Source organism: Alicyclobacillus sacchari (assembly GCF_004366795.1).
Taxonomy (GTDB): Bacteria; Bacillota; Bacilli; order Alicyclobacillales; family Alicyclobacillaceae; genus Alicyclobacillus; species Alicyclobacillus sacchari.
The window spans coordinates 1-57,671 of the sequence record NZ_SORF01000006.1; the positions used below are offsets into that span (position 1 = coordinate 1).

General features: G+C 56.6%; 55 protein-coding genes (1 of these 55 running past the window's edge). 5 read left to right on the forward strand and 50 right to left on the reverse strand.

The features are described from left to right. Positions 1-458: 458 nt before the first annotated feature. The 27 genes from C7445_RS07400 to rsmD form a co-directional block, all read right to left on the reverse strand. Positions 459-1,397, reverse strand: coding sequence for a ribokinase (locus tag C7445_RS07400; protein WP_341770542.1), 939 nt, complete (start codon positions 1,395-1,397; stop codon positions 459-461). 17 nt (positions 1,398-1,414) lie between these two features. Further along, positions 1,415-2,380, reverse strand: a complete 966-nt coding sequence (locus tag C7445_RS07405; protein WP_134159457.1) for a D-ribose ABC transporter substrate-binding protein — start codon at positions 2,378-2,380, stop codon at positions 1,415-1,417. Between the two features lie 51 nt (positions 2,381-2,431). Further along, complete coding sequence (locus C7445_RS07410; protein ID WP_134159458.1) at positions 2,432-3,361, reverse strand: ABC transporter permease; 930 nt, start codon at positions 3,359-3,361, stop codon at positions 2,432-2,434. Further along, positions 3,358-4,860: a sugar ABC transporter ATP-binding protein gene (locus C7445_RS07415; protein ID WP_134159459.1), complete on the reverse strand. Its 1,503-nt coding sequence runs from the start codon at positions 4,858-4,860 to the stop codon at positions 3,358-3,360. Before C7445_RS07415 ends, C7445_RS07410 begins: the two co-directional genes overlap by 4 nt. A gap of 18 nt (positions 4,861-4,878) precedes the next feature. After that, on the reverse strand, positions 4,879-5,271 hold the full coding sequence (gene rbsD / locus C7445_RS07420) for a D-ribose pyranase (RefSeq protein WP_134159460.1): 393 nt from the start codon (positions 5,269-5,271) through the stop codon (positions 4,879-4,881). A gap of 65 nt (positions 5,272-5,336) precedes the next feature. Beyond that, on the reverse strand, positions 5,337-6,326 hold the full coding sequence (locus C7445_RS07425) for a LacI family DNA-binding transcriptional regulator (protein WP_279586209.1): 990 nt from the start codon (positions 6,324-6,326) through the stop codon (positions 5,337-5,339). Between the two features lie 475 nt (positions 6,327-6,801). Beyond that, the gene (trmD, locus tag C7445_RS07430; RefSeq protein WP_134159462.1) at positions 6,802-7,578 is read right to left on the reverse strand and encodes a tRNA (guanosine(37)-N1)-methyltransferase TrmD; all 777 of its coding nucleotides are present in this window, start codon (positions 7,576-7,578) and stop codon (positions 6,802-6,804) included. 2 nt (positions 7,579-7,580) lie between these two features. After that, positions 7,581-8,123, reverse strand: coding sequence for a ribosome maturation factor RimM (rimM, locus tag C7445_RS07435; protein ID WP_134159463.1), 543 nt, complete (start codon positions 8,121-8,123; stop codon positions 7,581-7,583). Next, entirely contained in the window at positions 8,120-8,542 is a 423-nt protein-coding gene (locus C7445_RS07440; protein ID WP_134159464.1) for a YlqD family protein, read from the reverse strand. Before C7445_RS07440 ends, rimM begins: the two co-directional genes overlap by 4 nt. 21 nt (positions 8,543-8,563) lie before the next feature. Further along, positions 8,564-8,794 (reverse strand): KH domain-containing protein, encoded by a 231-nt coding sequence (locus tag C7445_RS07445; protein WP_134159465.1) that lies wholly within the window; start codon positions 8,792-8,794, stop codon positions 8,564-8,566. A 40-nt stretch (positions 8,795-8,834) separates the two neighbouring features. Continuing rightward, positions 8,835-9,107: a 30S ribosomal protein S16 gene (rpsP, locus tag C7445_RS07450; protein ID WP_006446925.1), complete on the reverse strand. Its 273-nt coding sequence runs from the start codon at positions 9,105-9,107 to the stop codon at positions 8,835-8,837. A 21-nt stretch (positions 9,108-9,128) separates the two neighbouring features. Next, the gene (gene ffh / locus C7445_RS07455; protein WP_134159466.1) at positions 9,129-10,595 is read right to left on the reverse strand and encodes a signal recognition particle protein; all 1,467 of its coding nucleotides are present in this window, start codon (positions 10,593-10,595) and stop codon (positions 9,129-9,131) included. Then, entirely contained in the window at positions 10,588-10,983 is a 396-nt protein-coding gene (gene ylxM / locus C7445_RS07460) for a YlxM family DNA-binding protein (RefSeq protein WP_243835060.1), read from the reverse strand. Before ylxM ends, ffh begins: the two co-directional genes overlap by 8 nt. A gap of 36 nt (positions 10,984-11,019) precedes the next feature. Further along, positions 11,020-11,931 (reverse strand): signal recognition particle-docking protein FtsY, encoded by a 912-nt coding sequence (gene ftsY, locus C7445_RS07465; RefSeq protein WP_208320863.1) that lies wholly within the window; start codon positions 11,929-11,931, stop codon positions 11,020-11,022. Positions 11,932-11,962: 31 nt separating this feature from the next. Further along, entirely contained in the window at positions 11,963-15,535 is a 3,573-nt protein-coding gene (smc, locus tag C7445_RS07470; RefSeq protein ID WP_134159468.1) for a chromosome segregation protein SMC, read from the reverse strand. Next, the gene (rnc, locus tag C7445_RS07475; protein ID WP_134159469.1) at positions 15,516-16,241 is read right to left on the reverse strand and encodes a ribonuclease III; all 726 of its coding nucleotides are present in this window, start codon (positions 16,239-16,241) and stop codon (positions 15,516-15,518) included. Before rnc ends, smc begins: the two co-directional genes overlap by 20 nt. Positions 16,242-16,394: 153 nt before the next feature. Then, positions 16,395-17,639, reverse strand: a complete 1,245-nt coding sequence (gene fabF / locus C7445_RS07480) for a beta-ketoacyl-ACP synthase II (RefSeq protein WP_134159470.1) — start codon at positions 17,637-17,639, stop codon at positions 16,395-16,397. Positions 17,640-17,706: 67 nt separating this feature from the next. Further along, positions 17,707-17,946, reverse strand: coding sequence for an acyl carrier protein (acpP, locus tag C7445_RS07485; RefSeq protein ID WP_006446918.1), 240 nt, complete (start codon positions 17,944-17,946; stop codon positions 17,707-17,709). Between the two features lie 24 nt (positions 17,947-17,970). Continuing rightward, on the reverse strand, positions 17,971-18,711 hold the full coding sequence (gene fabG / locus C7445_RS07490) for a 3-oxoacyl-[acyl-carrier-protein] reductase (protein WP_134159471.1): 741 nt from the start codon (positions 18,709-18,711) through the stop codon (positions 17,971-17,973). Further along, complete coding sequence (gene fabD, locus C7445_RS07495) at positions 18,708-19,664, reverse strand: ACP S-malonyltransferase (RefSeq protein WP_134159472.1); 957 nt, start codon at positions 19,662-19,664, stop codon at positions 18,708-18,710. Before fabD ends, fabG begins: the two co-directional genes overlap by 4 nt. Then, on the reverse strand, positions 19,661-20,698 hold the full coding sequence (gene plsX, locus C7445_RS07500) for a phosphate acyltransferase PlsX (RefSeq protein ID WP_243835061.1): 1,038 nt from the start codon (positions 20,696-20,698) through the stop codon (positions 19,661-19,663). Before plsX ends, fabD begins: the two co-directional genes overlap by 4 nt. Further along, a complete protein-coding gene (gene fapR / locus C7445_RS07505) occupies positions 20,698-21,288 on the reverse strand; it encodes a transcription factor FapR (RefSeq protein WP_341770544.1) in 591 nt (196 codons plus the stop codon). The genes plsX and fapR overlap by 1 nt, the downstream gene beginning before the upstream one ends. A gap of 214 nt (positions 21,289-21,502) precedes the next feature. Beyond that, on the reverse strand, positions 21,503-21,679 hold the full coding sequence (gene rpmF, locus C7445_RS07510; RefSeq protein WP_074693168.1) for a 50S ribosomal protein L32: 177 nt from the start codon (positions 21,677-21,679) through the stop codon (positions 21,503-21,505). Positions 21,680-21,715: 36 nt separating this feature from the next. Continuing rightward, on the reverse strand, positions 21,716-22,228 hold the full coding sequence (locus C7445_RS07515; protein ID WP_243835041.1) for a YceD family protein: 513 nt from the start codon (positions 22,226-22,228) through the stop codon (positions 21,716-21,718). A 37-nt stretch (positions 22,229-22,265) separates the two neighbouring features. Next, positions 22,266-23,060 (reverse strand): patatin-like phospholipase family protein, encoded by a 795-nt coding sequence (locus C7445_RS07520; RefSeq protein ID WP_134159474.1) that lies wholly within the window; start codon positions 23,058-23,060, stop codon positions 22,266-22,268. Positions 23,061-23,067: 7 nt separating this feature from the next. Beyond that, positions 23,068-23,553, reverse strand: a complete 486-nt coding sequence (gene coaD, locus C7445_RS07525) for a pantetheine-phosphate adenylyltransferase (RefSeq protein ID WP_243835043.1) — start codon at positions 23,551-23,553, stop codon at positions 23,068-23,070. Between the two features lie 12 nt (positions 23,554-23,565). Beyond that, positions 23,566-24,081 (reverse strand): 16S rRNA (guanine(966)-N(2))-methyltransferase RsmD, encoded by a 516-nt coding sequence (gene rsmD, locus C7445_RS07530; protein WP_243835044.1) that lies wholly within the window; start codon positions 24,079-24,081, stop codon positions 23,566-23,568. A 423-nt stretch (positions 24,082-24,504) separates the two neighbouring features. Here rsmD and C7445_RS07535 point away from each other — a divergent pair, with 423 nt between their 5' ends. Beyond that, the gene (locus tag C7445_RS07535; RefSeq protein WP_134159476.1) at positions 24,505-25,875 is read left to right on the forward strand and encodes an amidase; all 1,371 of its coding nucleotides are present in this window, start codon (positions 24,505-24,507) and stop codon (positions 25,873-25,875) included. A gap of 20 nt (positions 25,876-25,895) precedes the next feature. Here the strand turns inward: C7445_RS07535 and C7445_RS07540 are convergent, their stop codons facing one another. The 6 genes from C7445_RS07540 to C7445_RS07565 all read right to left on the reverse strand — a co-directional run bounded on the left by C7445_RS07540 (position 25,896) and on the right by C7445_RS07565 (position 31,946). Next, a complete protein-coding gene (locus C7445_RS07540) occupies positions 25,896-27,050 on the reverse strand; it encodes a glycosyltransferase family 4 protein (protein WP_134159477.1) in 1,155 nt (384 codons plus the stop codon). A 9-nt stretch (positions 27,051-27,059) separates the two neighbouring features. Beyond that, entirely contained in the window at positions 27,060-28,208 is a 1,149-nt protein-coding gene (locus C7445_RS07545; protein ID WP_134159478.1) for an NAD-dependent epimerase/dehydratase family protein, read from the reverse strand. Between the two features lie 123 nt (positions 28,209-28,331). After that, positions 28,332-29,066, reverse strand: a complete 735-nt coding sequence (gene asd, locus C7445_RS07550; protein ID WP_243835045.1) for an archaetidylserine decarboxylase — start codon at positions 29,064-29,066, stop codon at positions 28,332-28,334. Between the two features lie 180 nt (positions 29,067-29,246). Further along, a complete protein-coding gene (locus tag C7445_RS07555; RefSeq protein WP_134159480.1) occupies positions 29,247-29,444 on the reverse strand; it encodes an alpha/beta-type small acid-soluble spore protein in 198 nt (65 codons plus the stop codon). 81 nt (positions 29,445-29,525) lie between these two features. Beyond that, positions 29,526-31,565, reverse strand: coding sequence for an ATP-dependent DNA helicase RecG (gene recG / locus C7445_RS07560; RefSeq protein ID WP_134159481.1), 2,040 nt, complete (start codon positions 31,563-31,565; stop codon positions 29,526-29,528). A gap of 24 nt (positions 31,566-31,589) precedes the next feature. Then, complete coding sequence (locus tag C7445_RS07565) at positions 31,590-31,946, reverse strand: Asp23/Gls24 family envelope stress response protein (RefSeq protein ID WP_134159482.1); 357 nt, start codon at positions 31,944-31,946, stop codon at positions 31,590-31,592. 176 nt (positions 31,947-32,122) lie between these two features. On the opposite strand from C7445_RS07565, the gene rpmB reads away from it, so the two are divergent. After that, the gene (gene rpmB, locus C7445_RS07570; RefSeq protein WP_040289405.1) at positions 32,123-32,314 is read left to right on the forward strand and encodes a 50S ribosomal protein L28; all 192 of its coding nucleotides are present in this window, start codon (positions 32,123-32,125) and stop codon (positions 32,312-32,314) included. Positions 32,315-32,415: 101 nt separating this feature from the next. Here the strand turns inward: rpmB and spoVM are convergent, their stop codons facing one another. The 14 genes from spoVM to C7445_RS07640 form a co-directional block, all read right to left on the reverse strand. After that, entirely contained in the window at positions 32,416-32,613 is a 198-nt protein-coding gene (gene spoVM / locus C7445_RS14985; protein WP_424922996.1) for a stage V sporulation protein SpoVM, read from the reverse strand. 49 nt (positions 32,614-32,662) lie between these two features. Further along, the gene (gene rpe, locus C7445_RS07580; protein ID WP_134159483.1) at positions 32,663-33,328 is read right to left on the reverse strand and encodes a ribulose-phosphate 3-epimerase; all 666 of its coding nucleotides are present in this window, start codon (positions 33,326-33,328) and stop codon (positions 32,663-32,665) included. Further along, the gene (gene rsgA, locus C7445_RS07585; RefSeq protein WP_134159484.1) at positions 33,325-34,203 is read right to left on the reverse strand and encodes a ribosome small subunit-dependent GTPase A; all 879 of its coding nucleotides are present in this window, start codon (positions 34,201-34,203) and stop codon (positions 33,325-33,327) included. Before rsgA ends, rpe begins: the two co-directional genes overlap by 4 nt. Before the next feature lie 10 nt (positions 34,204-34,213). After that, entirely contained in the window at positions 34,214-36,325 is a 2,112-nt protein-coding gene (gene pknB, locus C7445_RS07590) for a Stk1 family PASTA domain-containing Ser/Thr kinase (protein ID WP_134159485.1), read from the reverse strand. After that, complete coding sequence (locus tag C7445_RS07595; RefSeq protein WP_134159486.1) at positions 36,322-37,083, reverse strand: Stp1/IreP family PP2C-type Ser/Thr phosphatase; 762 nt, start codon at positions 37,081-37,083, stop codon at positions 36,322-36,324. Before C7445_RS07595 ends, pknB begins: the two co-directional genes overlap by 4 nt. Before the next feature lie 37 nt (positions 37,084-37,120). Then, the gene (gene rlmN / locus C7445_RS07600; protein WP_243835046.1) at positions 37,121-38,215 is read right to left on the reverse strand and encodes a dual-specificity RNA methyltransferase RlmN; all 1,095 of its coding nucleotides are present in this window, start codon (positions 38,213-38,215) and stop codon (positions 37,121-37,123) included. Next, positions 38,181-39,530, reverse strand: coding sequence for a 16S rRNA (cytosine(967)-C(5))-methyltransferase RsmB (rsmB, locus tag C7445_RS07605; RefSeq protein WP_134159488.1), 1,350 nt, complete (start codon positions 39,528-39,530; stop codon positions 38,181-38,183). The genes rlmN and rsmB overlap by 35 nt, the downstream gene beginning before the upstream one ends. Continuing rightward, a complete protein-coding gene (fmt, locus tag C7445_RS07610; RefSeq protein WP_243835047.1) occupies positions 39,514-40,470 on the reverse strand; it encodes a methionyl-tRNA formyltransferase in 957 nt (318 codons plus the stop codon). Before fmt ends, rsmB begins: the two co-directional genes overlap by 17 nt. Next, entirely contained in the window at positions 40,470-40,970 is a 501-nt protein-coding gene (gene def / locus C7445_RS07615; RefSeq protein WP_134159489.1) for a peptide deformylase, read from the reverse strand. Before def ends, fmt begins: the two co-directional genes overlap by 1 nt. 34 nt (positions 40,971-41,004) lie before the next feature. Beyond that, positions 41,005-43,425 carry a primosomal protein N' gene (gene priA / locus C7445_RS07620; protein WP_134159490.1) on the reverse strand — a complete coding sequence of 807 codons (2,421 nt, stop codon included), beginning with the start codon at positions 43,423-43,425 and terminating at the stop codon, positions 41,005-41,007. Then, the gene (gene coaBC, locus C7445_RS07625) at positions 43,422-44,639 is read right to left on the reverse strand and encodes a bifunctional phosphopantothenoylcysteine decarboxylase/phosphopantothenate--cysteine ligase CoaBC (protein ID WP_134159491.1); all 1,218 of its coding nucleotides are present in this window, start codon (positions 44,637-44,639) and stop codon (positions 43,422-43,424) included. Before coaBC ends, priA begins: the two co-directional genes overlap by 4 nt. Before the next feature lie 86 nt (positions 44,640-44,725). Beyond that, complete coding sequence (rpoZ, locus tag C7445_RS07630; RefSeq protein WP_134159492.1) at positions 44,726-44,932, reverse strand: DNA-directed RNA polymerase subunit omega; 207 nt, start codon at positions 44,930-44,932, stop codon at positions 44,726-44,728. Between the two features lie 133 nt (positions 44,933-45,065). Then, a complete protein-coding gene (locus C7445_RS07635) occupies positions 45,066-45,944 on the reverse strand; it encodes a YicC/YloC family endoribonuclease (RefSeq protein WP_134159493.1) in 879 nt (292 codons plus the stop codon). A gap of 70 nt (positions 45,945-46,014) precedes the next feature. Further along, entirely contained in the window at positions 46,015-48,735 is a 2,721-nt protein-coding gene (locus C7445_RS07640; RefSeq protein WP_134159494.1) for a calcium-translocating P-type ATPase, SERCA-type, read from the reverse strand. A gap of 145 nt (positions 48,736-48,880) precedes the next feature. Here C7445_RS07640 and C7445_RS07645 point away from each other — a divergent pair, with 145 nt between their 5' ends. The 3 genes from C7445_RS07645 (at position 48,881) to C7445_RS07655 (ending at position 53,385) form a co-directional block, all read left to right on the forward strand. Further along, positions 48,881-50,716 (forward strand): Rqc2 family fibronectin-binding protein, encoded by a 1,836-nt coding sequence (locus C7445_RS07645; RefSeq protein WP_134159495.1) that lies wholly within the window; start codon positions 48,881-48,883, stop codon positions 50,714-50,716. Further along, complete coding sequence (locus C7445_RS07650) at positions 50,713-52,005, forward strand: Glu/Leu/Phe/Val family dehydrogenase (protein ID WP_243835048.1); 1,293 nt, start codon at positions 50,713-50,715, stop codon at positions 52,003-52,005. The genes C7445_RS07645 and C7445_RS07650 overlap by 4 nt, the downstream gene beginning before the upstream one ends. 102 nt (positions 52,006-52,107) lie before the next feature. Next, complete coding sequence (locus tag C7445_RS07655) at positions 52,108-53,385, forward strand: MFS transporter (protein WP_134159496.1); 1,278 nt, start codon at positions 52,108-52,110, stop codon at positions 53,383-53,385. Between the two features lie 117 nt (positions 53,386-53,502). Here the strand turns inward: C7445_RS07655 and pyrE are convergent, their stop codons facing one another. The 3 genes in view from pyrE to carB are tightly spaced (each overlapping or abutting the next) and all read right to left on the reverse strand, a layout consistent with a single transcriptional unit that may run on beyond the window. Next, entirely contained in the window at positions 53,503-54,159 is a 657-nt protein-coding gene (pyrE, locus tag C7445_RS07660) for an orotate phosphoribosyltransferase (RefSeq protein WP_134159497.1), read from the reverse strand. Next, positions 54,156-54,908, reverse strand: coding sequence for an orotidine-5'-phosphate decarboxylase (gene pyrF / locus C7445_RS07665; protein ID WP_243835049.1), 753 nt, complete (start codon positions 54,906-54,908; stop codon positions 54,156-54,158). The genes pyrE and pyrF overlap by 4 nt, the downstream gene beginning before the upstream one ends. Continuing rightward, positions 54,905-57,671, reverse strand: the 3' portion of a protein-coding gene (gene carB, locus C7445_RS07670; RefSeq protein ID WP_134159498.1) for a carbamoyl-phosphate synthase large subunit. It continues 488 nt past the right edge of the window; only the last 2,767 of its 3,255 coding nucleotides appear in the window; its start codon lies off the right edge, out of view — the gene reads right to left on this strand; it ends in the stop codon at positions 54,905-54,907. Before carB ends, pyrF begins: the two co-directional genes overlap by 4 nt.

Genomic DNA, 57,671 nt, shown 5'->3' on the forward strand with positions numbered 1-57,671 from the left:
AAACTCTCAATGAAATCTCACTATCCCGCATACGCGAGACAGATAAACTGGCGTGGTGTGTGTTTAGTTTTCAAGGAGCGACGCTGCCGTTCGAGACAGCCCAATCAATATATCACATCTCACACTTCATCGTCAACCGGTAAGTTTTGCATCGCTCACACACTGGCGAGAACAGCTTCTTACCGACTGTGCTGCTTGGCGTCGCAAACTGCGCCGTCCGAAGCGGCATCGATTACTATACTACGCAGTCTCACGTTTGTCCACTAGAAGATGTTGGTGCAAAGCCATCATCTCAAGTGAACCTGAAGACGCGTAACGCTGCAAGATGAAGGCCGCTGAATCAGCGGCGAAAAGCATCCTAACACCTTTCGCCGCACGTGTCAAGCGTCCATCCATCGCTAGTTCGAACCATCACACTTTTCAACTTCGCCTCGTATTCACAAAGGCATTCTTTTCAATCAAGCTGTTTCATATTGCTTCAAAAACGAGATGACATCTTCTCTCGTCGGAATGCTGTCCTGCGCCCCTTGCCGAGTGACACAGACTGCCGCCGCGGCCGAAGCGATTTGCAATGAACGCTCTGGAGACGTTACCCCATCCCAGTCCGCCGCAAAAACGCCAAGAAACGTGTCTCCAGCAGCAGTCGTGTCCACCGGGACTACCTGATACGCGGGAGTACTCATAATCCCCCACGCACTCGACACGGCTATACTTCCCGCCGCTCCCAAAGTCACTATCGCCATGCCCGGCCCAAGCTTTAAGAGTCTTTCGCACGCCATGCGCCCTGTCTCGATGTCCGCTACATCCATCCCGACGAGCTCCGACGCCTCTGACTCATTCACGACAATCACGTCGCCTTCTCCTAACAACCCTGCTTCCACAGGCACGACAGGCGCCACGTTCCAAATGACACGCCACCCGCGCCGATGTGCAACATCCAAAGCATGTCGCACAGTCTCCATTGGGATCTCGTTCTGCACGACGAGCGCAGATCCCGGAGGCCAGGGACTCGCTGAGCAGGCTCGCTCCACATCTCTTGGAGTGAGCATACGATTCGCACCTTCACAGACGACGATGCGGTTTTGGCCATCAGACTCCACCGTAATGAGTGCCATACCGGACGGACCTCTTTTCTCGACAAGCCCACTCACATCGCCACCGGAGGACTGAAGCACTGCGCGTAGCGTCGTTGCAAACGCATCCGCACCGACGGCCCCCACCATACGCACCCGTGCACCATGTCGCGCTGCCGCAATGGCTTGATTCGCTCCCTTTCCACCGGTGTATAGATGCGCATGTGGGGTCTTGACCGTCTCACCGGCCTGCGGTACGTGATCCACCACGGCCACTATGTCCATATTCAGACTACCTACCACCGTGATGTCCACTTTCAACACCCCATACTTCTTTGAGATCAGAAGCCTTTGAACGCTGTATTCTTCTCCACGAGGTGGAGAGGCGAGTTGACTTGCTTCGGCACTTTCTCACCCTTCGCCAACTTAACCGCGTATTCTACACCCAACACGCCCTCTTGCGTCGGTTGCTGCGCAACATCGGCGTACATGACACCCTGATGCACATCACTTACTGCCTCTTTCTCTCCGTCAATACCGACAACCTTAATGTTACGCTTACCTGACGCCTGAATCGCTTTCAACGCCCCGAGTGCCATCTCATCGTTCTGAGCAAACACTCCTTGAATGTTGGGATGTGCCTGCAAGATGTTCTGCATCACGTTCAAAGCCTGGCTACGGTCGAAATTTGCTGTTTGGCGGGCCACGACCGTAATTCCGTGCGATTTCTCAATCTCCTGATCAAACCCTTTTTCGCGATCCGCTTCCGCCGAAGTGCCTATCACGCCCTGCAACTCGACAACCTGACCCTTGCCCCCGACAGCCTTGATTAGTTCATCAGCTGCCATTTTGCCCGCCTCCACGCTGTTGGACGCAATGAAACAAGACACATCACCTTTCGTGACGCTACGGTCCAACGTCACCACGGGAATATGCGCTCGGTTTGCCTGCGCCACTGCGGTGGACAGGCTCTGGCTGTCAGCAGGGTTGAGAATGATTGCGCTGACGTGCTGCTGAATCAAATCCTCAACCTGATTCAACTGCGTCGCTGGATCGTTATTGCCGTTCAAGACCGTCACCTGAACGCCAAGTTTCTTCGCTTCCTGCTGCACTCCATTCGACATCGCGACAAAGAACGGATTATTTAACGTAGACACCGCAAATCCGATGCGAATTTGCTTGGTACTCGCCGTTCCCGAGTTAAGCTTGGTAGCGGAACCAACGTTCGATGTTGTCGAAGTTCCGCACCCGGCCAACACTCCTGTCGCCACCACACCGACTGCCAACGCTGCATACCACTTTTTCACCAGAAAGACCCCCTTCAATTTGTACAATCTATGAGATGGTGCCGAAGCACCTTATCTCCCTTCAGATTTCTTGCGGTCCAACATGATAGCGATAAGAATAACAAGTCCTTTGACTGCGTCCTGATAGAACGAACTCACATTGAGTAAGTTCAATCCGTTGTCGATCACGCCAAGGATCAATGCGCCAATGATGGTTCCTACTAACGTACCTTCCCCGCCCATGAGGCTCGTACCACCCAATACGACCGCGGTGATCGCGTCAAGTTCATATCCATTGCCTGCGGTCGGCTCCGCGGTCGCGAGGCGAGAAGTCAAAACCAGCCCTGCCAGTGCAGCCAATATGCCGCTTACCATATACACCACAACTAGATACCGTTTCGCGCGCACACCTGCGAGATATGCCACTTTCTCATTCCCGCCAATTGCATAAATTCGTCGACCCGCAACCGTTCGTGACAACACAGCCCAGGCGATAAGAAACACCACGACAGTGATCCACACAGGCACAGGGATTCCAAGTATTGCACCGTTGCCGAGGCCATTGAAGGAATTCGGTAGGTTAAAAATTGGCTGCCCGTTCGTGTAAATTTCCGTTAATCCACGAAACAGCGTCATCGTACCAAGCGTCACAATAAAGGGGGCTAAGCGAGCGTAGGCTACCATCACGCCGTTCAACGCCCCGGCCAACCCGCCGATACAAAGTGCAGCAATACCGGCCATCCAAGGACTTATGCCTGCCACCATCCACTGCGCTGCGAGGGCGGAAGAAAAGGCTAGCGTCGATCCGACAGACAAGTCAATGCCCGAGGTCAAAATCACAAATGTCATACCGATTGCCAGCAGAGCATTGACAGACGTCTGCAATGCGACGTCCAACAAATTACTTACGGTAAAGAATTGCCCTGAGGTTACCCCCAGAATGAAAACTAACAGCACGAGCCCCAGCAAGGGTCCTAAGCGATAGCGTCGAAACCAACTCATTCCTGTACACCCTGCCTTCCCGCAACGAGCGTCATAAATACTTCCTGGTCCATCTCGTCGCCCGTCAATTCACCAACTACAGCCTTATCTCGCATGACGTAGACGCGGTCACACATGCCGAGGAGCTCAGGCAAGTCGGACGAAATCATGAGAATACCCTTCCGACGGGCCTTCATTTCGTTCATCAATTGATAAATCTCCTGTTTCGCCCCGACATCCACGCCGCGGGTCGGTTCGTCGAGGACGAGCAACTGCGGATCCCGCGCCAGCCATTTGGCAAAGACGGCCTTCTGTTGATTACCACCGCTCAAGTTGACTACCGGTTGGTCCATATGGTGTACTCGAATCGCGAGACGCTTCACCCACTCTTCGACAAACTCACACTCACGCCGTGTCCGAACAAAACCGGCTCGCTGGCGCTCGTCAAGCGTGGGCAGCGCCAGATTGAAGCGAACCCCGAAAGAAAGAAGCAAACCATCGTCCTTTCGGTCCTCCGTGACAAGGGCCACACCATTCTCGATGGCCTCTCCGGGCGCCCGAAAGTGTATCTGTTCTCCTCGCAGCCGCATCACGCCACCCGTAATACGGTCAATTCCAGTGATCGCCCGCGCCACCTCCGTCCGTCCCGCGCCCATCATTCCACCTATCCCTACAATCTCGCCTGCCCGAACGGTCAACGAGATTGGAGTGGGGAGCCTACGCGTCTGGATTCCGTCAAGCTCCAGAAGCATCTCACCCGGATCGCTGATGGAACGCGGATATCGGTTTTCTACACTGCGCCCTACCATCCGCTCGACCAACAGTTCTTCGGCAACCTCGCGCAAGCAGTACGTTCCCACGGTCATACCGTCGCGCAAGACAGTGACCCGATCCGCCATGGCAAAAAGCTCTTCCAATCTATGCGAGATGTAAATAATACCCACACCCCGCGTTTTCAAGTCCGCAATAATTTGGAACAGCTTCTGGGTTTCCTGAGCGGTCAAAGCGGCCGTGGGCTCATCCATGATCAAGAAACGCAGGTCGCTTTGAAGCGCTTTTGCGATTTCGACAAGTTGGCGTTCTCCGATGCCTAGTTCGGAAACGGGGGTCTCCGGACTCCGGGTGAGTCCTACGAGTTGAAGCAAGGCAAGCGCGTGTTCACGCAATTGCTTATAACGCACCCACCCCAACATCCCTCTAAAATCTTCCTCATAGCCGATCAACAGATTTTCCTGAATAGAAAGATTCGGAAACAGATTTAATTCTTGATGAATTATCGCGATCCCAGCTTTTTTCGAGTCCAGAATGGTCCGAAATGTCTGAGGGACACCGTCGAGGAGAATCTCCCCCGCATCCGCTTGGTAAATGCCTGTTAGCGTTTTCATAAGGGTCGATTTGCCTGCACCGTTTTCACCTAGTAAAGCATGAACTTCACCTCCTTCGACCGTGAAGTTGACACTGCGCAGAACCGATACACCAGAAAAAGATTTCTCAATCCCTCGCATTTCAAGGCAGGACACATCCAACCCCCCATTCCATTAAAAAGCTACGCCAGCGACCAGAATCACATTGAGATACGGCGTAAATTCACCTGTCCGGATTACAGCTCGCACATCTGATAAGGTGCGCTTGAGCGTGTCGTGACTCACCCACCGTCCTTGCGAAGAAATCGTCAGTCTTAACTGCTGAACGAGAGACGGATCCCGCGTAGCCAACTCATCGGCCGCAAGAAAATCCTCGACCACCAACTCAAGCAATACGGCCTCCAGAACGTCTACGAAGGACGGAAGCCCGGGAGTGATGGCCAGATCAATTAGAGGAACGCCCGGTGGAACAGGGAGGCCGCAGTCCGCGATCGCGATCATGTCGCCATGACCAAGCTCGGCTATAAGTCTGGACAGCTTCCCATGCAAAACACCATCTCGCTTCATAATTACGAACCCCTTTGTGGTAACGTTTCCACACTAGTGAAATGAAGTCGCTTAGAATGTCACGCCTATCGACGGGTCGACTCCCGAAGCACAAGCTTAGGTTCAAACTTCATCTGTTGATTTTCCGTCGGCGAATCCTTACTTAGCCTGTCATAAAGCAGTTCGAAAGCCGAATACCCCATATCGTAGGCTGGCTGGTCGATAGTCGTCAACGGCGGGCTGACGTAATGAGTAGATGGAATGTTATCATAGCCCACTACAGCGAGATTGTCAGGAACGCGGATACCGAGATTTGCCGCGGCTTGAAGTGCGCCAATTGCCATTAAGTCATTCCCAGCAAATATGCCGTCTACTACATCGCCACGTTGAAAAAGAGCATTGACTAGCTCAAACCCTGATGCATACCGGAAATCTCCCTCAAGGAACATAGGTTCCATACCAGCCTCTTGAATGGCAACTTCGTACCCACGCCGTCGTTCCTGCGCCGATGGAGAGTCCATAGGACCAGCGATATGCACAATGCGTTCGCAACCCACCTCGAGTAAGTGCCTCACGGCAAGCATAGCGCCTTGACGATTGTCCGTCCAAACTGCAAACTCAAAATCTGATGAACGCCGATCCACCATGACGAGAGGCGTTTCCGCCGCCACCTGTTGAACCACGGAAATGTCACTTCGGCTCCCCACCACAATGATCCCGTCCACCCAACGACCGTTCAGCAAGTTGATATACATATTTTCACGATTGGGATTCCAGTCCGAATTGCAAAGGAGCACGGAGTACCCTCGCGCGATCGCCGCATCTTCGACGCCTCGCGACAGTTCGGAAAAGAACGGATTCGCTACATCTGGAATCAAAAGACCGATGGTCGACGTCTGTCGGCTCACCAATCCGCGAGCAATACGGTTCGGCTGGAAGTTTAGCTCACGCATTGCACTTAGAACCTTGCGTTGCGTCTCTCCACCCACGTACCCGCTCTGATTGATAACGCGAGACACTGTGGAAACCGCAACACCCGCCCGTTTAGCTACATCCCTAATTGTGGCCAACTCCATCACCGCTCGAGACAAGATAGCAAGCGCTTTCACCTGCTTGTCGAGATTGTATCAGGAAACGTTTCCATACGCAAGCGATCAAAGATTTGTTTTAAGAAGATATACTGAATATGCAGCCTAGGAAAGTACATCTCAAGGAGATACGTCCATCTTTCAGACGTAAACTACCCGCTAACGCAAACCACAGATGACTTTCGTTAGAAATCAAAAGTCATCAAAACAATGTATGCACCGTTCTATAAGTATTTCGCACGTAGGTCTAGTTTCTGGTATAGCACCGTCTCCACATACCTCTTTCACACAACGACCAGATTGCGCCCAACGATTTGCGAGCATGTGATTCATATGCCATCACCAGCAAAGCTACTCGAACCTACGACAGGAAGGCTCCATACGATACAGTAAGCTTCAGCAGGCGCTCCTTCCCCGGGATACAGCCACGAAAACTGTGCGCCTGCTGAAGCTGAAAATTCATCTATTCAACGTCGATCCCGCTCAAGTCGCCTTGCTCAAACGCAGTCAGCCATGCCCGTTGGCGTGGAGTAAGATGCTCATGCTGCAACAGATCGGGCCGATATTTCCACGTCCGATACAGAGCGTGCCGCTCTCGCCATTGCTCGATCCGCTGATGGTTGCCCGAGACCAGAACCTCGGGTACCGCCAACCCTCGATAGACAGCCGGTCGCGTGAATTGAGGATACTCGAGCAATCCCTGCACGTGTGATTCATCCGCAAGTGACGCCGCATTACCTAAGACGCCTGGTAGCAACCTGGTCACAGCGTCAATGACCGCCATAGCCGCAATTTCGCCACCCGTCATGACAAAATCGCCAAGCGACAACTCCTCGGTTGCCAAAGCCTGACGAACGCGGTCATCAAACCCTTCATAATGGCCGCATACAAGCACGATTCGGTTCGATTGTGCGTATTCCTCCGCCACCTGTTGAGTAAATCTGCGGCCAGACGGGGACAATAATACGACACGTTCGCGCGGCGGTTCCAGTCGGGGATGTAAGCGATTGCGCAGGTCGTCGATGGCATCAAACAGCGGTTCCGGCTTTAACAACATACCTGCGCCACCACCATATGGTGTATCATCGACAGTCCGATGCCGATCCTTTGCGTATTGGCGAAAGTCGATCAACTCAATCTCAACCGCGCCTATCTCCACAGCACGTTTCATCATGCTCTCGCCGAGCACACCCGAAAACATATTCGGAAAAAGCGTCAACACGTGAATCGCAAGCGCCATCCTCAGCCCTCCGATTCGCTGTCGTCATCCAACAGGCCTGGCAAGAGATGGACCGTCATCTTGTTCGCAGCGAGATCGACGGCCAGAATACAATCCGGAATCGCTGGTAAAAGAATGTCGGATTGCCTCCCTGAACGACGAACGACATAGACGTCGTTGGCGCCTGGCGTCAATACCTCGACCAATCTCCCCAGCCGCTCACCCTCATCCGTAAATACATCCAACCCTACAAGTTGATGAATGTAATACGTACCTTCAGGCAGAGGCAGCAATTGCTCCTCTGAGACACAGAGCTCAAGCCCACGCCAGCGCTCGACGTCATGGATACTGTTCAGCCCTTTGAATCCGACGATCCACATGTTTTGATGCTTGCGGCCACTTCGCACCTCGACCTCGGTGATGGGTGTTCCGCCCTCAGGTCGCACAAACAGCATGGATCCCGGCGCAAACCTTTCTTCCGCAAAATCGGTCCGCGGATAAACCCGTACTTCCCCGCGCAGCCCGTGCGGTTTTGTCATCACACCGACTGTGTAGTAGGTCGTCACCCTTCGATCCGCTGCCCGTTTTGGCGAATTTCGACGACAGTGCCGTCTCGCACAATGATTTCCGACCCGAGCAACACCTTTGTCCAATCGTCACCAGGCTTAACTTCAACGGTGGTTTCCACGGTCATGTTTTGGATTTCAGCACCCAGCTCCATCTGTTGAAACTGTTGCATTTGCTGAAATAACTCTTCCCGCCTCTGCTCGCGCACGCGCTTTTCATTCTCGACTTGCTGGCGGACCTGCTGCGCCAACTCACCGCTTTGCGCCATAGCCTGTTCGATAGCTTGCTTGCCTTGCTCCTCAATTTGTTCCAATTCGTTCATAACCTGCTCAATCTGTCGGCGTTGTTCTGCGATAATTTGCTGCTTTGCTGCTTCCGTCAAAATAAACTTAACTGCGACAGGTTGCCGAATAATCACTGAAATCTCCTCGCATCCTCATTATGACTGAATGTCGACAAACACCCGTTTTTTCTGACGATACGCTGCGGCACTGACCACATTGCGAATGGCCTTGGCCACCCGCCCCTGCCGACCGATCACGCGACCCACATCGTCCGCGTGTACCTTAACTCGATAGGTGATCGTATCGCCTTCTTCGATTGGAGAAACCAAAACGTCGTCAGGATGGTCGACCAGAGAGCGGACAACATATTCAACCAAATCTTTCACCAGCGATCACTCCGAAGGGCGGCCATAGGCCGCCCGCAGTTCACTTCTGAAACTTTTGTTCATGGAATTTCTTCATAATGCCTTCCAAATGGAACAGGTAACGCACTTTGTCGGAAGGTTGCGCTCCCGTACCCAGCCAATACAAAGCGCGTTCTTCGTCGATTTGGATTTGCGCAGGCTCAGTCAGTGGATTGTACGTGCCGATTTCCTCGACAAAACGACCATCGCGCGGCGAACGAGACTCCGCAACGACGACACGATAGAACGGACGCTTCTTTGCACCCATACGCTTCAAACGAATCTTTACTGCCATTCTGTAATACCCTCCAGATAGTTATTTTCGCTTCTTCTTACGATGCTGGCGCTGCCTAGGCTCGCCACCGCTCCCCGCAAACGAGTTAGCTGGCATGTCCGATAACGAAGGCATATCCTTAAGCCCAGACATCCCCCCGAGCCCGCCCATCGCCTTCAAAGCGCTCATCGCGCCTCTTCGACTCATGCGCTTGCCCATGCCGGTAAACCGTTTCATCATCTCACGGGTTTGCTCGAACTGGTTCAGCAATTGGTTCACTTCACGAACAGTCGTCCCGCTGCCGTTAGCAATCCTCCGTCGGCGGCTTGCGTTCATCACACTCGGGTCTTCCCGCTCCGCAGGTGTCATCGAGGAGATGATGGCATCCATTCGCAAGAATCGCCGATCGTTCAAATCGATGTTCTCGAGACCTTTCATGCGATTCATGCCAGGAATCATCTTTAGAACCTGATCGAGCGGCCCCAGGTTGCGCACTTGGCGGAACATCTCTTGGAAATCGTTCAAGGTAAAGCTCGATGTGCGCATCCGCGCTTCCATCTCTTTCGCCTTTTCCAAGTCGATCCGCTCTTGAGCGCGCTCGATCAAGCTCAACACATCGCCCATACCGAGGATGCGCGACGCGAGCCGGTCTGGATGGAACGGCTCCAGCGGTTCAATTTTCTCACCAAGACCGACGTACTTGATAGGACATCCCGTCACTGCACGCACCGTGAGTGCCGCACCGCCGCGTGCGTCGCCATCAAGTTTGGTGAGAATGACCCCGGTGACGCCCAACCGCTGATGAAACGTCTCGGCGACATGGACAGCGTCCTGACCGGTCATCGCGTCCACCACCAGGAGAATTTCGGTCGGCTGCACAGCCGCCTTCATCCCCTCGAGTTCCTCCATCAACTGGTCATCGATGTGCAGACGCCCTGCGGTATCGATCAGGACGATGTCGGCTCCGGCCCTCTCCGCTTCCGCTAAGCTCGCTTTGGCGATATCGACCGGATTCGCATCAGCCCCTTGATCGAATACCGGAATGTCAATCTGCTTCCCGAGCACTTTGAGCTGGTCAATCGCCGCGGGGCGGTACACGTCGGCTGCGACGAGCAATGGCCGATGCTGGTGTTGACGGAATGCAAGGCCTAGTTTTGCGATCGCGGTCGTCTTACCCGCACCCTGCAGGCCCACTAGCATGACGACAGTCGGCGGTTTCGAAGCCATTTGGATGCGCGCCTGTGCACCACCCATCAACTCCGTCAGCTCTTCGTAGACGATCTTCACGACCTGTTGCCCTGGCGTCAAACTTTTCTGCAGATCTTGACCAACCGCTCGTTCCCGAACGCGATTGACAAAATCGCGCACAACCTTGACGTTGACATCCGCGGCGAGCAACGCGAGCCGAATTTCACGCATGGCCTCTTGCACATCCGCCTCCGTCAAACGCCCTTTTCCGCGAAGCCGGTTGAGTGCAGACTGCAGACTGTTCGACAAACTCTCAAGCATCCGCCTCACCTCCCGTCAAGCTCGACAGTGTGGCAGCCATCTGCTCGATGGCCCTTTGCATATGCGTACGATCCGCCTCTGGCAAGCGCGGCCCGACCACCTTCCAGCAGTCGGTGAGCCGCGTCCAAGCCGTGCGTTGTTTCGCCGCAATCTCCTGCAGATGGAGTGCCGCTTCGTACACTTCAAGCTGCTCGCCGACGCGACGAAGTTGATCATGCACCGCTTGACGACTGATCGACAGAGCAGAACCAATTTCCGCGAGCGACATGTCCTCAAAGTGATACATCTCGATGATCTGCCGTTGGCGCTCAGTGAGCAGCGGCTCGTAGAACGCATAGAGATCGCCTATGCGAGTGACCTCTCTCATACTATCCGGGTTTGGCGTCACTGTCAAGCAAATCTCCTTTACACCTCAAATGAAGCGTTAGGGCCTGCAAACCGCTTCCGCGTAAGCGGTCGCATCAAACGGTTGCAGGTCTTCGACTCCTTCGCCAAGGCCAATCCACTTCACCGGTATCCCTTGCTCGTGCACAATCGGCAGGACGATCCCGCCTTTCGCCGTGCCATCCAACTTGGTGATAACAATGCCGGTGACATCAACGACCTCTTTGAAGACCTTTGCCTGCATCAGGCCGTTTTGTCCCGTTGTCCCATCGAGCACAAGGAGCACTTCATGCGGCGCCCCCGGCATCTCTTTCGAGACGACCTTGCGAATCTTTGCCAACTCCGCCATCAGGTGCGATTTGTTCTGAAGCCGTCCTGCCGTGTCGCAGATGATGATGTCAACGCCACGTGCCTTTCCAGCCGCGATTGCATCGTAGACGACCGCCGCCGGGTCGGCTCCCTGACTGTGCCGTACAACATCGACACCAACTCGGTTGCCCCAGGCCAGCAGTTGTTCGATCGCCGCTGCACGGAACGTATCCCCAGCCGCAAGCAACACCTTTTTGCCCTGTCCCTGATAATAGTGAGCCAACTTGCCAATGGTCGTCGTCTTCCCTGCACCATTGACACCGACGACCAAAACGAGTGTCGGCCCCTCTGGCTGCAAATTCATTTCTGACGATCCGATGTCAAGCATGTCCCGCATGACGTCGACCATGACGTCTGGCAGATCGTCGGCGTTTTCGATTCGCCGCTTACGCGCGGCAACGCGCACGCGATCGACCAGTTCCAAGGCGGTCTCTACGCCCATATCCGCCGCGATAAACGCCTCTTCCATGTCCTCAAACACCGACTCGTCCAATTTGCGCCCGCGAAAAATGCCCGCGAGTTTGTCCGCTAAAGCATTTCGAGATTTTTGCAGCCCTTTGCGAAAACGTTCAAACAACCCCATACGGACCACCTCCTCCTCTCGCGCTGACTTCTCATGCGGTCTCGTAGTCGATTTCGTCCGCCAAACGCACGCTGACAAGCGAGGAGACGCCTCGCTCGGGCATCGTGACTCCATACAGCGCATCGGCTTCTTCCATGGTGCCTCGCCTATGCGTGATCACGATAAATTGCGTTTCTGCCGCAAAGACCTTGAGCTGTTGGGCAAAACGCGAAACGTTCGCCTCGTCCAATGCTGCCTCCACCTCGTCGAGGACGCAGAATGGCACAGGACGAACGCGAAGAATGGCAAATAACAAGGCCATGGCCGTTAGTGCGCGCTCCCCGCCCGACAGGAGATTTAGGTTCTGCAGCCTCTTCCCAGGAGGCTTGGCGACCACTTCGATGCCGGTTGTGAGCGGATCGTCCGGATTGGTCAGCGATAAATCAGCCTCGCCGCCATTAAACAGAATTTGAAACGCATTGGCAAACTCGGCCTGAATCTGCCGGAAGGTTTCCATAAACCGATTGGCCATTTCCGTATCGATCTCGTCGATGAGTCGCTCCAACTGTTGCTGCGCCTCTACCAAGTCGTCGCGCTGTTCCGTGAGGAAGGTCACGCGTTCGGACAAACGTTCATGTTCTTCGATGGCGCCGAGATTCACATCTCCCAATGCGGCTCGGCGACGGCGCAAAGACTGTACTTCACGCTCTAAGTCATCGACAGTTCCCGTGAGCGGATAGCGAGACTTGGCCCACTCGTACGTCATCCCGTGGTTGTCGCCCATCCTCTGCAACGCATGGGCCAAATCCGCGTCGGCGCGCTCCGCCGCGACCGCTGCTCGGTGCAACAGTTCATCTTCGCGGGCGACCACCTGGCGGGCCTCATGGGCGACTCCCTCCAGTTGGCGAGCCGCCGCCTCGCGTTCCAGCCGCGCTTGACGAGCCAGTTCCAATTGTTGTTCGCCCTCAGCGACGGCGTCAAACAGCGACTGCACGCCGCTTCGCTTGGACGCCGCTTCCTGCCTGAGATCCGCTTCCTCCGTTGCGGCCGTCTGCGCTTCGACATCGAGTATCGCGATGGCCTCGCGCAATCGCGCAGCGCGGTTTGCCAGCTCCTGCTGACGAACGCGCAATCCCTCGCGCTCCTGCCGCAAGGTGGCCACTTCGATGCGCAGTCCTGTCACCTGTTCCTGAGCCTCTGCCAAACGATGTTCCAACTCAGCCAATTCCTTACGTTTGGCCGCAAGCGCCTCTGTCAGTTTCGCCAAGGCGGTCTCCGCCTCCGTCAGGCCGAGTTGGGCAGTCTGTTCGCGCAGCGCGATCGCGTCACTGCCGGACTGTAGCTGCTCAGCCTCCCAGACCAATGCCTCGAGGCGCTCCACAGCAGATTTTTGCTGATATTCGAGTTGACGCATCTGTTCTAGCAACTGTTGCCGTTCATTCGCCAGACGCTCGAGATGCTTCTGGGCTTCAAAGCGAGATTGCTGCGCTTGGCTCACCTGTTCGCGCAATAACTGCTGGCGTTCGACGGTTGATCCTTCGGACTCCTGGAGCTCGCGAAGTTTTTGCTCGAGATCCTGCCTCTCGCGCGATCGGCCAAGCAAGCCGGGTCCCTTGCGGTTGACGTGTCCGCCGGTCATCATACCGCCGGGTGAGACAACATCGCCCTGCAACGTGACAATCCGATAGCGATACTGCAACTCGCGTGCCAAGGCATTCGCTCGCTCAAGATTTGAAGCAATCAAGACATTGCCGAGCAGGTGTTCAACCGCCTGTCGATAGACGGGATCGACATCGACCAAGTCGCTCGCAAGGCCGAGGAAACCCTCCTGACCGCGAACGGATTGTACATCCCCGTCTCGCAGCCGGCGAGATTTGATGACGTCCAGGGGCATAAACGTCGCACGCCCCGCCTGACGCTGTTTCAGCAATTGAATCGCCGCTCGCGCATCGGCCTCGCGATCGACGACGACGTTCTGCAACGCACCGCCAAGAGCCGTCTCAATCGCAATTTCATATTTCTTGTCGACGTGAACAAGCTCTGCGAGCGAACCGCGAATGCCTGCAAGGGCTCCTCGCTGAGCCTGCTGCAATACCGTTCGCACACCGAGTGCATAGCCGTCGTATCCCTGCTCCAGATCGCGCAACAATTCGAGTCTCGCCTGCATCGCTTGCATTTCCGCGCGCAGACGATGCAGTTCCGTGACGGTTGCAGCTTCCGCCGCCGCCGCCTCTTCGCGGATTCCGTCGTGCTCTTGAATACGCGATGCCGCCTGCTCCATCTCAGCTTCGAGTTCGGACGCTCGCTTTGCGAGTTCGCTGTGTGCCGCCACCGCTTCGTCGATCTGCGCCCGCCAGCGGGCCTGATCCTGTTCGAAGCGAGCCCGCTTGCCAGCGTCCGATGCGGCCTGCTCCGCGAGCATTTTCAGCTCATTGCGCAACGAGGCAGCCCGGTGGTTGATTTCAATCAACTCCGCACTCATCTCGTCGATCTCGGCCGTCAGCGCGTTCTTTCGTTCTTCAGTGGCAGAGGCCGCAACCTCGTTCAGTTCCTCCGCGCGTTGATTCAGCTTCGTGGTGACCTCGTGCAAGAACGCGTTCGCACGCGCCAACTCCTGCTCGATGTCCTCCAATTCGCGTGCCTGTTCGATCTGTCGCGCTTGCCGCGCTTCCGCTGCCGCAGCAAGATGTTCGAGGCGCTGATCAATGAGGGCGAGATCGCCCTGCGAGCGTTGGCGTTCTTCGACTAGTTGCACATAGCGCTGTTGCAGGACCTCGACCTGCGACACGGTTTCCTCGAAGCTTGCTCTCGCGCTGCGCCAAGCGGCTTCCGCCTGCGCGAGAGCGGCTTGTGCCTCGTCACGCACCGCCTGTTGTCCCGCCACCGCTGCGGTCGCCTGTTGAAAACGCTCGTGCAAACGATCGATCTCGACGACCAACAACGTGATTTCTGCTTCTTCCAGGGCATCGCTCAATTGCTGATACTGCTCCGCTCGAGCCCGCTCCTCAGCGAGCGGCGCCAATTGCTGCGTTAGCTCCGCCAAAATATCGTCGACGCGGATCAGATTGTTTTCCGTCTCCTCGAGCTTGCGCTCCGCCTCTTTGCGCCGATGCTTAAACTTCACAATTCCGGCAGCATCCTCGAATGGACCGCGCCGATCCTCTGGCCGCGTCGAGAGCATTTCTTCGATCTTGCCTTGGCCGATGATGGAGTACGCGTCCCGCCCCAGTCCCGTGTCCATAAACAACTCATGAATGTCCTTGAGGCGGCACGGCTGGCGATTGATGTAGTATTCGCTTTCCCCAGAGCGAAAGACGCGGCGTGTAATGGTGACCTCGTCAAACACCACTGGGAGATGTCGATCCGCGTTGTCCAAGGTCAGTGAAACTTCACAGAGATTGGTCGGTTTGCGCAGTTCACTACCAGCAAAAATCACATCTTCCATCTTGCTGCCACGCAGATTGCGCACGCTCTGCTCACCGAGCACCCAACGAATGGCGTCCGCAATGTTGCTCTTGCCGCTGCCGTTTGGACCTACAACAGCAGTAACTCCCGGTGACAACACGATCTGGCTCTTATCTGCAAACGACTTGAATCCGACAATGTCAATCTGCTTGAGATACACCAGTCATCTGCTCCCCGGAGTGAAGTTCGGCGAGAGCCGCCAATGCCTTGGCAGCCGCCTGTTGTTCAGCCTCTTTTTTCGATCTGCCGATCCCGACGCCGCGCACCTCGTCCCCCAGTTCCACCTGCACGACGAACTCCCTGGCATGAGCCGGGCCGCGTTCCTCGACGATGCTATACCGCAGCGATGTGCACAGCCTTTGCTGCACAAGCTCTTGCAAAGCCGTCTTATAGTCGACGCCAACCCGAGCGTCCGCAAGGTGTGGAATGACGTGTGTATGCACAAATTTGCGAACGGCATCGATACCCTGATCAATATATAGTGCACCGAGAAACGCTTCGAACACGTCCGCCAGCAATGCAGGTCGCGAGCGACCGCCGCTGCGCTCTTCCCCTCGACCCAAGCGAATAAACTGTTCAAACGACAGGCGCCGAGCGAACACGACCAGTGACGGTTCACAGACAATCGCAGCGCGCATTCTCGTCAATTCGCCCTCAGGCAAACGAGGATACGTGTGGTATAAAAAGTCGCTGATGATCAGTTCCAACACGGCATCGCCAAGAAATTCGAGGCGCTCGTTATCTTCAACATGTGCCTTGCGGTGCTCATTGCGGTACGACGCATGTGTAAACGCCTGTTTTAACAGGTTGAGATCCGTAAAACGAAAGTCCACAATCTCTTGCAATTGCTCCCATTTCGTCTGCAAAGCTTCCTCTCCCCTTCGGGGATTTTGAGGCGCAGCCTCAACGCGCGAAACCGCTCACCCGAAGCTGAGCAACGCGGTTGCGGCGGTCCCTCAAAACCCTCATGGTACAAAAGCCCCCGGTATGACCAGGGGCTTGTCTCACTGCAATTGACTTTATTCGGCCGCATATTTCCGGAAGATCAAAGACGCATTGTGGCCACCAAAGCCAAATGAGTTGGACATCACGACCTTCACATCGCTCTTGCGAGCGACGTTCGGCACATAATCCAAGTCACATTCTGGGTCTGGTGTTTCATAATTCGTCGTTGGCGGAATCATTCCTTCTTGCAGCGTTTTGACGCATGCCACCGCCTCGACGCCACCAGCAGCCCCCAATAAGTGGCCTGTCATCGACTTAATCGAGCTCATTGCCAGCTTATAGGCGTGATCGCCAAACAGCCGCTTCACAGCCAAAGTTTCGATCCGGTCATTGAACTCCGTCGACGTTCCGTGCGCGTTGATATAGTCGATATCCGACGTCTCCAATCCGGCATCTTCAAGCGCAGCCTTCATCACGCGATACGCCCCGTCGCCATTCGGATCCGGTGCCGTCACATGGTAGGCGTCGCCCGACATCCCATAGCCGACGATCTCGGCAAGGATGTGTGCACCGCGTGCCTGCGCACTCTCGAGGGATTCTAAAATGAGAATCCCTGCCCCTTCGCCCATGACAAAGCCGTCTCGGTCTTTATCGAACGGCCGGCTGGCGCGCGTGGGTTCATCATTGCGAAGCGAGAGAGCTTTCATATTGCTAAACCCAGCCAGTGCGATATCGACCACTGCAGCTTCGGCGCCGCCGGCGATCATCACGTCTGCCGCCCCGCGCTGAATGATCTTAAACGCATCGCCGATGGCGTTCGAACCGGTCGCACACGCGGAAACAGGAGAACTATTGGGACCGCGAACTCCGAATTCAATGGAAACTTGTCCAGTCGCCATGTCGCTAATCATCATGGGCACCAAGAACGGGCTGACACGCTTCGGGCCGCGCTCTAGTAAAATGCGATAATTGCTCAACGTCGTCCCGATACCGCCAATTCCCGAGCCGATATAGACACCGATCCGATCCCGATTTTCATCGGTAATGACGAGCCCGGCGTGCGCCACCGCTTCGTGCGCTGCGTACAAGGCGTACTGGGTGAACATATCCATATGTCGAAGTTCTTTTTTATCAATATATCGCTCGGGGTCGAAGTCGTTCACCAAGCCGGCAATTTTGCAAGGATAGTCGGACGTGTCGAAACGATCAATTTCGCGAATGCCCGATTTTCCAGACAGCAGGCTCTCCCAAAAAGCAGAGACGTTATTGCCAACCGGAGAGACCACACCTAGCCCTGTCACAACCACGCGTCGTGCCATCTATTCACCCCCTTACATAGCAGAAAGCCCCGGCTCGCGCACGGGACTATGCCAAACATCAGCCTGATTATCCCTGGTGCTCCGTGATGTATGTAACTACATCGCCCACGGTGCTGATTTTTTCAGCGTCTTCATCAGAGATTTCCAAGTCGAACTCGTCTTCCAACTCCATAATCAACTCGACGATATCGAGAGAATCTGCACCGAGGTCGTCTTTAAAGGTAGCGTCCAGTGTCACCTTATCTTCATCGACGCTGAGTCGGTCGACAATAATCTTTTTTACGCGTTCAAACACATCGTTTGCCATCGTCTCACCTCCTTTTGCAGTATACTACATGACCATGCCGCCGTCGACAGCCAGTACCTGCCCTGTAATATAACGCGCTTTTTCCGACGCCAAAAACACAACGGCATTCGCGACGTCCTCCGGAGTACCTCTGCGTGCCAAGGGAATGTGTTGAAGCAAAGCCTCCAAAGCCTCGGTTCCGAGCGCCGCGGTCATGTCTGTTTCAATGTATCCCGGCGCGATGGCATTGACGGTGATGTTACGCGGCGCCAGTTCCTTTGCCGCTGCCTTGGTTAAACCAACCAGACCCGCTTTTGCGGCGGCGTAGTTGACCTGACCGGCATTGCCCATCAGCCCGACAACAGACGTGATGTTGACGATGGATCCGGAACGCTGCTTCATCATCGGGCGCGAAACCTGACGAAGCATATAAAATGCTCCGCGCAAGTTGGTATTGAGCACGTCGTTCCAATCGTCGTCCTTCATTCGCATCAGCAAGCCATCACGAGTGATCCCGGCATTATTGATGAGTATATCGACTCGCCCAAACTCTTCAAGTGCAGTTTCGACCAACTTGGCCGCCTGGTCGCTCTGGCTTACATCAGCCTTTATTGTTAGCGCACGGACACCGCGCTCCGCGACAAGAGCAGTTGTTTGTGCAGCAGCATCTTCGCTTCCCAAGTAGTTGACAACCACATGATGTCCCGCGTCTGCCAGCGCGATCGCGATGGATCGGCCAATGCCGCGCGACGCCCCTGTGACAATCGCAACTTTTTGTTCGCTCACACTTCTTCGCCCCCGTTGGTCATACGTCTGCAAACCGCGTCGAGCGTCGCAGGATCTTCGGCGTGCAAAGTCTCGAGCGATTTATCAATTTTCCGTACAAGTCCAGACAGTACCGTTCCGGGACCTAATTCGACGATCACGTCGACACCAAGGCGGCGCATGGCAAGCACACTATCCCACCAGCGCACCGGCATGCATAACTGTCGCTTCAGCGCCTCGCGCAAATCGGCTGCCGTTGTGCGGGGATGGCCGTCCACATTGGCGACGACAGGCACCTTGGCAGCCTGGATGTCGACGCTGTCCAAAAGTTCTCCCAAGGCATCCGCCGCGGGTCGCATTAAGCTACAGTGAAACGGGCCGCTTACGGCAAGCGGCAACACGCGTTTCGCGCCACTCGCTTTTGCGAGTTCAGAAGCCCTGCCAACCGCGGCCGTGGTGCCAGAGATGACAATTTGCCCTGGGCAATTGACATTGGCCAGCTCGACGACCTGACCCGTTTCCTCTGCAGCTTGACGGCAAGCAGCTGCAAGTTGCTCCTCATCGAGGCCAAGCACAGCCGACATCGAACCATCACCCGCAGGAACGGCCTCGTCCATCATCCGACCGCGTTGATATACGAGCCGGACTGCATCTTGAAACGAGATGGCTCCGGCTGCAACAAGAGCGCTGTATTCGCCAAGGCTGTGGCCGGCGACAGCGGTCGGCTGGATATCGACCCGTTCAGCGAGCACACGCAAAACAGCCACACTCATGGTCAACAAGGCCGGCTGCGTATTATAAGTCAATTTCAATTCATCTTCAGGACCGGACAGAATCATGCGGGTCAAATGCATATTGAGTACGTCGTCGGCTTCCTCGAAGACCGCCCGCGCAACCGGATACTCATCGATAAGCGCCTGTCCCATGCCCACGTACTGCGCACCTTGGCCGGGAAACACATACGCTACATTCATTTTTCAACATCTCCATACTGATGATCTGGCACCGAAATACGAGCGTTCCGCTCTTCCATGGCCGTCGACAGTTTGCTCAGCAAATCGTTCGCAATAAACTTGCGCGCTTGCGACAAAGCCATGTACCATGCGCGTGGATTGCTGCTTCCATGCGCTTTAATACAGCCTCCATTGACGCCTAGAAAAGGGGCGCCCCCATGCTCGGCCCAGTCGTATCGGTTGCGTAAAGAACGCAACCTGCCACCCACCAGCATGGCGCCCAAGCGCGACGTTACATTGCTCGTCAGCGCTTCGCGAATACCAGAGAACAGACCAATGCCGATACCTTCCGCAAGCTTGAGCACGACATTGCCGACAAACCCGTCACAAACGACGACGTCAGCAGACCCTGCCATCATCTCCCTCGCCTCGACGTTGCCGATAAAGTTCAGTTGAGATTGCGAAAGCAGAGTGAACGTCTGTTTGACAACTGCGTTTCCTTTCGAATCTTCTGTTCCCACATTCAACAGCCCGATCCGCGGGTTTTCGATGTCGAGAACGTGTTTTACATACGCGTCCGCCATATACGCATAGGTCAACAGATTTTCGGCCGAAGCATCCATCGTCGCGCCCGCGTCCAGCAAGAGGACACCCCTACCGTCAAATGTCGGTAAAATGGGCGCCAAAGCAGGCCGCTCCACACCGGGCAGACGACCGATGACGAGCATACCTGCCGCCATGATGGCACCCGTGTTGCCGGCGGAAACCATCACATTCGCCTCGCCGTTTGCCACCATCTGCGCGGCCATGACCAACGATGAATTCGGCTTGCGGCGCACAGCGCGTACGGGCTCTTCTTCCCCAGCGATGACGACGTCAGTGTGCCTGACCGACACGTTCGCAGGAAAACGGCCCTTCGCCAATTCCACAATTCTCTGTTCATCGCCAATAACGATAAAGTGCGTGTCGGAGAATGCGGCCGCCGCCTCGCAGATCCCTTCCACGGGAGCAACCGGAGCATAATCGCCACCCATTGCATCCACGACAATCGTGATCAATCGGCATCCCCCTCATCCATGAACTGTGCCCCTAGGTTTGACGGGTCCTTATGCACCCAGATCACCCCTTGCACCGCAACGTCCCCATAGACGTGACTGACCGCTCGGCAGCGGACGATATCTCCGTGCTCTCCGATCACGTCGACGCGAGCGCGTACCGTCTCCCCGAGGTGCACAGGTCGCGCAAAACGCAGTTCGGTCTTTGCGGTCACGGCGAGATCAGCGTCCATCAGGGCGATGGCCAACGAGTTGATTTGTGAAAACAACACATGTCCACGGACAATATTGGTTCTCCGGAATACGTGAACAGGCTGAATGGTCAACTCCGATTCCGCATACCGGTTCAACTCAAGCTTAACCAGCCGCCCGACCAAATCCTGTTCGTCGAGCGACCGCAGATCATCCTGTCGGTCCGACGCCATCCGGCGAATTCTCTCTCGAACTTCTGGTATGTGAAGCGCACTGCGATCCAACCGGATGGTTGCGACGCTGACGCCGAACTGTTCCGCCAACTGCTCGTCGGTTGCAAACGGATTTTGTTCGAGAAGTGCGACAAGCGCGTACCGGCGCTCGGATTTCTTCAGAATGAATACCCTCTTTCAACGCATGTTCAAACCTCTCTTGGGAGAGACGGAATACCACATAATCATATATTGAATTCATGGACCAGTCTATGATCCATGTCCTAAAACCTATGTACCGATATATGATTCGATATGCTTTGCAAGAGACAAAAAGGCTGTCCTTTGTGCGCGCTGAGTTCCCTGCGCCCGTTAGGACAGCCCTTTTTCCTGCTCAGACTTATTTCACCGCGAGAACAGTCCGCCCTTTATACGTACCGCAGTTTTTGCACGCATGGTGCGGAAGCTTGTACTCCCCACACTGCGGACAAGTGACCAGCGTTGGTTTCTCAAGCTTAAAGTGCGTTCGACGCAGGCGTTTTCTGGTTTTCGAGGTACGATGTTGTTGAACCGCCACACAGGACACCCCCTTTACAGACTACCGCATGCTATCTTACTCCGAAGGGCCATCTGAAAGCAACCCCTTGAGGGCTTCCAATCTCGGATCGATTGTTTGCGTATCGCAGTCACAGTCCCGTTCATTGCGGTTAGAGCCACATACCGGGCACAAGCCTCGGCACGTCTCGCTGCACAGCGGGCGTTCGTCGATCGCCAAAAACATCGCTTGTTCGAGCTCTGGCGTCAAGTCGATTTCATCATCTGCCACCTGTCGAATCTCGTCGTCTGCGGCGTCCGCGGAAAGCGTGTAGGTCTCATGGAGCGGCGCTTCCAATACGCGTTCAAAGCCGCCGAGACACCGACTGCATCGATAGTGAACCACAGTGCGAAGGCATCCCGTCACCTCGATCAAGGGCTGCCGATATGTTGCATGAACACGTACGTCGACATCATCCACCGCTTCGATATCGACGACCAATTGCGCGACGCGCGGCAGCGAGACGACTTCTGCCACATCCACTTCTCCCTCTCGCTTTAATTCCTGAACGTCGATTTTCATCGTATCCATATCCCCTTCCTGCCGCGCCCGGTCGATCGTTTGACGTCTACGAAAACAAGGCTTGCGCCTGGCGAATGGCCCGCCAAATCGCATCCATCTGTTCCATTGTCGCCCGATAGCCGATGTCGATGGCCTCGGCTGCGCGTCCAAATTGCGAGGTGCCAATATGGGCAACGTCTGGGACAATATTCACCGTCGCAAGTTGCGTTCGATGTGCATATACCTCGTCTTGCATCAGGCCCAAACTCTGCACGATCACGTCCAGCATCGATGTCGGCACAGTGCCAACGGGCGTGAAGGACACGTCGACGCCAACGACGACATCGACGCCGAGATCCCAAGCCGCTTGGACTGGCACTCGTTCGATCACTCCACCATCCACATAGACGGCGCCGTCGCGAACCACCGGCACGAATACGCCTGGGATCGAGATGCTTGCGCGAACGGCGTCGGCGATGAGACCAGTGCGAAACACAACGAGCTTACGAGAAACCAAGTCCGTGGCGACAATGGCGAGAGGAATCTGAGTGTCGGCAAACGTGCCCTGGCGCGTCATCAGCGAGACCACTTCGTGCACTTTGTCCCCTTGGATCAACCCCATCCTCGGCACCGTGAAGTCGATCCAATGACGCCGGCGCAGCCCGGTTGCCAAGGCTTTCAGCATATTCGGACCGACGCCCATTGCATAGACAGCGCCAACCAAGGCTCCCATGCTCGATCCGGTCACCGCATGAATCGGCACACCACTGTCGGTCAACGCCGCGATCACGCCGATGTGTGCAAAACCTTTCGCACCGCCCGAACCCAAGGCCAATCCCACGCGCGCATCAGCCACAAACATCGCCCCCTCAGCGCGACACGTGTGCCAGTAGCGCCTCGGCTACGCGCGGCGTGACAAACTGTGAAACATCGCCGCCGTGCATAGCGACATCTTTGACGAGCGAGGAACTGACAAATCCAAACACCGGCGACGTCGGAATGAAGACGACCCGCACGTCCTCAGCAAGCGATCGATTGACATGCGCCATCGCCAGTTCTGCCTGCAAATCCAAATCGTTGCGCACGCCGCGCACCACGCAAACAAACGATTTCCGTTGGTAATAATCTACGAGTAAACCCTCAAAAGAATCCACATGGACATTGCCGATTCCAGAAACCGCATCACGAATCAACGCCATACGCGTCTCTACATCAAACCAGGGCCGTTTATTCGGATTGTGCAACACACTAACAATCAATTCGTCAAACAATGGCGCGGCCTGCTCGACCACATCCAAATGTCCGCGCGTAAACGGATCAAAGGTACCTGGGTACACCGCCTTGCGCATGGTCATCCCCTTCGTCTCTTAGCCAACGACAGGTTGATAAAGGGCTATTGCGATATCGCCATACACCCTATACTTCACCTTGGCAAAATGGTTGATCAAGTCGGGCAGTTCCATCTCCTTGGGAAGTTCGCAGACGACACCGCCGACAACCCGATTTGCTGGCAAGGCCTCTAAAACCGGTTGCCACAATCGCTCGGCATACGGCGGATCGACGAATACGTACGCCAGTGCGTCATCTGCGGTAGACAATCGTGCTATCGCGTGGCGCCAGTGCGTTTGCCACAGTTCCGCTTGAGCAAGGCCATGCACCCGCACCAGGTTGTCACGAACCGTTCGCAAAGCTTTGCCGTCGCGATCGACGAAGATGGCTCGCTCTGCTCCCCGGCTCAGGGCCTCAATGCCAAGGGCCCCCGATCCGGCGAACAAATCGACCACGACCCCTGATAAACTGTGCGGAATCAAATTAAACATCGATTCCTTGACCCTGTCCGTCGTCGGCCTCGTCGCGGCCCCTTTCGGCGCAACCAAAGGCATGCTTCTCCACTTTCCTGCGATCACACGCACCTGTAGACCACACCACCTGTAAATACAATAGGGCTTCCCAACATCATTATCGTTACGTTCAAAGTACCACATCAGTTTGCGGGCACCAAATTCTGAAGATGCGCACCACCTCTGGTATAACTTCCAATCTGGCGGTCGAGAATAAAAACATCAACGGCGACAGCTGTTGTAGGCAACCGTGTGTGAAGAGGCAATCCCCATCCACTCTTCCTCCGGTTTCTCCTCTCCCAGAACGTGTCAGCTGGCCTGACACCAGAAAACCTCACGCGTACCCGGGCGTGAGGTTTTTCTGTATCATTTCGAATGTCACCGCCATCGGCTCCAGCAGTTTGGGTGGCGTAGTATAATACTCCATAGGCCATTCACCAAGCTCACGCAAAAGGAGCATCGTCCATGACACAGGACCAGTCGCCGCGAAGCGTCGTTCAACTGCGCACAGCACTTGCGGAGCGATCGCTGACCGCCGCTGCGAACATCGCCGGATACCTGCGGCGGATCGAAAGGCAAAACGAAACCTTGCGTGCATACCTACACGTCTGTACCGACCGAGCCCAACGCGAAGCCATGGCGCTGGACGCCCTTGCAAGTGGCTTCCCGGAGGCACTCGGACCGCTTGCCGGCGTGCCGGTATCGGTAAAAGACTTGATTGACACGTCATTCGCACCGACGACATACGGCCAAGCGAAATATCGTGAGCATCAGCCACAGACGACTGCGGTCTGCGTGCAAAGGCTGCAGAGTGCACACGCCATTGTCTTGGGCAAGGCACATCTACACGAATTCGCGTTTGGGGTGACCAATGAGAATCCTCATTTCGGATCGGCGCGCAATCCGCTCGATCCCACTCGGATCACCGGCGGATCGAGCGGCGGCAGCGCAGCATCCGTGGCAGCCGGCATGGCCCTCGTCAGCGTCGGCACGGACACAGGTGGCAGTGTTCGCATTCCCGCAGCCTTTACGGGAGTCGTCGGCCTCAAACCGACCTTTGGAGCCATCCCTACAGATGGCGTTTATCCGCTGGCGCCATCACTCGATCACGTAGGCTCTTTCGCCAACACAGTCCTTGACGCCGCACGGGTAGCTGAAGTCATGGCAGGCCTTGCCCCTGGGACGTGGAGCCAAGGACAAACCGAAGCGGACCAGATTCGTCCCATGGCAGCCGGGCTGGTGCAATCCCTGGTTGACGCCTACGCATCGCAGCGTGTCGCCGAATGGTTCTCCAACATGTGCACGTTATTGTCCCGCGAGGGACTCATCCGTGTTGCCGGCGAGGTACCTGTCGACGGCGGGCAAATTGCCATTCATCAAGGCAATATTCTCGGCGCAGAAGCGTATGCGACCCATGCACAATCACTTGCGGATCACCCAGCCGATTACGGTTCTGACGTCTTGGCCCGGCTCCAAGCAGGTCACGACGTGCCTACGACAGATTACATTGCGAGCCGTACCTTCCAGGAGAACTTTCAAGCGGAAATGGATCGTTACCTTCAACGCTACGACTGTTTCTTGCTTCCCACTGTCCCGATTCCTGCCCCGCCGCTTGGCGCAACGACGGTGACAGTGCGCGGCAAGGAGGAAGCCGTGCGCCCGCTTTTGACTCGCTTCACCAACCCGTGGAACCTCGCTGGGTTGCCCGCCATCTCGATACCAGCAGGCAACGTCGACGGCCTGCCCATGGGCCTACAAATCATTGGGCCACGCGGACAAGACGCAAAGCTCGTCCACATGGCCCATGTCGTCGAAACCGCTCTACAAAAGCTTTGATTGCCGTTTTCCACGTAAGCTCAGCGGGTGCTCGATTGTACGGCGCCCGCCAGCACGCCATACATCTCATAAACCCTCTGGTAATGGCCGAGTAATTGTTTACTCGGTCCCTCCCAATCGAGCGATCGCGCAATTTCAAGGCCGCGCTCGCGAACGGCGCTGCGTCTGCTTTCATCGGACATGACGGTCTTCACCATTTCAATCATCGCTTCGGTCGAGTCCGGATTAAAGATGAATCCAGCTCTTCCATCCTCCAGCACCTCGCGCGTCGGCGGGCTATCCGCTGCAAGAACCGGCAATCCAGTTGCCATGGCCTCAAAGAGAACCAAACCCAATGTCTCAGTCGTCGATGGAAACAGAAACGCATCCGCCGAGGCGTACGCCTGCGCAAGCTCTTCGCCGTGCAAGTATCCCGTGAAATGCGCCTTTGTTCCAGCAAAGATGCGCTCCAATTCGGGGCGGTGCGGCCCGTCTCCGACAATCGCCAGATGCAAGTTCGGAATCGCGTCCATGCACGGGCGAATGCGCTCGATGTTCTTTTCCGAGGCCAAGCGCCCCACGTACAAGAGCACCGGATCGTCCGGCGAAGCCATGGGAGCCAGGCGTCTGCGCATATCCTCACTGCGTTGTGCCCGCTGATATAGGTCGACGTCCACGCCACGTTCCCAAAGATCGAGGTTCTGGAACCCGTGCTTTTCGAGTTCGCGAAGTGTTGCACGCGAAGTTGCCAGATTCAAGTGAGCGCGGTTATGTAAGGTTCGGAAGTACCACCAAAGTGCGGGTTCCAGAAAATCGAGTTTATAGTGGTGGGCATATGCCGGCACATTGGTGTGGTAGGAAGCAATGAGCGGTAAGTGAAAACGCCACGCGTAATAAATCCCGCCTATTCCAAGAAAAGCCGGATTCACAACGTGAATCAGATCCGGGCGAAACGCCTTGACCTTGCGGCCAATTCGTGGCAAGGGCAAGGCATACCGCTTTTCCGGATAGAGGATAAATGGCATCGCAGGTATGCCAACGATGGTTGCGGAGGCGTACTCCCGCGGCGAACCAGACGGCGCGAACAGCAGCACCTCGTGACCTTCTCGCTCCAGATAGCGCAATGTGGCGCATAGGCGCGTGACGATCCCGTCGGTCGACGGCAGGAACGTCTCCGTAAACATCGCAATCCTCATGGCTACAGGTTACCTCCAAGTCGCATTCGGACGAATGACATTGAAATCAACGCGATCGCGATAGCGCTGTGCCGTCTCGATCAACTCGCGAATCAGTTCATCAGACAACAGGTGCGGTTGGAGCCCGAGATCGAGCAATTTGGTGTGCACGGCGTGGTAGTAATGCTCTTCCTTCTCGACGCGCGGGTTAGGCAGGTGCGCAATCTTCGCGTCCAACCCCATTTCAGCGGCAACGCGCTGTACGCGCTCGGCTAGTTCTAGCACCGAAAACTGCTCGGTGAACTGGTTGAACACGCGGAATTCGCCGCGATCCGCAGGATGCAGCGCAGCAAGCTCAATACACTGCAACGTGTCGCGAATGTCGAGGAACGCACGCGTCTGTCCGCCTTTGCCATACACGGTGAGGTCGTGCCCGACCGCCGCTTGGATACAAAAGCGATTGAGCGCGGTGCCAAACACGCCATCGTAGTCGATCCGATTGTACAGCTGCTCGTCCTGCTTGGTCTCCGCTGTCCAAAGCCCATACACGACACCCTGGTTCAAATCCGTGGCACGAATGCCCCACGAACGGCAGGTAAACATGATGTTGTGGCTGTCATGTACCTTGGACAAGTGGTAGAACGAAAACGGCTGCTTGGGATATGGCAGCACGTCTTCGCGGCCCTTGTGCTGGATGCGGATGTACCCCTCTTCGATGTCGATGTTCGGCGTCCCGTATTCACCCATTGTACCCAGCTTAATCAGGTGGCAATCAGGCGTGTTCTCCTTCATGGCAAACAATACATTGAGCGTCCCAACCACGTTGTTTACCTGTGTAAACACCGCGTGTTCGCGATCGATCATCGAATACGGGGCAGACCTCTGCTCAGCAAAGTGAACAAAAGCCTCAGGTTGGAAATCTCGAAACACGTGTTCGACAAATTCGTAGTTCTGCAAGTCTCCGAAGTAAAATTTGATGTCTTTGCCGGAAAGCTTCTTCCATGCAGCCAAGCGTTCTTCCATCGAAGCGATGGGCGTTAGTGACTGTGTTCCAAGTTCTTTATCCCACTCGCGACGAACGCAATTGTCCACGATGGCAACCTCATGCCCCCGTTCGGAAAAGTGCAGGGCCGTAGGCCACCCACAGAATCCGTCACCGCCGGCAATAATAATTTTCACGTTGATCATTCACCCCAACATTCGGTTAGACGCAAATCACTTCTCTACCAATGTACAAGTTTTCAGCATGCCCGGCAAGTATACGGGTAAGAACCTTGGTGGCGCAAGTAGCGACCTTCACTTTTACCGTGGGCATACTTCCCCAATTTTCTGCCCCATGCGAACACAATCTCCAGATTGCACGGTCCACTGCACACGAGTTTCTGCGGGAAAGAGTACAATGACTGTGGAACCAAGCGCAAAGTGCCCAAGCTCGTCCCCCTGCTCAAAACGGGATGCCGCACAAAGGTCAAGAGATCCGCGGCCACGTCGATTTGCATAGCGCAGACAAATGGTGCGCACCCCTGCTGCCCCCACCATCACCAAGGCAAACTTGCCGATGGGTGATTGAAAATATGTAATCGTTCGCTCATTTTTGACGAATAGTTGATCAATCTGTGCCACCGATAAGGCATTCACCGGAAACAGCGTGCCAGGAACGTGAACGAGGCGCTCAGGAACGCATTCGATCGGAGCATGCACTCGATGATAATCCCTGGGGCTCAAATATAACGTCGCATAGTGGCCATCGGTAAATACCTTGGCAGCATGTTCGTCCTGCAACAAGTCTACAAGGCTGTAGGAACGGCCCTTCACCTGCAGCAGGCGCTGGTCGGTTAGCCTGCCGATCTCGCTGACACATCCATCGACAGGAGATACAATCCCTTCTTCAATTGGCCTTGCTCCAGCCTTGAGCGAACGCGCGAAAAAATCGCCCAAGCTCGCGAACTCCGACAAGGCGCACGCCAACTCGTCGAGATCGACCTTGTAATGGCGAACAAACCATGGGATGGCACGACGGCTCAACCTTGTTCGCACAAACCACCTGACGCAGGCGGTGTATGTCCGCTTAGGAAACGCGTACAGCGCCGCTTTTGCAATATGGATATGCCATCACCCTTTATCATGTCGTCGCCAATCCTATTGTAGACACTCCACCCTAAAAAGAAAAAGAGCCAGCCGACAATTCGGCTAGCCCCTTTTCCTCTTGCGGAACGATTAGCGGCCTGCGAGCTGTTGCTCTGCGAATGCCACCAAACGCTTCGTGATTTCACCACCGACCGAACCGTTCTGACGAGCGGTTGTTTCGGCACCAAGTTGCACGCCGAATTCGGAAGCGATTTCGTACTTCATCTGGTCGAGGGCACGGCTTGCGCTTGCAATCAAGACTTCGTTGCTGCCGTTTTGATTCGCCATGATGTGTTCACCTCCTCTTGCGTGGTACACGTAGTATGTTCGCCAGGGGAGGATTTATAATTGCCACTTACGTCCAACGCGTTAATCGCGATATACGGTTTCGTCGATGGGCACCTGAACCGCTTCCCGCAGCGCTTCGGTCGCCGGCGAATACCAAAACGAATCGGATGCGAGAAGCTGTGCTGCCTCGTCACGCGCCACTGACATGATGCGATGATCCTGAATCAGATCGCCGACGGCAAATTGCGGTAAGCCACTTTGTCGAACGCCCAAAAATTCACCCGGCCCGCGCAATTCCAGGTCGCGTTCCGCAATGCGGAAACCGTCCTGCGTATCCAGCATCGTCTGAATCCGCGCCTGTGCCGTTTCATTGTTCGCCTCGCTGAGCAAAATACAATAACTCTTGTACGATCCGCGGCCAACGCGACCACGCAGCTGGTGAAGCTGCGCCAAGCCAAACCGCTCCGCATTGTAGATGGCCATGACCGTGGCGTTTTTTACATCGATCCCGACCTCGATGACCGTCGTTGCAACCAACGCGTCGATCTCGCCGTCGCGGAACGCGCGCATGACCCCTTCCTTCTCATCGACAACCATTTTGCCGTGTAAAAGCCCAACGCGGAATCCCGCGAGTTCCTCGCGAAGTTTGTCGAATACGTCGAGCAAAGCGGTAAAATCCGCCGCTTCCGACTGTTCGATAGCAGGTGTCACAATGTAAGCCTGACGCCCCGCTGAAAGTTCCCGACGAATCAAGCGAATGGCTTCCGCTTCTTGACTCATGGAAAGCGCGATCGTCTGAATAGGCTGACGCCCCTTAGGCAGCTCGTCCAGCGATGACACATCCATATCCCCGTATACGGCCAGGGCCAACGTCCGTGGGATGGGTGTCGCGGAAAGCATCAAGACGTCAGGCGATGTTCCTTTACTGCGCAGGGCGGATCGTTGGGATACGCCAAACCGGTGTTGCTCATCAGTTGCAATCAGCCCTAGATTGCAAAACGTCACGTCTTCGGTCAGTAATGCATGCGTTCCAACGACGACATCGATGGTACCAGATGCAAGACCTTCAAGAATTTCTCGTCTCGCCTTACTTCCAACAGATCCGGTCAACAGCCTCACAAAGACGCCATCCCTGCCCAACACGCGTTCAGCCTCACGCGCATGTTGTTCCGCCAAGATTTCGGTTGGTGCCATCAAAGCAGCTTGACAGCCAGCCAGATGAGCCGCATAACAAGCGAACAGCGCAACCCAGGTCTTACCCGACCCCACATCGCCTTGTATCAATCGGGCCATCGCACGATCACCCTGGAGATCCCGGAGAATATCCAAACAGGCTCGTTTTTGTGCATCTGTCAATGGCGCGGGAAGAAGGCTTGCGAAGCGCTCGACCGCATCATCTGGAACGTGGCGTGCGACCCCGGTGGAATCCTTGCGATGCATGCGAAACCAGTGCAGTTGGATTTGAAACAATAAAAACTCTTCAAATGCCAAGCGCCGTCGAGCTTGCCGCAAATCCTCGGCGGAACGAGGACGATGCATGGCGATGACGGCATCGCGGTGACTCCAGAGCCTATATTTCTGCACCAAGGTATACGGCAGGACATCCAATAACTGATCGGCGTGCAGATCCAGGGCCTTCCCAATCAACTGGTGGATTTGACGCGAACCAAGTTCTTTATTCGCCCGATAGACAGGCAGTAAACCTTTTGACCGTGGCTCCGAGACGTCAAATGACGTCTCCACTGCGACAATGCGTTGCGCCTTAGCGTCCCATCGTCCGGTGACGACGAGCAATCGACCATCCGTCAGACGAGACTTGAGGTAATGTTGTGAAAACCAGGTACACAAGACAAGATGTTGACCATCAACGCGCAGACGCGCGGATAAGATCGACTTTGAGCCACGCCAGCGCACAACCGCGTTGCCGCTGACGACAGCTCTTACGGTGACTCGCGAACCGTCTTCCCATTCGACGAGCGGACGAATTTGCCTATCTTCGTATCGGAATGGAAAATAATGCAATACATCGTGAATTGAATGAATGCCAAGAGCCGCCAAGGCATGCTCCTTGGCGGGTCCGACCCCTGGCAAATCACGCACGCTCTGCTGTTTCAAGTTCAAAACTGGCCACTCCAAAACGAAAGCTTAAAATTTAACACCTTGCACGTAGATTTGAATATTCGGGACCTCGATGCCCACCGTTTCCGCCAGGACGTACTCTACCTTTTGGCGGACTCGCTGTGCAGTTTCATAAATATTGACACCATACTGCACGATGATAAACAGCTCGACGTGGACGTCGTCATTTCCTGCAATTCGCACTTCCACACCGCGTCCCGGATTCTCACGCCCAAATACTTCGGTGAGCCTATCTACCACCTGGCGACGCGACGCCATACCAGCAAGCCCATCGCACTCGATGGCTGCGAGCCCTGCCGTGGTCGCGATGACGTCTTCAGACACCGCAATCGTTCCATATTGGGTTTCAAACGTCTTTGGCATGGAACCCCTCCGCTCTCGGCGCGTATTTTCCTCATTGTACTATAAACGGATTCGTCCCCGGAAGGATGGTTGCGGGATCCGGGACGATATGCTAAGCTAGGCAGGGTCATTTTCGCCAAGCATGTCAACGCATGTGCTTGAATTACGGATACAGGCCTGGTGAAGGAGGTGTTCGCATGGCAAGACGGTGTGAAATTTGCGGACGCGGACCCCAAGTTGGCAACAAGGTCAGCCACTCGCACATTTTGACCAAACGTCGCTGGCTTCCAAATCTGCAAGTGGTTCGCGCAAACGTCGGTGGAACGACGAAGCGCATCCGCGTATGTACGCGCTGCCTGAAGGCGGGCAAGGTAACGCGCGCCGTATAACGCGCGGTCATGAGAAAAAAGCAAGAAAAAAGCACCTGCGAACAGGTGCTTTTTTCTTGCTATGAAATGATGCTGATGAATCGACTGATGTACGGAAGAAATCAAGAATCCTTGGTGAAGGTACCCAAAACCGCTTTTACAATTCCACCCAGAAAGCGCGGCAGCTTGATCGTATAAACTTTCAAGACCACTTCCCCCCTCGTGCAACCAGCGCAACACCATTCCGAAGAGTCTGGACTGTCCCCAGATCCGTTCTGCGCTGGGCATAGGCCTCTGTCGCTAGCTATGTATATGCGCATTCTGTCGAAATGTGCAAGGACGAGCGTAAAAACCGGGGAATCCGAGTCTCTAGGACATCAGGGCCTTGGTGAGTCGCGCCAGGGCATCCGCGCGATCCGGGTGGTCAAACACCGCAGATCCCGCAACAAACACGTTTGCACCCGCTTCGTGAACCTGGCGAATGGTGTGCTCATTGATGCCCCCATCCACTTCGATGAGTACGTCACCATGCCCCAATTCAACCAATTGGCGACGGGCAGAGGCAATTTTCGAGAGCGTCGCAGGAATCAAGTTCTGCCCTCCGAATCCCGGATTCACCGTCATGACCAGCAGAAGGTCGATGTCGTCAGCCAAATAAGGCAGACCGTCCAGTCCCGTTCCGGGATTGAGTGCCAAACCCGCGCGAAGACCTGTATTGCGGATCATCTGCAGAGCGCGGTGTGGATGGTGAGTCGCCTCTTGATGAATGGTGATCACATCCGCACCAGCTTCGACAAAGGCTGGAATGATGGACTCAGGCTGCTCGACCATGAGATGGACATCGAGGGTACAAGTAAATCGACGCCGCAACGCGGAAACGACAAGAGGACCCATTGTGATGTTCGGGACAAAGCGGCCATCCATGACATCAACATGGATCCAATCACATCCTGCCTCGACGACCGACGCCACTTCCCTCTCTAAACACCCAAAATCCGCTGACAGAATCGATGGTGCAAGCTTGGTGACATTCATGAATACTCGTTCAGCTCCTGTTCGCGAATCTCTTGGTACAATTGGCGATACGATACGTAACGCGTCGAAGCGATCAGCGCCCGATCCACCGCAGCTTTGACACCGCATCCTTCTTCGTCCAGATGCAAACACCCGCGATAACTGCACGCCTGCGCGGGCTCGGCAAAGTCCATAAAGTACTCGCGTAGATCGCGCGAAGCAACTTCCAACTGCAGCTGACTAAAACCGGGAGCATCCGCCACCCAGCTCGCCTCGTCCATTTGAAACAGCTCAACGTGGCGCGTCGTCTGCTTGCCGCGACCGATTTTCTCACTGACTTCACCCATTTGCAAATGTAAACCAGGCAATAAGGCGTTCGCGAGCGTTGACTTGCCTGCCCCGGAAGGTCCCGCAAACACACTGATGCGTCCCTTCAGGCGAGAGCGCACCTGCTCCACGCCGTTCCCGAATTTCGCCGCGATCGCATATGTTTCGTAACCGATAGCGCGATAGCGTTCGACAATCTCAGTGACGCGGCCAGGTGTGGCGAGATCGGACTTGGTAAGTACGATTGTCGCTTCCACGCCAGCCGAAGCGGCAGCGACGAGCGTCTTATCCAGCATATATAGATTTAAATCGGGCGTGACGAACGAACACGCCACGACGACGTGGTCGACGTTGGCGATGGGCGGCCGCACCAACTCCGTCGCTCGCGGGAGGACCTCGACGATCACGCCCTCATGGCTGCCGATGGGATCATATTTGACCCTGTCTCCCACAAGCACGGTCGTTCCACGCTTTTTAAACACGCCCCGGGCACGACAACGACGGAGTTGCTCACCATCTTGAACATCGAAGAAACCACTGATAGCCCGAATCACGCGTCCTTCCGCCACAGCGCCCTCCTCATGATCCCTGTACAGGGTAATCGCGAACGAGTTGCCCGTCTTCGTACACTTTGACATCACCCTTTTCGCCGGGCGTCAAATACAACACTTCCTGCCACGAGGTGTGCCGATGTATCCGCTGGTTGACAACCACCTGCCCGCTACCGCGCGCGTCGTCGATCATGATCTCGACGTCAATCGGCGGGCCTTTGGGTGGATCGACCGTCACCTGAACGCTATGCGGCTGCGCCTCGCCTGCATTGGTCGCACCACTGTTGGTTAGCGACGGCGTATTGCCATCACCGTTGTCCGGCGCGTTCGAAGCGCCGTTGCCAAAGCCCGTTCCGTTGCCCATGCCATTAGGGCCTGTGGTCGTATTATCTGTGGCATTCGCACTTGCTCCGTTATCCGTATTCCCTGAATTGGATGTGTCATTGCCCGGCGCAACGGATGGATTACTGACGACATACATATTGATGGTCGATCCCGCAGGCACTGAATCTCCCTCAATATACGGGTACACGTACGATACCAGAGGATCTTGGTTGACCAAATTGCTCGGTGTCACGCTGCCAACCGTCAAGCCGGCCGCCTGAATCGCCGCTTCCGCCTGCTGCAATGGCAGACCCACCAATTTTGGAACCGTGACATACTTTTCCTCGCTCACCGTGAGCGTGATCTTCGCGTTTAACGGCACCGAGGTGCCTGCGGGCGGATTGCTTGAAATCACTTGGCCTGTCGGCACTGTGGTGCTCTGCTCGGTCTGCTCCGTGATGTTGTTTGCCGAAAACCCGGCGCTCACAAGCGATTGCCTGGCTTGATCAAACGGTTCGTTGGTCACGTCCGGCATGGCCACTTTGGGGGCACCCTGGCTTACATAAAGAGTAATATCTCGGGTCTTTTTGACCTGCGTACGCCCCGGTGGCGACTGTTCATAGACGATACCTGACGCTTCGTGAAGATTCGGCTCCAACTTTTCGACGATTTGACTGCGCGGGAAACCCGCAGCTTCTAACGTTGTGACTGCCTTTGACGCGGGCTTGCCAACGACGGACGGCAATTCCACATTCGGCACCGTCATCAGGTTCGTCACCAACACGATCGCGGCATAGCCGCCAAGACCGAGTGCAGCGACAGCCAATACCGCGATGCCGGTGATCAGGCTGATCCGTTTCCACCGCGGCATTTTTGGCTTTGACTCGGGCGTACCCGCATTTGCTAACCTATCGCCAATGTGTTCCCCCATCGCCGGTACCACGATGGTCTTGTCATCACATTCGAGCGCAGGCGTAAACTTAGGCACGTTTGGGCGGTCCAAGGCAACGTCAAGATCGGCCTGAACTTCGGCCATATTGTCATAACGGCCTTCTGGAGCTTTCACCAGGCAGCGAAGAATAATATTTTCCACACTCTGCGGAATCGATTTATTCAAATCCCGCGGATCGACAAACGGCTCGCGCAAGTGCTTTAAAGCGACGCTGACCGGAGAATTCCCGTCAAACGGAAGTTTTCCCGTCAGCATCTCGTACATAACAATACCTAGCGAATAAATATCGCTTTTTGCTGTGGTCGGAGCTCCACGCGCCTGTTCTGGTGAGAAGTAATGAACGGAACCTAAGACAGATGTAGCCTGTCTGTCTGCAATGGTCTGCCCCGTCACCGCACGCGCAATACCGAAGTCGGCCACCTTGACCTGACCGTGGCGGTTTAACAGGATGTTGTGGGGCTTGATATCGCGATGGACGACATTTAAGTCGTGTGCATGTTGCAACGCAGAACAGATCTGCTTGCTGATGTCGATGGCCTCTTCCACAGGCAAGGGCGCACGTTCGACGATCACGTCCTTCAACGTCGGTCCATCGACGTACTCCATGACAATGTACTGCTCGCCTTCCGAGATGCCAACGTCGTACACATTGACGATATTCGGATGGGAAAGCCGACCTGCCGCTTGGGCCTCTTGTCGGAAACGGCGAACGAACTCCTCGTCCTCGACAAACTGGCTGCGCAGCATTTTGACCGCCACAACGCGATCCAAGAGCGTATCGACCGCGCGATAGACGACTGCCATGCCGCCGTCGCCAATCGTCTCCTCCAGTCGATAACGGCCTCCAAGAATGCGCGAGGTCATTTGTTGCCAGCCTCCTCTCGGTTCACCGCGACAAGAGCCGTCACGTTGTCCGTACCGCCGCGCGAAAGCGCCGCTTGAATCATAGCCTCGACTACCTGTTCCAGATCTTCAACCGTTGCGGCAGTCCGAGCCTCTTCCAAAAATGAACGAATCTCAGAATCTGTAACCAAATTGGTCAATCCGTCGGAACACAACAGGACGACATCATCAGGCCGCCATGGGAACGAGTTAACATCTGGAAAACTGTGCGGCTCGGTGCCAAGGGATCGCGTTACGATGTTTCGCTGAGGGTGGTGTTTCGCTTCTTCCTGCGTCAATTGCCCGCGGCGAACCAGTTCCGCAACCAAGCTGTGATCGTCCGTCACTTGGCTAAACTCGGAGCCAGATAGCATGTATGCCCGGCTGTCGCCGACGTGCGCGATGTACATCGCGCCAGGCTTGGCAAAAGCGCAGACGATGGTTGTGCCCATTCCGCGATAGCTTGCATTTTCGCATGCCTGCTGATAAATCGCAGCATTGGCGACAGCGAGTGCGGAGAGTAAAACCTCGCCCGGATCGCTGTCTGGACGCAGATGCTCGCGCACGTATAAGCCCACGCGCTCGATGGCCAACTGACTGGCGACGTCCCCCGCCTGCGGACCGCCCATGCCGTCCGCGACGAGGTATAGTTCTCCCGCAGCGAGCCCTGGCAGGATAGAGAAGCCATCCTGATTCATCGTTCGAACGAGACCAATGTGCGATTTCGCAGCGTACAACATGCCAACACCTCAATGTTGAAACGAACCGAGCGTATCATCACGCTCGCCGATTCATATGTTGAGCGCGCAACTGACCGCACGCCGCCGCGATGTCATGTCCCATTTCGCGTCGGATCGTCGCGTTGATGCCCGCTTCTTGCAATGCATTCCAAAACGCGTAAATCTGCTTCCTCTCGGTGCGCCGATACTGGCGCTCCGGCACGTAGTTCACCGGAATGAGATTGACGTGGCACGGCAGACCGCGAATCAACTCGGCCAACTCTCGCGCACATTCGAGACTATCATTTTGTCCGGCCACCAGTGCGTATTCGAAAGAAATGCGCTTCCCTGTTTTTTGATAGTAATAATGACATGCTTCCATCAGCTTGGCAATCGGGTACGCCTTGTTCACCGGCATCATTCGGCCGCGCAGCTCATCGTTTGCTGCATGTAACGACACCGCAAGCGTGATGGGCCTCCCTTCGTCGGCGAGGCGACGAATGCCTGGCACGAGTCCCACCGTCGAAATGGTAATGTGACGCTGGCCGATGTTGAGTCCATGCGCGTCGCTGACGATGTCGATAAAGCGCATGACGTTGTCATAATTGTCCATAGGCTCACCGGAGCCCATGAGAACAATAGAAGATACGCGCCCACCCTGACTGTCGAGCAGCGATTGGCTGTACATCAGCTGTTCGACCATCTCGCCTGCCTGCATCTGGCGGATCATGCCACCCAGCGTCGAAGCGCAAAACGTGCAACCCATTTTGCAACCGACCTGCGAGGACACACAGACGCTGTTCCCGTAGTTATGGCGCATGAGCACCGTCTCGACGGTTACGCCATCCGGCCATTCGAGCAGGAATTTCGACGTCGGATCGACCTTCGAATCCTGACGCACCACCTCTTTGGCACTGCGCAAAAAAGCCCGTTCGGACAGCGCCTCCCGCAAGGCTTTCGGCAAATTCGTCATCTCTTCGAATCGCGTCGCCCGCTTTTGATACATCCACTCGAACAGTTGTACCGCTCGATACGGCTTTTCCCCGAATTCACGGGCAAGCCAATCCTTCAATTCAGCAAGTGTAAAGTTATACAAGTGAATCACGCATTTCACCTCCTCAATTTCGCCGCAACCGCGCCATGTAAAATCCATCCGTTGCAAACATTTCAGGTGTCAGGGTCAGGCCAACCGTAACGCGATCCGCCAGGGATGCGGGCAAATCGCCTGCGATATCATCCAAGGAGACCGCACCCTCTAGTTCATCGATCACGCGCAAGACCACTTGCTCATTTTCCTCCGGCAACAGTGTACACGTCGCATACACGACGTAGCCGCCCGGCTTGACGATCCGGCAGGCATGGCGCAAGAGATCTGCCTGCAAGGCCGTCAAAGCGGCCACGTCGGCTTCCGTCCGCCGTTGGCGAATATCCGGACGTCGCCGCATCACGCCAAGCCCGCTGCACGGGGCGTCGACGAGCACCGCGTCATACGGCGGATCGCCAAGCACGTCGCGACCGTCGCCAAGGCGTGCGCGCACGCTCGCGATATGCAGGCGCGAGCAGGCATCCGCAATGGTCTGCACCTTGGCCATGTATACGTCGTAAGCGTCGATTACGCCTGTGTCGCGCATGAGTTCGGCGATTTGTGTCGTCTTGCCGCCAGGTGCAGCGCACATGTCGAGGATGCGCATGCCCGGTTCGGGCCGCAGCAAAGGTGCAATCAACATCGCCCCCTCATCCTGTACGGTCAGCAGCCCATCGCGATAGAGGTCCAGGCGCTCGACATCGATCGCGCCCATGATCCGCAGGGCCCCGTCATACAGCGATCCCCGCTCGATATCGACAATGCCTTGCGCAGCAAGCGCCGACGTGACGGATTCGACCGAGGCTCGCAGGGCATTGACACGCACGCTCGTCACTCCGGGACGATTGCCCGCCGCCAGTATGGCATCTGCACGCTCTCTGCCATAAGTGGCAACCAGCCTTGTAACCATCCAACGCGGATAGCTGTGCAGCAAGGACAATTGGGCGATGTCATCAAAGTCCTCCCGCAGAGAGTCGAGTCGCTTCTCCCAATCCGTTCCGTCCCGCAGATAGCTGCGCAATACGGCATTGACAAACGATGCGGATCGCGGATTGACCCGCTTGGCCAGTTCGACCGCATCGCTCGTCACCGCGTAAGCTGGCAGCTTAGACAGCCAGCTTAGCTGGTAGACGCTCATGCGCAAGATGGTCAAGGTCTCGCTTTCCATAGACCTTAGGCCGCGGCGCACGTACGGCGCAAGCAGCTGATCGATGGTCAACTGGCGGCGAACAGTTCCGTACGCAATTTCCGTCGCCAAAGCCTTATCGCGATCGCTCAGTTCGCGTTTGGCCAGCGCATGCTGCAATGCCAGGTTCACATACGCCTGGTCTTTTGCCACACGCACGAGCGTGTGATATGCGGTCCATCTAGCTGGAGAGATCACGTGCGTCGATCCTTTCAAAAGCCACTGTATCGGTACGCAAGCCGGCGAGCCAGGCGCCTGCGCTCATCGGTCGCTTGCCCGCGGGTTGCACTTGCTCCACGACGTAGACACCTGTGCCGCAGGCGACAACCGCCGTGTCACCGTTGCGGCGAGCCAAACCCGATTCACCTGGCAAATCGCCGGTGCCGACATAACCACGCAAGATTTTTAACTGCCGGCCGTCGGGCCCGATCGCGCTGGCTCCAGGCCACGGTGCCATCGCGCGTACCTGCAGGGCGATGGCATCTGCAGAGCGCCGCCAATCGATCCACTCGTCACGGCGTGTAAGTTTCTCGGCGTATGTCACACCCGCCTCAGGCTGCGGAACGGCCTGAAGCTCACCGCGCACATAGGCGGGCAGAACTTCTTCGCACATTTGGCCGCCAAGCAACGCCAAGCTGTCGTGCAGTTCCCCAGCCGTGACATCGGGGTCAATCGGCAACTCGCGCTGCGCGATCATCGGCCCGGCATCCAATGCGCGCACCATTTCCATGAGTGTAACGCCGGTTTTTGTATCGCCGGCAAGAATAGCTCGCTGAATTGGCGCCGCTCCACGCCAGCGCGGGAGCAACGACGCGTGGACGTTGACCGCACCGGCCTTCGCGAGATTGAGCACCCGCTCGGGCAGCAGTTGTCCATACGCCGCCGTGACCAGGATGTCCGCCCCCCATTCAGCCAACGCGCGTACACTATCAGGGCTGCCCACTTTCTCCGGCTGCAACACGCGCAAGCCAAGTTCGAGCGCGCGCCGTTTGACTGGCGGTGGCGTCAAAAGCCGCTTTCGCCCGGCTGGGCGATCCGGTTGTGTGACCACGCATACATCCCAGGAGAGACGCACGAGGGCTTCGAGCGACGGCAAGGCGAAGTCTGGAGTGCCCATAAAGAGAGCGCGCACAGGCATTAGGAGCGCTCCCCGACCGTCGCCCGCTCGATTTGATCCGGGCGCAGATAATCGATAAACAGAATGCCGTCGAGATGGTCGATCTCATGTTGCAAACAGCGAGCCAACAGATCGCGCCCCTCTACCTCAAAGAATTCCCCATTTCGATCCTGTGCTCGCACCTTGACATAGGCGGCACGCTGGACAATACCCGAGAGCCCAGGCAATGACAGACACGCTTCACGCTCGTGTTGCTCGCCTTCGCGCGCGATGATTTCTGGATTCACCAATTCAATCCAAGCGTGTTTCGCAAAGCTGTCCTCAGCAGGCGCCACATCGATGACGACCAACCGCTTGAGAATCCCGATTTGATTGGCAGCGAGGCCAATGCCATCAGCGTGGTACATCGTCTCCGCCATGTCGTCGAGCAATTTATGGATAGCTGGTCCAAACTGTGTGACAGGCTTCGCCTTTTGGCGCAAGGCCTGATCTTCCCCTTTGCGAATGATGCGAATGGCCATGATACGGCCTCCTTCAGTACAAAATTCATGGCGCCTAGCCGATTCTCTGTGCGTTGACGTCCAGGCGGCAACTGCCCCCCAAACGATTCATCCGCTCCTTGACCAAGCGATAGCTTTGTATAACATCGTGCCCTACATCTTGCCACCGACCATACTTTAGCACAACCTGATACCGATACAGGTTGTCGATTCGCCGAATTCCACTTGGCGACGCGGGCAAGATCGTCATGTGCACAATGGCACCCGAACGGCGCAACTCACGCTCAAACCGCATCGCCGCGCCACGCGCGACCCGCTCGTCTGGATGCGACGCCAGAAATACAGCAAGTTCGCAAAACGGTGGATACGTGAAAAATTCACGCTGACTGCGTTCTTCTCGATAAAAGGCCGCAAAATCATGTGCAGCCGCTGCTTGGATGGCAAAATGCTCAGGGCGATACGTCTGGATGAGCGTCACGCCGTCAGTCTCGGCACGGCCCGCGCGGCCAGCCACTTGCGTCAACAACTGAAACGTCCGCTCATGCGCGCGGTAGTCGGGCAATGTCAACATCGTATCGGCAGCGACGACACCAACCAGCCGCACGCGCGGAAAATCCAATCCCTTGGCAATCATCTGAGTGCCGATGAGAACGTCCGCACGACCTGCCTCAAAGTCGGCGACCATTCGTTGCAGTGCACCCTTCTTGCGAGTGGTATCGACATCCATGCGCAACACGCGAAAATCCGGCCAAAGTGCCGCGATCGCGGCTTCAATCTGCTCCGTACCGATGCCAAACGCGCGCAGGGCGCGCTCGCCGCACGCCGGGCAGCAATCGCTGTACGATTGCTCATACCCACAGTAATGACATACCAGCCGCATCCCTGTATCCGCGCGATGCACCGTCAAATGGATGTCGCAGTGTGGACACTGGACACCGTCCCCGCAGGCGCGGCACAGCGTTGAACTCGCATAACCTCGCCGATTGAGGAACAAAATGGCTTGCAAACCGGAACGCACGGTTGCCTCCAATTCTTGCTGCAACCGCTCGCTAAACAGCGACTTGTTTCCGATCCGCAATTCTTCCCGCATATCGACAATTTCGACCCGCGGTAAAGGCCTGCCGTTCGCCCGCTGCGGCAATGACACCAAAGTGGCGCACCCGTCCTCCACTTGGCGAATTGCCCACAAGGACGGCGTCGCCGATCCGAACACCACTGCGGCTGCCGCCGCTTCGGCCCGCCTGATAGCCACTTCGCGCGCGTCATAATGTGGCGCGTCCTCCTGCTTGTACGAGGGCTCGTGTTCCTCGTCGACGATGATCAATCCCAAATCGCGAACAGGTGCAAACACGGCTGAACGAGCACCAATCACGATGCTCGCCTCGCCGCGCAGAATGCGCGCCCACTCGTCGCGCCGCTCACCCTGTGAGAGCGCGGAATGCAAAACGGCGATGCGATCGCCAAATCGGCTGTGAAAGCGGCCCACCATCTGCGGCGTCAAGGCAATTTCGGGAACGAGCAGCACGGCCTGCCTGCCTTGGCCAATGACATCTGCGATGGTGCGCATGTACACTTCCGTCTTGCCGCTGCCGGTGACTCCGTGGACAACGGCCATGCGCAAGCCAGGCGCTTGTATCAACTGTGTCAGGCGAGCCATTGCACGAGCCTGGTGCACGGTCAATTCCGGCGCCGGACGCACATCGCGATCCGGCCACGCATATCGCGAGATGGGTCGCTCCTCGACACTTACGAGCCCGGCCGCGACAAGCGGTTGTACAGTGGTCCGATGATATGCTTTACGCTCCCAAGCCAATTCCCCGGTCAAGGCCAACTGGCGCAACAAAGCCGCTTGGCGAGGCGCCCGCGCTTCGCGCTCTGCCGCCGCTCGCAGCAATTCATCCGGGGCCTTTGTCGCAGCCAAAAACGACTGCAAGCGCGCTTGCACCTGTTCGGACACGTGCAGAACGCGCTCCAAGTAGCCCAGTTCCACCCACGCCTCGATTTGCGCCTTGGCGGCTGCACCGAGCTTGGCCACGGCGTGATCGTCCGGCTTCTCCCGTGCAACTAAGCGCCAGGTCGACGATGCCAGAACGTCGTCGGGCACGTCCACCCCGCTTGCCGCCCGCAACTGCAAACGTCCAGTGACGCGAAATGCCCCGGGCAAGATGGCTGACAGCGCCTCGGGCAAGGTCGCGGCGTATCGTTCACAGAGCCACTCGGCGAGCCGGAGTTGTTCCTCGGTCAGAACCGGCTCGCGATCGACAACAGAAGCGACGGTGCGAATGCGCGATGAGACTTCCGGCTCGCTGCGCACGCGCCAGACGACACCTGCCTTCCATGCGGATCGGAACGGCACGACAACGCGCATCCCAGGTCGCACACTGGAGGCGAGCGCAGGCGGGAGCACGTAGTCGAACCGCTTGTCCAAAAACAGGCCCGGCGCGTCGATGACGACCTCTACGACGCGGTAGCTCATGCGCCTTGTTCGCCACCGAGCTGTGCCCGCAGGTCCTTGATCCGCGACAGAATCTGATCTGCCACACGGTACTTGGCCATCATGGGCAGTTCGTTGACATCGCCAGATCTGGTCACCAAGGTCACTTGGTTGGTATCGACGTCAAAACCCGCTCCAGGCTTGCTGACGTCGTTGATGACAATCAGGTCAAGCCCCTTCTCCTCGAGCTTTTTTCTACCGTACTGAACCGGATCGCGCGTCTCGGCCGCAAAGCCGACGATCGTCTGCCCGCGCCGCCGACGTTGGCTCATGATGGCGAGAATATCCGGTGTTTCGACAAGATCGATATGCATTAAGCCTTGTGATTTCTTCCACTTGTGTTCGTAGCATACAGCTGGCCGGAAATCGGCTGGAGCGGCTGCTGCAATGAGTACATCGGCATGTTCCATCGCGCGCTGGACACCTGCCAACATTTCGTCAGTCGAACGAACGTACAGCATCTCCGCGCCCGGAACAGGCTGCAAGTGTGTCGGCCCACTCACCAGAGTCACCTGCGCACCGCGAGCAACCGCCTGCTGCGCGATGGCATAGCCCATCTTGCCGCTCGAACGGTTGGTTAGATAGCGCACCGGATCGATATCTTCGACGGTCGGTCCGGCGGTGACCACGATGCGCAATCCGGCGAGATCGCGCTCTTGATGAAGCAGCGCCTCGATGACTTCCGCGATGTCTTCCGGTTCCGGCATCCTGCCCTTGCCCGTGTACCCGCAGGCGAGCGGTCCCTCACCGGGGTCAAGCACCAAGTTGCCGCGTTGCCGAAGTGTCGCCAGATTGGCCTGAACTGCCGGATGTTCATACATGTGTACATTCATGGCTGGCGCGATCACAGTCGGACACGTCGCCGCGAGGGCGGTCGTCGTCACCATGTCATCCGCCAAACCATGCGCCAGCTTTCCGATCAAATTGGCCGTAGCCGGCGCGATCACGTACAACGCGGCGCGGTCCGCAACTGCGATATGCGCGATCTCGGACGGGTTGGGCTCCGCAAACGTGTCGAAAATGACAGGATGCTTGGTCAAGGCCTGCAAAGTTAGTGGTTGAATGAAACGCGTCGCGTGTTCGGTCATCAGCGCCTGCACGTCATACCCTCGCTTCACAAGCAACGAGCAGAGCGCGGCCGATTTATACGCTGCGATACCGCCGCCGACGCCGACAAGAATGGTTTTGGGCTCCATCCTCCGCCCCCCTTTAACCGTACTCACCCATCACGAAGAGAGGCAGAACAACGCGCGGTTGCCCTGCCTCTCCCGTTGGCACAAAATTAATGCGACGCTGGTTCAACTCGACTGTAACGGATGCTACCGTCGTTGATCTCCCACAGCGCACGGCTGACGTTGCGCGTCGTCGACGAACCCGGTTGGTTCATCGTTTCCGTCTGCAATTTACGTGCGCGCTTTGCGGTCAAAACCACCAGCGCGTATTTGCTGTCGCACACTTCCAAAAGACGATCAATAGACGGATAAATCATGCTTGTTCACCCCAAACGGACAAGGGCAAGTGGCATAAGACCAGCCCCGTTGCCTATCTACACGCTCGTATCAAAAAATCCAAACTACCCATCATTGTATAACGACTCTTGCACAAAGCCAAGTGGAGAATGGCTATTCAACGTTTTGCACCTGCTCCCGCAGCTGTTCGACAATCACTTTCATTTCGACCACGCGCTGTGAGATATCCGGATCCGTCGATTTTGAGCCAATCGTGTTGATCTCGCGGTGCATCTCTTGAACCAAAAAATCCAGTCGCCTTCCTACCGGCTCGTCCTTTGTCATGGCCTCGCGAAACGCCGCAACATGGCTTTGAAGCCGCACAAGTTCTTCATCGATCGCACTGCGTTCAGCAAACAGCACGACTTCCTGCGCCATGCGTGTCTGGTCGATCTCGATGCCAAGCTCGGCGACCCGGCGTGCAAGCGCCTGCCGTTTCTCCTCGATGGCCACGGGGCCTCTCGCTTGCACGATAGACAGGTGTTCTTCCAGCATGGCCAATTTCCCTTCGCAATTTTCAGCGAGGCGCGCTCCCTCGTCGCGGCGCGCCTTCACGAGCTGCGCGAGAGCGGCGTCCAGCAGGCTGCCCAGACGAGCTGCCATTTCGGTTTCATCCAACGCCGCCTTCCGTTGGATCAATACGCCCGGATACATCAGCCAGTCGCGTGCGGTTTGCGGCTCGACGCGCCCCCCAAGACGCGCGGCAAGCCCTTGCTCGACTGCCAGCAAGGCGTCGAGCAAGGGCCAATTGACATCTATATGGGCATCTGTCACCGCGAAGTCCGCCACGTTGACGAACACGTCGACCCGGCCGCGAGACACAGCAGATTGTAAACGGCTGCGCAGGCCTTCTTCAAACGCTGCCCACTCGCGCGGCAGCCGAACCGTGAATTCCGAAAAGCGGTGATTGACCGACTTCACCTCAAGTGCCACGTCGTACGGGCCCACCTTGCCCTGACTACGGCCGAACCCAGTCATGCTGCGAAACGCCATGTCGCTACCCCCGTCAGAATGTTCCCCAACATTCTACAATGCACTGGGGCGGCGGGCAATTTGCTGAACATCAGGCGGCCTGCCTGTTATCGTTGGCACCACCTTTGGGACGCAACGCGTTGCGTCCCAGGCGACGGATCGACAGGGCGAACGTCGGAATCGCGGCGAGCACAAGGACAATGATCCCATCCGTCAGACCTAATGGTACCGTGTGGAACGCTTTGGCGAGCTTGGGCACGTAAATGGTAAAGGCAAACAGCACGACCGAAGAGATGACCGCCAAGATCAACCACACGTTGCCGAGCGGATTGCGCTTCATAATGCCGCCTTCGAGGCTTCTGCAGTCGAAGACGAGAATCAACTGTGCCATCGTCAACGTCGCATATGCCATCGTCTGCGCATGGGCTAGATTCTTGTCTGTTTTTAAGGACCAGACAAAGACCGCAAGCGTCACCAAACCGATAAGGATGCCGCGCGAAAGAATCTTGGTCGCCATGCCTTTCGCGAAAATGCCTTCATGGACATCGCGCGGGCGGCGCTTCATGATGTCGCCCTCTGGCGAGTCCACGCCAAGCGCGATCGCAGGCAAACCATCTGTCACCAAATTGACCCATAGAATTTGGATCGGAGCCAGCGGCAGCGGTAACCCTGCGAGCATCGCGGCAAACATGGTCACGATCTCGCCGACGTTGGAAGCGAGCAGGTAGCGAATAAACTTTTTGATGTTGTCGTAGATGCCGCGGCCCTCTTCGACAGCCGCGACGATGGTCGCGAAGTTGTCGTCGGCAAGGACAAGGCTCGAGGCCTCCTTGGCGACGTCGGTACCGGACTGTCCCATGGCGATCCCGATATCGGCCTGCTTAATCGCTGGAGCATCGTTGACACCGTCGCCCGTCATCGCCACCACATGCGCGTTGGCCTGCAGCGCGCGGACGATGCGCAGCTTATGTTCCGGCGTTACCCGAGCGTAGACATAAACATCGTTGACCAGTTTCGCGAGTTTCTCGTCATCGATTGCGTCCAATTCGACGCCGGTCATAACGCGCCCATTTGTCGGCAAAATCTCGAGCTCTTTCGCGATCGCCATCGCCGTCACTTGGTGGTCGCCCGTAATCATCACGGTACGGATGCCTGCGCTGCGCGCGGTCGCGATGGCACCCTTCACTTCTTCCCGCGGCGGATCGATCATGCCGCACAGCCCGACGAATACCAATTCCCGCTCCCACTCCGCTTCCCGCGCGGCCTCTATGTTCGGAAACTTGCGGTAGGCAAATGCGAGGTTGCGCATGGCACCTTCGGCCATCTCGAGATTGGCCGCCTGAATTTGCTTGCGCATGTTTTGGCCGAGGGATTCCTCCCGCCCACCTGCGAGAACGCGGCTGCAGCGATCGAGCAAGATATCAGGTGCACCTTTGACGAACGCAAACACGTCCGTGCCCGCCTTCACCAATACGGACATGAGCTTGCGATCCGAATCAAACGGCTGCTCGCCCACCCGCTCGTAAACCGCCGCGGCATCGAGAAACCCAGCTTTGCGGGCCAGCACAAGCAAGGCGCCTTCTGTCGGATCGCCCTGGACCGCGTAGTCGACGCCACCTTCGACCTCCTTCTCGATCAATGCGGCATTGTTACAAGCTGCTGCAATTTCGACGAGGCTCTTGAGCGCAGGTCGCTTGTTGGGATCAATTTTGTGATTGTCAATCAAAAAGTCGCCGGTCTGTTGATACCCGCTTCCGGTGACCGTCACATAGGTACCGTCGGCGAACAACTTCTGTACCGTCATCCGATTTTGCGTCAGCGTCCCCGTCTTATCCGAACAGATGACTGTCGCACAGCCAAGCGTTTCGACCGATGGCAATTTGCGAACGATGGCGTTGCGTTTGATCATCCGCTGCACGCCCAAGGCGAGCGCGATGGTGACAATGGCCGGAAGCCCTTCTGGGATGGCGGCAACAGCCAGCGAGACGCCAGCGAGGAACATCTCGTAGAGCGCGTGACCGTGCAACACGCCGGCGATCACGACGAGCACGGTAATACCCAGAGAAATCCAGACCAATGTCTTACCCAGCTGATCCAGGCGTTGCTGCAACGGTGTCAGCTGCTCCTCCGACTGTTGCATCAAATCTGCGATTTTCCCCATCTCGGTGCCCATGCCAATCGCTGTCACGACGACTTCGGCCTTGCCGCGCGTGACCATGGTTCCCATGTACACCATGTTTTTTCGATCGCCCAGATTGCTGTTCTCTTCAATCACTGCCTTTGGATCTTTGCTCGCCGGGACGGACTCCCCCGTCAATGCCGATTCCTCGACGTCGAAGGCGATGGCCTTGAGAATACGCCCGTCCGCCGGAACCCTGTCGCCGTCTTCGAGCAACACGATGTCTCCTGGGACAAGTTCTTTGGCCGGCACTTCGATCACCTTGCCGCCGCGGCGGACGCGCGCTACGGGTGCCGTCAGTTCTTTGAGCGCCGCGAGTGACCGCTCTGCCCGAATCTCTTGAACAAAACCAAGAATGCCATTGAGCACGATAATCGCGATAATCGTGATCGCATCCGTGTACTCGCCGAGCAGACCGGAAATGAGCGTCGCCGCGAGCAAGACCAAGATCATGAAATCGCGAAACTGGTTCAAAAACACGGTTAACAGCGATACCTTTGTACCCTCGCTCAACAAATTCAAACCGTGTGTCCGCCTTCTTGTTTCCACGTCCTCGGCGGAAAGACCGTTTGCGGAACTACCAAGCGCCTGTAGGCATTCCGCATCACTCAGCGCGTGCCAGTGCTGTTCCAACTGAGCCACCCCTTCGCCAACTTGTCTCGTAATCTCTATGCCTGGCCAAGCTGGAACATGTCCGGAGGCGTACGACAAAATATCTGTCCATCTGCGCAGGCGAAGGGATTCTGCGGTATACTCCTCTTGGAGAGGAGCATCGATCGTGGATGGACTAACCATGCGACGTCTGGCCAACGAACTGAACAGCGTATTGACCGGCGCGAAGATCGAAAAGATCCATCAACCTGGTGAACGCGATCTCGTCATTTCCTTGCGCTCTCCAGGTTTAGGATCGCGGCGGCTGCTCGTCTCGGCTCATAAACAATTTGCACGAATGCACTTTTTGGCCAACGAGAAACCGGACAATCCGCCGGAACCCCCCATGTTCTGCATGCTGTTGCGCAAGCATCTGGAAGGTGGCAGGATCGTCGGCGTCGAGCAACAGGGATGGGACCGCGTCATTGAGTTGCACATCGAATCCATTGACGAATTGGGCGATGTGCGCCTCTATTCACTGGTTTGCGAGATGATGGGACGCCACAGCAACGTCATTTTGTGCCGTACCAGCGACAGCGGAAGCCAAGGTGTCGTCGACGCCATCGTCCGCGTCACGGAGGCGATGTCGCGCCATCGCGAAGTGTTGCCAGGTTGCACATACGTGCCGCCGCCGGCACAACCAAAGCAGGCCATTGAGGACTTGACCAAAGGATCGTTCGCAGCAGTCGATGCAGATCATTGGTTGAGTCGTCCCAATGTCATGCTCATCGTCGAACGCTTGTCCGGAGTCGGCCCCGTTTCGGCGCGTGAAATTCTGTTTCGGGCAAGTCACATGAGCACCCTGGACGCAGGAGAAGCGGTGCTTCGCTCCGCAGAAGAACTGATCGCCTCTGTCGAAAAGGGGACAGAAAGGCCATCGGTTGCGATCGACGAGATGGGGCGAGCCGTCGAGTGTGCTCCCTTCCTCGTAACGCATCGCAATCGGTATGCCGACTGTCCGGACATGAGCGAAGCCATCCGCCGCCGTTTTGCGGATACGGGTGAGGTACTGTATCACTCCCGCCTGCAGGACGAACTCGTGCGAGTCGTCGCGGATCAAATGGACAGGTTGCGCGGCAAACGCGTGAAGCTTGAAGCTTCGCTCGCGGACAGCGCAGATGAAGAGCGCTACCGCGTTCAAGCAGAACTGTTAACCGCTTACGCGTATGTGGTGCAAAAGGGAGCTTCCCGGGTTGAACTGCCGAATTATTACCGCGATGGCGAGATGCTTCAGATTGAACTCGATCCGGCGCTGGATGCCATCGCCAATGCGCAGCGCTACTTCAAGCTCGCAACGAAGCGCAAGCGCGCGCAAACTGCGGTCGCCCAACAAATGGAGGAAACCGAGCGCGATCTCGCGTACCTGGAAGCGGTGATGCAATCGCTCGCCGACACATCGCTAGACAACTTGGAACAGATCCGGCGTGAGCTGATCAGTCAGGGCTTTCTCACGGCCAAAGCGCAACGGCGACAAGCAGGCTCCAGGCGCGGGCGCGAGACGGCGCGCGATCCAGAGGGAAAACCGGCTGCATATCTTTCAGAGGATGGGTTCGTCATCCGCGTGGGTCGCAACAACCTGCAGAACGACCGACTCACCTTGCGCGCGAGCGCCAAACACGACCTCTGGTTGCACGTCAAAGGTGAACCGGGTTCGCACGTGGTCATCGAGCGCGGTCGGGCGGAACGGATCCCCGAGTCGACTATTGAGGAAGCCGCGTTGCTTGCCGCCTATTTCAGTCGGGCACGCGACTCGGCGACAGTCCCTGTCGATATTACGGAAGTGCGCAACGTCTGGAAGCCAAACGGCGCACGGCCGGGCTTCGTCCTCTACGATCAGCAGCGAACGTTGTTTGTCACACCGGATCGCACCGAGGTCGAGTCGATATTGCAGCGGCGGGCGGACGCGAAGCACGATGAACCCACGCCTCCCGCCCAAGCAAAGCTCAAGGAGAGATGGACATGAGTTCCAATCCAGTCAACAAGCGTTTGATTGTCGGCGCCAACAAGCCGGCGCACGGGACAAACGTCCTGACCAACACGCAGGAAGCCATTCGCGACGCTTTAGATCGTCTGGGCTACGAACAGGCGGTCTACGAACTTTTGGCCGAACCTTTGCGCGTCATGACAGTACAAATCCCTGTGCGTATGGACGACGGGCGGACCGAGGTCTTCACCGGCTATCGAGCGCAGCACAACGACGCGATCGGACCGACCAAAGGTGGCGTCCGCTTTCATCCAGACGTCACACTGGACGAGGTCAAGGCACTCTCGATCTGGATGTCGCTCAAATGCGGTATCTTCAACCTGCCCTACGGGGGAGCGAAGGGCGGGATCGTGTGCGATCCCCGCACGATGAGCCTGGCGGAACAAGAGCGGCTTGCCCGTGGATATGTTCGTGCCATCAGCCAGATTGTCGGTCCGGCCAAGGACATCCCGGCCCCCGACGTGTACACGAACGCGCAAATCATGTCCTGGATGTACGACGAATATAGCCGCATCCGCGAATCCGACTCGCCTGGCTTTATTACGGGCAAACCGTTGGTTCTCGGCGGCTCGCGCGGGCGCGAAGCGGCGACCGCACTTGGCGTGGCGATCGCGCTGCGCGAAGCGGCCGAACGCCTTGGCAAGCATGTTCAGGACCTGCGAGTATTGGTACAAGGATTCGGCAATGTCGGCAGCAACGTCGCCCGCATCCTGTACGAGATGGGCGCGACGATTGTCGGCATCAGTGACGCCGGCGGCGGCGTCTACCGCGAGGGCGGACTCAACATTCCGGATCTGATCGACCAGAAAGACTCGTTTGGCATGGTCACTCCGCGCCTTGCCAACGTCATTCCGACAGAAGAGTTTCTCGTACAACCTTGTGATGTGCTCGTCCCTGCGGCCTTGGAAAACCAAATTCACGCGGACAATGCCCCGAAACTACAGGCGTCCATGGTCATCGAAGCGGCGAACGGACCGACGACACCGGATGCGGATCAAATCTTGCACGACAGAGGCATCGTCGTCGTCCCGGATGTCCTTGCCAACGCGGGTGGTGTCACGGTATCGTACTTCGAATGGGTGCAAAACAATCAAGGCTTCTATTGGACAGAGGAGGAGGTCAACCAACGCTTGGAAGCCATGATGGTGCAAAGCGTTCACAACATTCTTGACACGGCGGAGCGGTATGGCGTATCACCGCGTTTGGCGGCATATATGGTCGGGATTCGCCCGTTCGCCGAGGCGATGCGGTGGCGCGGTTGGGTTTGACGCGTAACCAGGCGACGCTCACCCATAACAGCCGCTCATGACAGGCGGCAGCACAATTCGCGAAGGGCGCCATCCACGGCGCCCGGGCAACTGGGGATAGACATGAGGAAAGCGCTGTCAGGTTCAGAAGCGGTTACCTTCCGGCTCGGCATGCAGATGCGCCATGAAACGTGGCGCAACTTTCAAATCGATTTTGGGGGTTCCGTACTCTTTGCATTATTTAACGTTGTCGTCAATCAATTTTACGCGCCGATGGCCATTCGCCACGGTGCCACCAATCTGGATGTCGGTCTGTTAAGCGCCGCCCCAGCCATCGGCATGCTCTTGTCACCCTTGTGGGCAGGGCTGATGGGCCAGCGTTCGCCCAAGCCGTTTGTGCTTTGGCCATTGACCATAGGCCGAATGTCCGTCATGATCGCAGGGGTATTCCTATCCCCCTTCGTTTTTGTCTTCATTTCCTTTGTCGTGAATTTTATGAACGGCATTCAGGCGCCAGCCTATCCTTCGCTGCTCACGCGCGTATATCCCCCTCATTTGCGCGGGCGATTGATGGGCTACGTCCGTGTAGCACAGGGATTCCTACTGATCCCTCTCGCCTACATCGTTGGTATCTGGAGTCAGGCAACCGGCGATCGCTGGCCGCTCATTTTGGCAGCACTCTTTGGCACCGCCTCTGTGATCCTCTTCTGCCGTGTGCGCGAGGTTGAACCGCGCCCGGAAATCGCACAGGGCGCACCGGATGCATCGCGCAGATCACTGCTCACCAGCGCCCGCCGACAGTGGTCACTCGTGCGCGAAAACCGTGCACTTGCATTGTTTTTGGCGGCGACGACGGCCACTGGTTTTGGCAATCTATTAGCAGGTCCTATCTATCAAATCTACCAAGTACACACGCTCAACTTGTCGAACGATCAGATTGGCATGACGCGGGTCGCCTACTACGTTGCACTCCTCGTCGCCTATTTTGCATTAGGGTGGCTCATCGACAAATGGTCGCCGCGGGTCGCGATGTTTGTGGGCATGCTTGCGTACACGCTGGCGCCTCTGTTGTACGTCCTCTTCGGATCGTACTTTGGCGTAATCGTGTCGTGCATGTTTCTCGGTGTCGGCGATGCAGCTTGGGACATCGGCTGCATGGCGTACATCTTCAAAGTGACGCCGGGCCGCGAAGCCACCGCATTCGGATTACATTACCTGCTGTTTGGCATTCGCGGCACCATCGCGCCGATTCTCAGCACGGCATTGACACACAGCATGTCGCTGTCGGAGGTGTTTCTGGCTTCTGCGGCGATCTCAGCGATCGGTGTCGGCCTATTTTGTCTGCCTCAGCGTCCACCGACACTGCCATCTGGAGCTTCCTCCATTAGCCAGGTATCGTGAGTCTGTCTCCCGAGCACGCGGCAGGCTGGCCGGTTCGGCTTACAGAACGCCAATATCGGCCGCCTGCTCGTGCCGCAACTGACACACCGACAAAACCACACATTGCATGCCAAATTATTACACCCCGAAGGTATCAGGCGATTTGCGCCATTGCATCAACAGGGCAATGTCCGATTCCTGGATATCGTTTCGCTCCAACGCCACCTGCAACAGCACCTCATACGGAACCAATCGATACGCCGGAATGCCAGTCTCAATGGACTTTTCATTGGCAATGTCGAAGTCGTATGAGAGGATTGTCAGGATGGCCATTACGTCGACCCCCGCATCGCGCAAAGCTTGGGCTGCGTTGTAGGCCGATTTCCCGGTAGACAGCGTGTCTTCGATCACCACCGCTTTCATCCCTGGCCGCGCATACCCTTCGATTTGCTTACCGCGACCGTGCGCCTTGGCTTCGGATCGCACATACGCGCATGGCAACCCGAGCCGATCCGCCAACATGGCGGCGTGCGGGATACCCCCCGTCGCCGCTCCGGCGATCAGTTCAACAGCCGGCAACTCGTTGTCGATGATCGCTTCAAAGCCGGTGGCGACGGCGTTGCGCAAGACAGGATACCCTAAGATCAAGCGATTATCGCAATAAATCGGAGACTTCCAACCACTCGACCAGGTGAAGGGTTGGCTGGGGCGCAGTTCCACTGCGCCAATTTGCAACAAACCTCGCGCAATGACATAAGAAAGACCGTCATATTCAATGGACAACGTATCGTTCATCCGTTCAACCCCTCCTTCATCGCCCGCCAATAGTTCTGCAAAGCCGACAGCGGATCCTCTGCGGCGACGACCGCCCGGCCAAGCACGAGACGCGTTGCGCCATTGCGCATGGCCAGTTGTGGCGTGGCGATCCGCGTCTGATCCTGAACAGCGTCTTCTGCGCGGCGGGTCCCGGGTACCACCCGTTCAAACGTGGATGATACCATACCTTGCAGCAACGGCAGTTCCTGCGCCGAACAGACCACGCCATCCAATCCGGCTTCCTGCACCAGCTTCGCCAAGCGCACGACAGCCCGGGCGGGGCCATCGGCTATGCCCAGCATCCGCAAATCGTCATCGCCAAGGCTCGTTAATACGGTCACGCCAACGAGCAGAGGCTTGTACGGGCTGTTGTCGACCGCCTCGCGAGCGGCCTGCAACATCCGCGGGCCGCCTTGGGCATGCACATTGACCATCTCAACCGGATATTGACAAATGGCGCGCAAAGCCCCGGCGACGGTGTTGGGAATGTCGTGCAACTTCATGTCCAAAAAAACTCTCAGGTTGCGGGCGAGCAACTCTTCGACAAGCCGCATACCCGCTCTGTGAAACAGTTCGAGACCGACCTTGTACCCATCCACCGCAGGTCCAAGCTGCTCCACCACGGCTAACGCCCTGGCTTCCGATTCGACGTCCAACGCGATATAGGTGGCGCGACGCACGTCGTCGTACGCCGCTGCCAGCAATTCCGCCATCGGATTTGAACTCATGCACGCCACCCACTTGCCGGGAGCGCCGACGTCGGACTGTCACCAAGCGCAAGCGTCTGGAAATGAATCAGCTTGACGATGTCCAGCACCGATCTCACGGTATCCAGCGACGTCAAACAGGGAACTCCATGTTCGACCGCCGTGCGACGAATCCGAAAGCCGTCCCGCTCCGGTTTTAAGCCCTTCGTCAACGTGTTGATGACGAGTTGAATGCGCCCCTGTCGGATGTCATCGGCCAAGTTTGGCGTCCCTTGCGCCAATTTGTTGACAATCCGCACTTCAAGCCCGTGCTCCCGCAAATAGCGAGCCGTGCCCTCTGTCGCCGCCAGACGGTAACCCAAACGCGCAAACTCTGCCAGCAGCGGATATGCCTCGGCCTTGTCTTTGTCGGCGATGGTCGCAAGCACCGTACCGTGCGTCGGAATGTTCGTCCCCGCTGCCAACATGCCCTTGTACAGCGCTTTTTCGTAGTGCGTATCGCGTCCCATCACCTCGCCCGTCGACTTCATCTCCGGTCCCAAGCTGATATCGACCTGATGCAATTTGGCGAACGAAAACACCGGCACCTTCACCGCGACCGTGTTGGCCTCCGCGACACGCCCACTCGTATAACCAAGTTCAGCAAGCGATCCGCCGCACACCGCATGCATGGCCAACTGGACCATGGGCACACCGGTGACTTTCGATAAGAACGGTACCGTTCGCGACGAGCGCGGGTTCACCTCGATCACTTCCACCTTGCCGTCGTGGACGATGAACTGGATGTTCATCAAACCGCGAACCTGCAGGCTGCGCGCGATACGGGTGGCATAGTCCTCCATCACCGCTTTCACGTCCTCCGTCAAATGTTGCGGCGGATAGACCGCTATCGAATCACCCGAGTGTACGCCAGCGCGCTCGATATGCTCCATGATGCCTGGAATCATGACGATCTCTCCGTCCGAAATGGCGTCGACCTCCGCCTCAATGCCGTTTACGTAGCGGTCGATGAGGACCGGATGTTGATCCGACACCTCTACCGCTTCGTCCATATACTGAAGCAGCTCCGACGTGTCGGAGATGATCTGCATGGCCCGGCCGCCAAGCACGTATGACGGGCGCACAAGCACAGGGTAGCCGAGCGATTCTGCGGCTGCAACCGCCTGTTCCACCGTCGTCACCGTGCGTCCCTGCGGACGCGCTATCTCAAGCGCCGTGAGAAGCCCGTCAAACTTCTCTCGATCTTCAGCCGCATCGATGTTCTCGCGGGACGTGCCAAAAATCCGCACGCCTGCGTCGGCCAAAGCCCCCGCCAAGTTGATGGCCGTCTGACCGCCGAATTGGACGATGACGCCGTCCGGCTGTTCGCGATCGATCACGTTCAGGACGTCCTCGACATCAAGCGGCTCGAAATACAGCCGATCCGACGTGCTAAAGTCGGTCGAGACGGTCTCCGGATTGTTGTTGATGACAATCGCCTCGTAACCTTCGCGCTGCAGGGCCCAGACCGCGTGTACGGTGCAGTAGTCGAATTCGATGCCCTGCCCGATGCGAATCGGCCCGGATCCAAGCACCACAATCTTTTTCTTGCTCGACGCTTCGACCTCGTCTGCACGCTCGTACGTGCTGTAGTAATACGGCGTGGTCGCCGCGAACTCACCCGCGCAGGTATCGACCATTTTGTACACGGGGACAATGCCATGCTCTTTGCGCCAACGGCGGATCGCCATGGCATCTGTGCCAAGTAGACGGGCGAGTTCCCTGTCCGGGAAGCCGTTTTTCTTGGCTTGCACCATGAGTTCCGCATTTTGCTCAAGTAGCGTCGGCAAGGGCTGTTGTGTCCGTCCAAGTTCAGCAATCGCCTGTTCCAATTGCACCAGTTTTTCGACCTGCCACAGAAACCAGCGATCGATCTTGCTCCACTTGTGCATCGCTTCGACCGTCACGCCACGACGCAGTGCTTCCGCGATGGCAAAGAGCCGATCGTCGTCGGCGATCACAATTTTCTTCTCCAAATCCGCCCCGGACCAATGAGCGGCCTGCTTGGTCCACAATGAATACGTTCCAATTTCCAAGCTGCGGATGGCTTTCAACAACGACTCGCCAAACGTGCGGCCGATGGCCATCACTTCACCGGTCGCCTTCATCTGTGTCCCCAGAGCCCGGTTGGCACTGCGGAACTTGTCGAACGGCCAGCGCGGGATCTTGGTGACGACATAGTCGAGCGCCGGTTCAAATGCCGCGTATGAATCCTGGGTAACCGGGTTCTTGAGTTCGTCCAACCGATAACCAACCGCGATTTTCGTCGCGATGCGCGCGATGGGGTAACCGGTCGCCTTCGACGCCAGGGCACTCGAGCGACTCACGCGCGGATTGACCTCGATCACGTAATACTGCGACGAATTCGGATCGAGCGCCAACTGCACGTTGCACCCTCCTTCAATACCGAGGGCGTGAATAATGTCGAGGCTGGCGTTGCGCAACATCTGATAGTCCTCATCGGACAACGTCTGGCTCGGCGCGACGACGATGGAATCTCCTGTGTGTACGCCGACCGGATCGAAATTCTCCATGTTACAGACGACGATCGCGGTTCCAGCCGCGTCGCGCATCACTTCGTACTCTATTTCCTTATAGCCGGCGATGCTTTGTTCGACAAGCACTTGGTGAATCGGCGAAAGGGTCAACCCGCGTTCGACAATCTCCTGGTATTCACGCCAGTTGCTTGCAATGCCGCCCCCCGTACCGCCGAGCGTATACGCGGGGCGAATGATGATGGGGAAG

Bases quoted from the DNA above. Each gene is read 5' to 3' on its own strand.
- rpe (WP_134159483.1), bottom strand. From the start codon at position 33,328: ATGAATGTCACCAAGCTTGCACCATCGATTCTGTCAGCGGATTTTGGG.
- fmt (WP_243835047.1), bottom strand. From the start codon at position 40,470: ATGCCTGTGCGCGCTCTCTTTATGGGCACTCCAGACTTCGCCTTGCCG.
- rpmB (WP_040289405.1), top strand. From the start codon at position 32,123: ATGGCAAGACGGTGTGAAATTTGCGGACGCGGACCCCAAGTTGGCAAC.
- C7445_RS07520 (WP_134159474.1), bottom strand. From the start codon at position 23,060: ATGTTTGTGGCTGATGCGCGCGTGGGATTGGCCTTGGGTTCGGGCGGT.
- rpsP (WP_006446925.1), bottom strand. From the start codon at position 9,107: ATGGCAGTAAAGATTCGTTTGAAGCGTATGGGTGCAAAGAAGCGTCCG.
- acpP (WP_006446918.1), bottom strand. From the start codon at position 17,946: ATGGCAAACGATGTGTTTGAACGCGTAAAAAAGATTATTGTCGACCGA.
- fabF (WP_134159470.1), bottom strand. From the start codon at position 17,639: ATGGCACGACGCGTGGTTGTGACAGGGCTAGGTGTGGTCTCTCCGGTT.
- C7445_RS07655 (WP_134159496.1), top strand. From the start codon at position 52,108: ATGAGGAAAGCGCTGTCAGGTTCAGAAGCGGTTACCTTCCGGCTCGGC.
- pknB (WP_134159485.1), bottom strand. From the start codon at position 36,325: ATGACCTCGCGCATTCTTGGAGGCCGTTATCGACTGGAGGAGACGATT.
- ffh (WP_134159466.1), bottom strand. From the start codon at position 10,595: ATGCTTGAGAGTTTGTCGAACAGTCTGCAGTCTGCACTCAACCGGCTT.
- C7445_RS07635 (WP_134159493.1), bottom strand. From the start codon at position 45,944: ATGGCGTTTCGCAGCATGACTGGGTTCGGCCGTAGTCAGGGCAAGGTG.
- rsmD (WP_243835044.1), bottom strand. From the start codon at position 24,081: ATGCCTTTGGTTGCGCCGAAAGGGGCCGCGACGAGGCCGACGACGGAC.
- priA (WP_134159490.1), bottom strand. From the start codon at position 43,425: ATGAGCTACCGCGTCGTAGAGGTCGTCATCGACGCGCCGGGCCTGTTT.
- C7445_RS07425 (WP_279586209.1), bottom strand. From the start codon at position 6,326: ATGGAGTTGGCCACAATTAGGGATGTAGCTAAACGGGCGGGTGTTGCG.
- pyrE (WP_134159497.1), bottom strand. From the start codon at position 54,159: ATGAACGATACGTTGTCCATTGAATATGACGGTCTTTCTTATGTCATT.
- C7445_RS07595 (WP_134159486.1), bottom strand. From the start codon at position 37,083: ATGTTGTACGCTGCGAAATCGCACATTGGTCTCGTTCGAACGATGAAT.
- C7445_RS07540 (WP_134159477.1), bottom strand. From the start codon at position 27,050: ATGAGGATTGCGATGTTTACGGAGACGTTCCTGCCGTCGACCGACGGG.
- C7445_RS07650 (WP_243835048.1), top strand. From the start codon at position 50,713: ATGAGTTCCAATCCAGTCAACAAGCGTTTGATTGTCGGCGCCAACAAG.
- def (WP_134159489.1), bottom strand. From the start codon at position 40,970: ATGGCCATTCGCATCATTCGCAAAGGGGAAGATCAGGCCTTGCGCCAA.
- spoVM (WP_424922996.1), bottom strand. From the start codon at position 32,613: ATGCGCATATACATAGCTAGCGACAGAGGCCTATGCCCAGCGCAGAAC.
- coaD (WP_243835043.1), bottom strand. From the start codon at position 23,553: ATGACCATGCGCAAGGCGGTGTACCCAGGTACCTTTGATCCGTTTACG.
- C7445_RS07515 (WP_243835041.1), bottom strand. From the start codon at position 22,228: ATGGATACGATGAAAATCGACGTTCAGGAATTAAAGCGAGAGGGAGAA.
- ftsY (WP_208320863.1), bottom strand. From the start codon at position 11,931: ATGGGGTTGTTTGAACGTTTTCGCAAAGGGCTGCAAAAATCTCGAAAT.
- trmD (WP_134159462.1), bottom strand. From the start codon at position 7,578: ATGGCGCTTGCGATTCACGTGTTGACGCTTTTTCCGAATATGTTTTCG.
- C7445_RS07410 (WP_134159458.1), bottom strand. From the start codon at position 3,361: ATGAGTTGGTTTCGACGCTATCGCTTAGGACCCTTGCTGGGGCTCGTG.
- C7445_RS07555 (WP_134159480.1), bottom strand. From the start codon at position 29,444: ATGGCGAATCAAAACGGCAGCAACGAAGTCTTGATTGCAAGCGCAAGC.
- rbsD (WP_134159460.1), bottom strand. From the start codon at position 5,271: ATGAAGCGAGATGGTGTTTTGCATGGGAAGCTGTCCAGACTTATAGCC.
- C7445_RS07565 (WP_134159482.1), bottom strand. From the start codon at position 31,946: ATGCCAAAGACGTTTGAAACCCAATATGGAACGATTGCGGTGTCTGAA.
- C7445_RS07535 (WP_134159476.1), top strand. From the start codon at position 24,505: ATGACACAGGACCAGTCGCCGCGAAGCGTCGTTCAACTGCGCACAGCA.
- rlmN (WP_243835046.1), bottom strand. From the start codon at position 38,215: ATGGATTTTACATGGCGCGGTTGCGGCGAAATTGAGGAGGTGAAATGC.
- pyrF (WP_243835049.1), bottom strand. From the start codon at position 54,908: ATGAGTTCAAATCCGATGGCGGAATTGCTGGCAGCGGCGTACGACGAC.
- rpoZ (WP_134159492.1), bottom strand. From the start codon at position 44,932: ATGATTTATCCGTCTATTGATCGTCTTTTGGAAGTGTGCGACAGCAAA.
- coaBC (WP_134159491.1), bottom strand. From the start codon at position 44,639: ATGGAGCCCAAAACCATTCTTGTCGGCGTCGGCGGCGGTATCGCAGCG.
- fabD (WP_134159472.1), bottom strand. From the start codon at position 19,664: ATGAATGTAGCGTATGTGTTTCCCGGCCAAGGTGCGCAGTACGTGGGC.